The 43,732-nt window shown below is 75.6% G+C and carries 39 protein-coding genes (1 of these 39 only partly in view); 18 read left to right on the top strand and 21 right to left on the bottom strand.

Annotated features, from left to right (window positions below; genetic code table 11):
* Positions 1-188 precede the first annotated feature (188 nt).
* Both BM048_RS12850 and BM048_RS12845 read right to left on the bottom strand, forming a co-directional pair.
* The gene (locus BM048_RS12850; protein ID WP_139224451.1) at positions 189-1,391 is read right to left on the bottom strand and encodes an adenylate/guanylate cyclase domain-containing protein; all 1,203 of its coding nucleotides are present in this window, start codon (positions 1,389-1,391) and stop codon (positions 189-191) included.
* A 14-nt stretch (positions 1,392-1,405) separates the two neighbouring features.
* The gene (locus BM048_RS12845; protein WP_239078753.1) at positions 1,406-2,326 is read right to left on the bottom strand and encodes a biotin--[acetyl-CoA-carboxylase] ligase; all 921 of its coding nucleotides are present in this window, start codon (positions 2,324-2,326) and stop codon (positions 1,406-1,408) included.
* A 107-nt stretch (positions 2,327-2,433) separates the two neighbouring features.
* On the opposite strand from BM048_RS12845, the gene BM048_RS12840 reads away from it, so the two are divergent.
* The 5 genes from BM048_RS12840 (at position 2,434) to BM048_RS12820 (ending at position 7,683) form a co-directional block, all read left to right on the top strand.
* On the top strand, positions 2,434-4,050 hold the full coding sequence (locus BM048_RS12840; protein ID WP_090033672.1) for an acyl-CoA carboxylase subunit beta: 1,617 nt from the start codon (positions 2,434-2,436) through the stop codon (positions 4,048-4,050).
* A gap of 260 nt (positions 4,051-4,310) precedes the next feature.
* Positions 4,311-4,724 carry a hypothetical protein gene (locus BM048_RS12835; protein ID WP_308439499.1) on the top strand — a complete coding sequence of 138 codons (414 nt, stop codon included), beginning with the start codon at positions 4,311-4,313 and terminating at the stop codon, positions 4,722-4,724.
* A complete protein-coding gene (locus BM048_RS12830; RefSeq protein ID WP_090033615.1) occupies positions 4,721-4,993 on the top strand; it encodes an acyl-CoA carboxylase epsilon subunit in 273 nt (90 codons plus the stop codon). The genes BM048_RS12835 and BM048_RS12830 overlap by 4 nt, the downstream gene beginning before the upstream one ends.
* 24 nt (positions 4,994-5,017) lie before the next feature.
* Positions 5,018-6,844, top strand: a complete 1,827-nt coding sequence (locus BM048_RS12825) for a DUF885 domain-containing protein (RefSeq protein ID WP_090033613.1) — start codon at positions 5,018-5,020, stop codon at positions 6,842-6,844.
* 155 nt (positions 6,845-6,999) lie between these two features.
* Complete coding sequence (locus BM048_RS12820) at positions 7,000-7,683, top strand: response regulator (RefSeq protein WP_139224450.1); 684 nt, start codon at positions 7,000-7,002, stop codon at positions 7,681-7,683.
* 89 nt (positions 7,684-7,772) lie between these two features.
* Here BM048_RS12820 and BM048_RS12815 read toward each other — a convergent pair whose 3' ends face one another.
* Positions 7,773-8,471 (bottom strand): vitamin K epoxide reductase family protein, encoded by a 699-nt coding sequence (locus BM048_RS12815; protein WP_373308411.1) that lies wholly within the window; start codon positions 8,469-8,471, stop codon positions 7,773-7,775.
* Between the two features lie 269 nt (positions 8,472-8,740).
* Between BM048_RS12815 and BM048_RS12810 the strand changes: the two genes are divergently transcribed.
* The 6 genes from BM048_RS12810 (at position 8,741) to efeB (ending at position 15,778) form a co-directional block, all read left to right on the top strand.
* Positions 8,741-9,445 (top strand): Maf family protein, encoded by a 705-nt coding sequence (locus tag BM048_RS12810; protein WP_090033611.1) that lies wholly within the window; start codon positions 8,741-8,743, stop codon positions 9,443-9,445.
* Between the two features lie 157 nt (positions 9,446-9,602).
* Positions 9,603-11,423: an acetyl/propionyl/methylcrotonyl-CoA carboxylase subunit alpha gene (locus BM048_RS12805; RefSeq protein ID WP_090033609.1), complete on the top strand. Its 1,821-nt coding sequence runs from the start codon at positions 9,603-9,605 to the stop codon at positions 11,421-11,423.
* Positions 11,424-11,479: 56 nt separating this feature from the next.
* Complete coding sequence (locus BM048_RS12800; protein WP_090033669.1) at positions 11,480-11,998, top strand: NUDIX hydrolase; 519 nt, start codon at positions 11,480-11,482, stop codon at positions 11,996-11,998.
* A 142-nt stretch (positions 11,999-12,140) separates the two neighbouring features.
* Positions 12,141-13,034, top strand: coding sequence for an iron uptake transporter permease EfeU (efeU, locus tag BM048_RS12795; RefSeq protein WP_090033608.1), 894 nt, complete (start codon positions 12,141-12,143; stop codon positions 13,032-13,034).
* Positions 13,035-13,114: 80 nt separating this feature from the next.
* A complete protein-coding gene (efeO, locus tag BM048_RS12790) occupies positions 13,115-14,329 on the top strand; it encodes an iron uptake system protein EfeO (RefSeq protein ID WP_090033606.1) in 1,215 nt (404 codons plus the stop codon).
* A 9-nt stretch (positions 14,330-14,338) separates the two neighbouring features.
* A complete protein-coding gene (efeB, locus tag BM048_RS12785) occupies positions 14,339-15,778 on the top strand; it encodes an iron uptake transporter deferrochelatase/peroxidase subunit (protein WP_090033604.1) in 1,440 nt (479 codons plus the stop codon).
* Between the two features lie 593 nt (positions 15,779-16,371).
* On the opposite strand, the gene BM048_RS17910 is transcribed toward efeB, so the two are convergent.
* Positions 16,372-16,845, bottom strand: coding sequence for a hypothetical protein (locus tag BM048_RS17910; RefSeq protein WP_139224449.1), 474 nt, complete (start codon positions 16,843-16,845; stop codon positions 16,372-16,374).
* 762 nt (positions 16,846-17,607) lie between these two features.
* Between BM048_RS17910 and BM048_RS17905 the strand changes: the two genes are divergently transcribed.
* Positions 17,608-18,156, top strand: a complete 549-nt coding sequence (locus tag BM048_RS17905) for a sensor domain-containing protein (RefSeq protein ID WP_139224448.1) — start codon at positions 17,608-17,610, stop codon at positions 18,154-18,156.
* 44 nt (positions 18,157-18,200) lie between these two features.
* On the opposite strand, the gene BM048_RS12760 is transcribed toward BM048_RS17905, so the two are convergent.
* The 4 genes from BM048_RS12760 to BM048_RS12740 all read right to left on the bottom strand — a co-directional run bounded on the left by BM048_RS12760 (position 18,201) and on the right by BM048_RS12740 (position 23,007).
* Positions 18,201-18,974, bottom strand: a complete 774-nt coding sequence (locus BM048_RS12760; RefSeq protein ID WP_175499539.1) for a maleylpyruvate isomerase family mycothiol-dependent enzyme — start codon at positions 18,972-18,974, stop codon at positions 18,201-18,203.
* A 60-nt stretch (positions 18,975-19,034) separates the two neighbouring features.
* Complete coding sequence (locus BM048_RS12755; RefSeq protein WP_090033593.1) at positions 19,035-19,241, bottom strand: hypothetical protein; 207 nt, start codon at positions 19,239-19,241, stop codon at positions 19,035-19,037.
* Positions 19,242-20,489: 1,248 nt separating this feature from the next.
* The gene (locus BM048_RS12745) at positions 20,490-21,536 is read right to left on the bottom strand and encodes an LD-carboxypeptidase (protein WP_203708793.1); all 1,047 of its coding nucleotides are present in this window, start codon (positions 21,534-21,536) and stop codon (positions 20,490-20,492) included.
* A 31-nt stretch (positions 21,537-21,567) separates the two neighbouring features.
* Positions 21,568-23,007 carry an NAD(P)H-quinone dehydrogenase gene (locus tag BM048_RS12740; RefSeq protein ID WP_090033588.1) on the bottom strand — a complete coding sequence of 480 codons (1,440 nt, stop codon included), beginning with the start codon at positions 23,005-23,007 and terminating at the stop codon, positions 21,568-21,570.
* Positions 23,008-23,073: 66 nt separating this feature from the next.
* Here BM048_RS12740 and BM048_RS12735 point away from each other — a divergent pair, with 66 nt between their 5' ends.
* Both BM048_RS12735 and BM048_RS12730 read left to right on the top strand, forming a co-directional pair.
* Positions 23,074-23,907 (top strand): purine-nucleoside phosphorylase, encoded by an 834-nt coding sequence (locus BM048_RS12735; RefSeq protein WP_090033585.1) that lies wholly within the window; start codon positions 23,074-23,076, stop codon positions 23,905-23,907.
* A gap of 36 nt (positions 23,908-23,943) precedes the next feature.
* Complete coding sequence (locus BM048_RS12730; RefSeq protein ID WP_090033583.1) at positions 23,944-25,839, top strand: phospho-sugar mutase; 1,896 nt, start codon at positions 23,944-23,946, stop codon at positions 25,837-25,839.
* 18 nt (positions 25,840-25,857) lie between these two features.
* On the opposite strand, the gene deoC is transcribed toward BM048_RS12730, so the two are convergent.
* From deoC to BM048_RS12675, 11 genes are all read right to left on the bottom strand, one after another.
* Positions 25,858-26,559: a deoxyribose-phosphate aldolase gene (deoC, locus tag BM048_RS12725; RefSeq protein WP_239078751.1), complete on the bottom strand. Its 702-nt coding sequence runs from the start codon at positions 26,557-26,559 to the stop codon at positions 25,858-25,860.
* Positions 26,556-27,707 (bottom strand): adenosine deaminase, encoded by a 1,152-nt coding sequence (locus BM048_RS12720; protein WP_090033580.1) that lies wholly within the window; start codon positions 27,705-27,707, stop codon positions 26,556-26,558. The genes deoC and BM048_RS12720 overlap by 4 nt, the downstream gene beginning before the upstream one ends.
* Positions 27,708-27,765: 58 nt before the next feature.
* Positions 27,766-27,999, bottom strand: a complete 234-nt coding sequence (locus BM048_RS12715; RefSeq protein ID WP_090033579.1) for a hypothetical protein — start codon at positions 27,997-27,999, stop codon at positions 27,766-27,768.
* Positions 28,000-28,103: 104 nt separating this feature from the next.
* Entirely contained in the window at positions 28,104-29,420 is a 1,317-nt protein-coding gene (locus BM048_RS12710) for a thymidine phosphorylase (RefSeq protein ID WP_090033578.1), read from the bottom strand.
* Positions 29,417-29,860, bottom strand: a complete 444-nt coding sequence (locus tag BM048_RS12705; protein ID WP_175499538.1) for a cytidine deaminase — start codon at positions 29,858-29,860, stop codon at positions 29,417-29,419. Before BM048_RS12705 ends, BM048_RS12710 begins: the two co-directional genes overlap by 4 nt.
* Positions 29,861-29,864: 4 nt before the next feature.
* Positions 29,865-31,157 carry an ABC transporter permease gene (locus BM048_RS12700; RefSeq protein WP_090033576.1) on the bottom strand — a complete coding sequence of 431 codons (1,293 nt, stop codon included), beginning with the start codon at positions 31,155-31,157 and terminating at the stop codon, positions 29,865-29,867.
* On the bottom strand, positions 31,154-32,494 hold the full coding sequence (locus tag BM048_RS12695; protein WP_090033575.1) for an ABC transporter permease: 1,341 nt from the start codon (positions 32,492-32,494) through the stop codon (positions 31,154-31,156). Before BM048_RS12695 ends, BM048_RS12700 begins: the two co-directional genes overlap by 4 nt.
* A complete protein-coding gene (locus BM048_RS12690; RefSeq protein ID WP_090033573.1) occupies positions 32,491-34,008 on the bottom strand; it encodes an ABC transporter ATP-binding protein in 1,518 nt (505 codons plus the stop codon). The genes BM048_RS12695 and BM048_RS12690 overlap by 4 nt, the downstream gene beginning before the upstream one ends.
* Positions 34,009-34,147: 139 nt before the next feature.
* On the bottom strand, positions 34,148-35,233 hold the full coding sequence (locus BM048_RS12685) for a BMP family lipoprotein (RefSeq protein ID WP_373308413.1): 1,086 nt from the start codon (positions 35,231-35,233) through the stop codon (positions 34,148-34,150).
* 379 nt (positions 35,234-35,612) lie between these two features.
* A complete protein-coding gene (locus BM048_RS12680) occupies positions 35,613-36,809 on the bottom strand; it encodes an amidohydrolase (RefSeq protein WP_090033666.1) in 1,197 nt (398 codons plus the stop codon).
* A 70-nt stretch (positions 36,810-36,879) separates the two neighbouring features.
* Positions 36,880-38,031, bottom strand: a complete 1,152-nt coding sequence (locus BM048_RS12675) for a mannose-1-phosphate guanylyltransferase (protein WP_090033571.1) — start codon at positions 38,029-38,031, stop codon at positions 36,880-36,882.
* 302 nt (positions 38,032-38,333) lie between these two features.
* Here BM048_RS12675 and sdhC point away from each other — a divergent pair, with 302 nt between their 5' ends.
* The 4 genes from sdhC to BM048_RS12655 all read left to right on the top strand — a co-directional run bounded on the left by sdhC (position 38,334) and on the right by BM048_RS12655 (position 41,936).
* On the top strand, positions 38,334-38,735 hold the full coding sequence (sdhC, locus tag BM048_RS12670; protein WP_275407334.1) for a succinate dehydrogenase, cytochrome b556 subunit: 402 nt from the start codon (positions 38,334-38,336) through the stop codon (positions 38,733-38,735).
* A 2-nt stretch (positions 38,736-38,737) separates the two neighbouring features.
* Positions 38,738-39,199, top strand: coding sequence for a succinate dehydrogenase, hydrophobic membrane anchor protein (gene sdhD, locus BM048_RS12665; RefSeq protein WP_090033665.1), 462 nt, complete (start codon positions 38,738-38,740; stop codon positions 39,197-39,199).
* Positions 39,200-39,285: 86 nt separating this feature from the next.
* The gene (gene sdhA, locus BM048_RS12660) at positions 39,286-41,121 is read left to right on the top strand and encodes a succinate dehydrogenase flavoprotein subunit (protein WP_090033567.1); all 1,836 of its coding nucleotides are present in this window, start codon (positions 39,286-39,288) and stop codon (positions 41,119-41,121) included.
* Positions 41,121-41,936: a succinate dehydrogenase iron-sulfur subunit gene (locus tag BM048_RS12655; protein ID WP_090033565.1), complete on the top strand. Its 816-nt coding sequence runs from the start codon at positions 41,121-41,123 to the stop codon at positions 41,934-41,936. Before sdhA ends, BM048_RS12655 begins: the two co-directional genes overlap by 1 nt.
* 57 nt (positions 41,937-41,993) lie before the next feature.
* On the opposite strand, the gene BM048_RS12650 is transcribed toward BM048_RS12655, so the two are convergent.
* Both BM048_RS12650 and BM048_RS12645 read right to left on the bottom strand, forming a co-directional pair.
* A complete protein-coding gene (locus BM048_RS12650; RefSeq protein WP_090033563.1) occupies positions 41,994-43,082 on the bottom strand; it encodes a YihY/virulence factor BrkB family protein in 1,089 nt (362 codons plus the stop codon).
* 128 nt (positions 43,083-43,210) lie between these two features.
* On the bottom strand, positions 43,211-43,732 hold the 3' portion of the coding sequence (locus BM048_RS12645) for a 2'-5' RNA ligase family protein (protein ID WP_090033562.1). Its footprint extends 96 nt past the window's final position; the window shows 522 of its 618 coding nt (coding positions 97-618); its start codon lies off the right edge, out of view — the gene reads right to left on this strand; it ends in the stop codon at positions 43,211-43,213.

Raw genomic sequence — 43,732 nt, 5'->3', positions numbered from 1 at the left:
ACGGCTGGGACGACGAGGTGGACGACGTCGTCGAGGCCGCCGGGTTGCGCTGCCCGGTCCCGCCCGCACCCTCGTCGAACAAGGTCGACCCCGACCCCGCCGCACCCGCCCTCGTCCGCATGCGGCAAGCCAACCACCGACCACCGACACGCCCGCCGCGAGCCGCTGACCAGCACCGACGTCCGGCGCTACGCCCCCACGCGCCGCAGCCGGAACGCCTCCACCGGCCCCAGCCCCGACAGCTCGCGCGTGCCCAGCGACTCGCACCGCAGCGTGGGGTGGCCCTCGAGCGCGGCAGCCGTCACGGCGTCGGTCAGGACGGTGCCGGGCTCGGCCGCGTCGCTGAGCCGCGCCGCGAGGTTGACGCTCGGCCCGAAGACGTCGCCGAACCGCGACAGCACCCGCCCCCACACGAACCCGACGCGCACGGGGGTGTGCGTGAGGTCGGGGGCGGGCTCGGCGTCGTCGGGCACGGGACGCAGGTGGCGCGGCGCCCGCGGGCCCCGCAGCCCGCGCACCGCGCCGAGCTTCGGCAGGCGCCCGGCGTGCGCCGCCCCGGTCGCGACGTCCACAGGCGTGCCGGGGTCCAGCCCGAACGCCTCCGCCAGCCCCACGGCGACACGCGCGCCCGTCTCGGGGTCGTCCGCGGCGAAGAGCACCGCGTCGCCGATGGTCTTCACCACGCGCCCGCCCTCCGCGGCGACGACGTCGCGCGTCGCGGCCTCGAACCGCTGCACGAACACCGACAGGTCCACCGGTCCGAGCGCCGCGGTCCGCCGCGTGAACGACACCATGTCGGCGAACCCGACCCCGCGGGCCAGCGGCAGCGCCAGCGGGTCGGCGCCGGGCCGGTTCGCCTCGCCGAACTCGGCGGCGTAGCGCCCCGCGATCGCGGCCAGCTGACGCCGGTAGGAGTGCACGAGCTGCGCCTCCAGCAGCGGCACGAGCTGCGGCAGCAGGTCGATGAGGAGCAGCCGCGCGCTGACGTCGTCGAGCTCGAGGCGGGTCGACAGGTCCTCGACGAGCGCCTCGACCTGCCACAGCGCCAAGCGGTCCGAGGTGTGCCCCAGCGCCCTGACCAGCGAGGTCACCGTCTCCTGCGCCAGGCCGTGCTCGCGGCCGAGGGCGGTCGAGCGTTCCATGGCGGCCGCGTCGGCGTCGGTGAGCAGGGGCTCGTCGGGGTCGGGGTGCGGGAGCCCGAGCGTGCGCCAGTAGGCCCGCACCTCGTCGACCTCCTGCCCCAGGTGCTCCGCGAGCGCGTGCACCGACCAGCGCCGCGATCCGCCCAGGAGCACGTCGTCGAGCCGGCTCACCGTGCCCTCCCGGTCCGTCGGCGCGCGTGCCGGGAGGTCGCGGCGCGCGGGCGGGTCAGCACCACGGTCGACGGACACGAGGCGAGACTAGATCACGACCCCGTGCGGAGGTGACCCACATCACCCGCCAGGACCGGGTGGAGTTCACCGCCCGTCACCCGGACGAGCAAGGACCCGTCGTCGCCGAGCGACTCGGCGCGGCCCTCCACGACCATCCCACCGGGCGCGTCCACCCGCACGTCCTGCCCGAGCGTCGCGCACGTGTCCGCGACCTCCGCGGCGAGGCCGGCCGCCGCGGCGTCCCCGTCGGCGTCGCGCCACCGCTCCCCCACCTCGCCCAGCGCGGTGACCAGCGCGACGAGGAGCCCCTCACGGTCCGCGTGCGGGGCCCCGGCCACGGCGAGCGACGTCGCCCACGGCACCGGCAGCTCGTCGGCCACCTGGTCGACGTTCACCCCCACCCCGGCGACGACCGCGTCGTCGACCGCCTCGGTCAGCACGCCGCCCACCTTGCGCCACCTGCCCCACCCGTCGAGGTCCCGCGCGTCGCCGGCGGCCGCCGGCAGGAGCAGGTCGTTCGGCCACTTCAGCGCCGCGGGCACCCCGGCCGCCCCCCGCAGCGCGCGCACCGCCGCCAGCCCGACGAGGAGCGGCGCCCACCCCCGCCGGACGGCCGGCACACCCGGACGCAGCAGCACCGAGGCGGTCAGCGCCGCGCGCGGCGGCGTCGTCCACGTGCGGCCCGCCCGCCCGCGCCCGGCCTCCTGGTGGTCGGCGACGAGGACCGCCGGCGCCGGCCAGGCCGCCGGGTCCCGCCGCACCGCCGCGACGAGCTCCGCGTTCGTCGAGCCCGCACGGGGCACGACCTCGAGCCGGGCCAGCGGGCCCGCCGGCGCGAGGAGCCGGTCCCGCAGCACGTCCGCCCGCAGCGGCGACCGCGCGCCGGCTCGCTCCTCCCCGGTCAGGGCCTCCGACCGCTCGTCGGGCCCCGGGCTGTCCTGCTCGTCGCGCACGTCCCGCATCATCCGCCGCGCGGTTGGAGGTTTCCACCAGCACGCCACGCCAACTGCGTCCGCGCCCTGCACGCCGGGCGTCGGAGGGGGCGTCTAGCGTGGGCCAGATGACGCAGACCGAGGACGCGGCCGCCCCCGCGCGCCCCGACGCCCCCGCCCCGCGCACGACGGCGGGCCGGCTGGAGGAGCTCGCCGTGCGCCGCCGGGCGGCCGCCGACGCCGAGACCGCCGCCGGGGAGCGCCAGCACGACCGGGGCAAGAAGACGGCCCGAGAGCGCGTGGAGCAGCTGCTGGACCCGGGCTCGTTCACCGAGCTCGACGCGCTGGTCCGGCACCGCTCGACGAACTTCGGGCTCGAGCGCAAGCGGATCGCCGGTGACGGCGTCGTGGCCGGGCACGGCACGGTCGACGGTCGGCCGGTGTGCGTCTACGCGCAGGACTTCACGGTCTTCGGCGGCAGCCTCGGCGAGGTGCACGGCCAGAAGATCACCAAGGTCATGGACCTGGCGCTGCGGACGGGCGTGCCGCTCGTCGGCATCAGCGACGGCGGCGGCGCGCGCATCCAGGAGGGCGTGGCCGGCCTGACGCAGTTCGCCGAGATCTTCCGCCGCAACGTCGCGGCCTCCGGCGTCATCCCGCAGATCAGCCTCATCCTGGGCCCGTCCGCCGGCGGCGCGGTGTACTCCCCCGCCCTCACGGACTTCATCGTCATGGCCGACGGCACGTCCAACATGTTCATCACCGGCCCGGACGTCATCCGCGCCGTCACGGGCGAGGACGTCGGCTTCGAGGAGCTGGGCGGCGCCACGACGCACAACACCCGCTCCGGCGTGGCCCACTACCTCGCCGCCGACGAGGACGACGCCATCGACTACGCGCGGGCGCTGCTGGCCTACCTGCCCGCCAACAACCTGTCCGACCCGCCGTCCTACCCGCACGAGGCGCCGCTGGAGCCCACGGACGCGGACCTCGCGCTCGACACGCTCGTGCCCGACTCGGACAACCAGCCCTACGACATGCGGGCCGTGGTGGAGACGGTGCTCGACGACGGGATGCTCGAGGTACAGCCGCTGTTCGCGCCCAACGTCCTCGTCGGGTTCGGGCACGTCGAGGGGCACGTCGTCGGCGTCGTGGCCAACCAGCCCCTGCAGATGGCCGGCACGCTCGACATCGACGCGGCGGAGAAGGCCGCGCGGTTCGTGCGCACGTGCGACGCCTTCAACATCCCGGTGCTCACGTTCGTCGACGTCCCGGGCTTCCTCCCGGGCACCGACCAGGAGTGGAACGGCATCATCCGGCGCGGTGCCAAGCTCATCTACGCCTACGCCGAGGCCACCGTCCCGCTCGTCACCGTCATCACGCGCAAGGCCTACGGCGGTGCCTACATCGTCATGGGCTCCAAGCAGCTCGGCGCCGACGTCAACCTCGCCTGGCCGACCGCGCAGATCGCGGTCATGGGCGCCGGCGGCGCCGTCAACATCCTCCAGCGCGCGGCGCTGAAGGAGGTGGGCGATGCCGGCGGCGACGTGGAGGCCGAGCGCGCGCGCCTGACCGCCGAGTACGAGGACGCCCTCGTCAACCCGTGGGACGCCGCCGACCGCGGCTACGTCGACGACGTCATCGCCCCCGCCGAGACCCGCGCCCGCGTCACCTCCGCGCTGCGCCTGCTGCGCACGAAGCGCGCCACCCTGCCTCCCAAGAAGCACGGCAACATCCCCCTGTAGGCCGCGCCCCGCGCCGCCGGTGACGTCCGCGGACGGCCGGCGCGCCCCCGATCCCGACACGACCCCCGGAGCCGATCATCACCGAGCACGACCTGCCGTCCCCCGACGGGCACGACGACCACGACAACGACCACGACCACGACCACGACCACGACGAGCGGACGCACGGCACGACGCCGCTCACCGGGGTCGACCCGGCCCCGCTGCACGCCCTCGTCGACGAGCTCGCGGCCGCCCTGCACACCTACGTCGACACGGCGGTGGGCGTGCGCTCGGAGTTCGGCGCCACCGAGGCCGACGACGACCCGCGCGTGCTCGCGCTCGAGCAGCAGGTCGGCGGGCTGAACGCGCGCCTGTACGACCTCGTGCACGGCACGCTCGGCGTGCACCCGGACCTCACCGGCATGGCGTGGGACGACGAGGGCGACGGCGACGAGGACGCGCTGGGGGTCGACCCCGACGTCGAGACGTTCCACCTCGGCTTCGTCGTGAGCCGGCCGCCGGCGGACCGGACCTTCGACTCCGCGCTCGACCTCGTCGACGCCGGCGGCGCGGAGATCGTCGAGCGGCTGCAGGTCGCCGGGTTCGAGGTCGGCGAGTGGGGCACCGCCCGCGGCGGTCCCGTCTCCTTCGAGGACGACGACGCCGACGACGAGGGCGAGGACGGCCTGTGAGCGCGCCGACCGACGACCGGCCGCCGCACGTCCAGGTCGTGCGGGGAGAGCCCGACGACGTCGAGCTCGCCGCGCTCGTCGCCGGCCTCGTCGCCGCGGCCGGACCCGGCACGGGGGCCGGCGCGGGGCCCGGCGCGGGGGGCGGGACCGGTCACGGGCACGACGACGGGCCGGCGCCGAGCGCCTGGTGCGACCGGGCGCGCTCGGTCCGTGGCACGGTCGCGCCCGCCGCCGGCGCCGACGCGTGGCGCTGGAGCCTGCGGGGCTGACCCCGCCCCGCCTATGGTGCCGGGGTGACCGGCGACGCCCAGACCCCCCGCCCGACGAGCACCAGCGCGAGCCCCACCACCGACGCGAGCACCAGCACCGACGCGAGCACCAGCGCGGGCGCGAGCACCAGCGCGGGCGCCACCGGCGCCGCGACCGGTGGGCGTGAGCCCAGCGCCGTCGACGCCCTGGCGGACGCCTTCTTCGCGACGTCCTGCCGCCTCGACCCCATCGCCGCGACGTCGATGGGCGCCACGGGCTTCGACGCGCTGATGACGGACTGGAGCCCGGAGGGCCACGCGGCTCGCGCCCAGGCGGCGCGCGACACGCTCGCCGCCCTCGACGCCCTGGAGGCCGGCGGCGGGGCGCTGGACGCCACGGACGTCGTCACCGTCGCCGCGATGCGGGAGCGCCTGGGGGTCGGCCTCGAGCTCGCCGACGCGCACGAGGACCTCGCCGAGCTGAACAACATCGCCTCACCGGCCCAGTCGGCGCGCGACGCCTTCGACCTCATGCCGACGGGCACGGCCGACGACTGGGACGTCGTCGCCCGGCGCCTGCGCGCGCTGCCCGCCGCGCTCGAGGGGTACGCGGTGTCGCTGCGGCTGGCCGCGGACCGCGGCCGTGTCGCCGCTGCCCGCCAGGTGGCCGAGGTCGCCGCGCAGTCCGACGTCCTGGCCGACGCGCCGCGGTCCTTCTTCACCCAGCTCGCCGCCCGCGCCGCCGCGACGCCCGGGGTGCCGGAGTCGCTCGCGCGGGAGGTCGCGGAGGCGGGCGAGGGTGCCCGCGCGGCCTACGAACGGCTCGCCGAGACGCTGCGCAGCGAGCTCGCCCCGCAGGCCCCGGAGGCCGACGCCGTGGGCCGCGACCGCTACGCCGTCTGGTCGCGCTTCTTCCTGGGGGCCGCCGTCGACCTCGACGAGACCTACGCCTGGGGCGTCGCCGAGCTCGAGGCGATCATCGCGGAGCAGGACGCGCTCTCCGCGCGGATCGCGGGCGACGGCGCCGACCTGCCCCGCGCGATGGCCGTCCTGCAGGCCGACGAGGCGCGGCAGCTCCAGGGGACCGACGCCCTCCAGCGCTGGATGCAGGAGGTGTCCGACGCCGCCGTCGACGCCCTGGACGGCACGCACTTCACCATCCCGGCCCCGCTGCGCGCCCTCGAGTGCCGCATCGCCCCCACGCAGACGGGCGGCATCTACTACACCTCCCCGTCCGACGACTTCAGCCGGCCGGGCCGCATGTGGTGGTCCGTGCCCGAGGGCGTGACGACCTTCCACCCCTGGCGCGAGCGCACGACCGTCTACCACGAGGGCGTCCCGGGCCACCACCTGCAGATCGGCCGCGCCGTGGCGGAGCGGTCCCTCAACGCGTGGCGCCGCATGCAGTGCTGGGTCTCCGGCCACGGCGAGGGCTGGGCGCTCTACGCCGAGAGCCTCATGGCGGAGATGGGCTTCCTCGACGACCCCGCCGACCGCCTGGGCCTCCTCGAGAGCCGGCGGATGCGCGCGGCGCGCGTGGTGTTCGACATCGGCACGCACCTCGACCTGCCCGTGCCCGCCCGCTGGGGCGGCGGGCGCTGGGACACCGCGACCGGCTGGGCGTTCCTGCGCGACAACCTCGCGATGGAGGAGCCGACCGTGCGGTTCGAGCACCTGCGGTACCTCGGCTGGCCCGGGCAGGCGCCGTCCTACGCGATCGGCGCGCGGATCTGGCGGGGGCTGCGCGACGAGCACGCCGCCCGCGCGCAGGCCGCCGGGCGCCCCGTGGCCGTGCGGGCCTTCCACGACGACGCCCTCGCGCTCGGCGCCCTCCCGCTCGACGTCCTGCGGACGGCTCTCACGCCGGCTTGAGCCCGCCCGGGCCGGGCCTCCGGTCCCTCGCCGCCGCCGCGGGTGGGACCGAGGTCCCGATCCGGCAGCCGGATCCCCTGGACGGGGGACGTCGAAGAGTTCCCGCGCAGGTCACGGGCGGCGTGTCGGCCGCGGGCGGCTGGGACGCTGCCCGCATGACCAGCACCGCGCCGTGCGTCGCCGTCGTCGACGACCACCCCACCGTCCGCCTCGGTGTACGGGCCGCCCTCGAGGCGTGCCTGCCCGGGGTGCGGACCGTCCTGACGTCCACGCCGAACGCGCTGCTCGCGGCGCCGCGGCCGCCGGACGTCGTCGTGCTGGACCTGCAGCTCGGCGACGGCGTCGACCCGGCGGTGACCGTGGGGGCGCTCGTGCAGCAGGGCGCGCGGGTCCTGCTGCACACGCAGGAGCCGCGGCCGACCCTCGTCGCCCGGTGCCTGCGCGCCGGGGCCGCCGGGGTGGTCGGCAAGGGCGAGCCCGTGGAGTCCCTCGTCGCCGCCGTGCGGGCCGTGGCGCGGGGTGAGCGCTGGCTGGGCGGGCCGTTCGCGGCCGTGCTCGAACCCGGGGAGCGGCGGCGGGCGCCGCAGCTGACGCCGCGTGAGCTCGAGGCCGTCCGGCTCTACGCCGGCGGCCTCCCGCTGAAGTCCGTGGCGCGCCGCATGGGCGTCAGCGAGGAGACCGCGAAGGAGCACCTCAAGCGCGTGCGCCGCAAGTACCTCGCCGCCGGGCGCCCGGCCCGCACCAAGCTGGACCTGCTGGTGCGCGCCGTGGAGGACGGGCACGTCCCGCCGGTCGCCGCCGGGCACGCGGTCGACCGGCTGGCGGACGCCGCCGGCTGACGCGAGCGGCGCCGGGGCCCGGACGAGCAGGGGCGCGACCGGGAACCCGGTCGCGCCCCTGCTGGCGTCTCGCCCTAGGGCGTCGGCGCTCAGGCCAGCAGCGACGGGCCGTACTTGACGAGCACCACGGCGGCGAAGAGCACGAGCACGGCGGCGGTGACGAACCAGTCGTTGCCGGCCGCGACGAACCGCCGCGCCGCCGGCCCCGCCCGCCCGGGCAGGCCCAGGTGGCCGTCCCGCACGACGATGCGCGTGAGCCCCGCCCACACGAGCGTCGTGGTGACGGTGATGAGCAGGCACCACGGGCACAGGGCGCCGATGACGAAGTACGCCTCGAAGAACAGCCAGTACGCGAAGACGAGGCCCGCCGTGTAGATCGCCTCCGCGGACAGCATGAACCAGCGCGGGAAGGTCACGCCGCCGGCGATGGCGACCGCCACGGTGATGACCACGGCCTCCGCCGCGATGCCGAGGAACGCGTTCGGGAACCCGAACAGCGACGCCTGCCACGACTGCGCGACCTTGCCGCAGCTGATGACGGCGTTGATGTCGCACGACAGCGACGCGTCCGGGTCGCCCGCGAGCGTCACGGCCTCGATCGACAGGACGAACGACGTGTACAGGCCCAGCACGCCGGACACGATCATCTCGATCGCCGTCCGGCGCCGCCACGCCAGGCCGGAGGGCCGCCGCAGCTCCGGGTCGTCGTCGCGCGGCAGATCGGGCTCGTCGACGAACCCGCCGCCACCGCCGCGGCCCGTCCCCGTCGTCGTGCGCGTGGCGCTCACGTCCCACCGTCCCTCGTCCGTCGTGCGACCCGTCCGTCCCCACCATCGGTGCCCGGACGTGCGGCGGGAGGGGTCGTTCGTCCTGGTGCACAGTGTGGCGCACGACGGCTGGGAGGTGCCTGGACGTGGTGCGTGCCGGATCGGGACGGCAGGACCTCCGGCAGGACCTCCGGTACGGCCCCCGGTGCGGCCCCCGGTGCGGCCTCGGGTGCGGCCTCCGGTGCGGTCTCCGGCGGGACCCGCCGCGGGGCCCTCGTAGGCTCGTCGGCGTGACCCGCCTGCTGCTCGCGTCCGCCAGCCCCGCCCGTCGAGCGACCCTCGTCGCCGCCGGGATCGACCCCCTCGTCGTCGTCTCCGCCGTCGACGAGGACGCCGCCCTGGCCGCCGGCCGCGAGCGCTTCGGCCCCCTCGACCCGGCCGACGCCGTGCTGCTGCTGGCGCAGGCGAAGGCCCAGGCCGTGGCGGCACGCCTCACCGAGGACGACGCGGAGCTGCCCGGCCTGGGCCACGACGAGGACCCCGAGGACCTGCTCGTCCTGGGCTGCGACTCCATGCTCGAGCTCGACGGCGAGATCCTCGGCAAGCCCGCCGACGCCGCCGAGGCCGTGCGCCGCTGGGAAGCGATGCGGGGGCGTTCCGGCACCCTGCACACCGGGCACTGGCTCGTCGACGTGCGGCCGGCGCCCGTCGACGGCGGCAGCGGCACCGGTGCGGCGCTGGGCGCCACGGCCTCGACCGTCGTGCACTTCGCGGACGTGTCCGACGAGGAGGTCGCCGCGTACGTGGCCACCGACGAGCCACTGGCCGTCGCCGGGGCCTTCACCGTCGACGGGCTCGGCGGGCCGTTCGTCGAGGGCGTCGAGGGCGACCACCACGCCGTCGTGGGCCTGAGCCTCCCGCTGCTGCGCGGCCTGCTCGCCGACGTCGGCGTCCCGCTGCCGTCGCTCTGGCGACCGGGCACGCGCCGGCGCTGACGCCCGCGGCGGTCCACGCGCGCCCGCGGCGGTGCGCGCACGCCCTCGTCGGAACCCCACAAACGCCGCGCCGGCCCGCTGGCCGCCGGCGACAGTGTTGTCCGGCGCCCCTCGTGCCGCACCGGGACCTCCGTCCCGCGCGCTATACGGTCGGGGCGTGATCACCAGCGTCCTCGTCGCCAACCGCGGGGAGATCGCGGTCCGCATCGTCCGTGCCTGCGCGGACGCCGGTCTGCGCTCCGTCGCCGTCTACGCCGACCAGGACCGCGAGGCGCTGCACGTGCGCCTCGCCGACGCGGCCTTCGCCCTCGGCGGCGCCCGCGCCGCGGAGACCTACCTCGACATCCCCAAGCTGCTCGACGTGGCCCGCCGGTCGGGCGCCGACGCGGTCCACCCCGGCTACGGGTTCCTCTCGGAGAACGCCGCCTTCGCGCAGGCCGTCATCGACGCCGGGCTCACGTGGATCGGCCCGCCGCCGGCCGCCATCGAGGCGCTCGGGGACAAGGTCAGCGCCCGGCACATCGCGCAGCGTGCCGGCGCCCCGCTCGTCGCCGGCACACCCGACCCCGTGAGCGGCGTGGAGGAGATCCACGCCTTCGTCGAGCAGCACGGGCTGCCCGTCGCCATCAAGGCCGCGTTCGGCGGCGGTGGGCGCGGGCTGAAGGTGGTCCGCGACGCCGACGACGTGGACGAGCTGTACGCCTCCGCCGTCCGCGAGGCCGTGGCGGCGTTCGGGCGCGGGGAGTGCTTCGTCGAGACGTACCTCGACCGGCCGCGGCACGTGGAGACGCAGTGCCTGGCGGACCGCCACGGCACGGTCGTCGTCGTCTCCACCCGCGACTGCTCGCTGCAGCGGCGGCACCAGAAGCTCGTCGAGGAGGCGCCGGCGCCGTTCCTCACGCCGGCGCAGGTGGAGCTGCTCGAGCGGTCCTCCATCGCGATCCTGCGCGAGGCGGGCTACGAGGGCGCCGGGACGTGCGAGTTCCTCGTCGGGCTCGACGGCCAGATCTCGTTCCTCGAGGTCAACACGCGCCTGCAGGTCGAGCACCCGGTGACCGAGGAGGTCTCGGGCATCGACCTCGTCCGCGAGCAGCTGCGCATCGCCGACGGCGAGCCGCTCGGGTACGACCGGGTGGCCACGCGCGGCCACTCCCTGGAGTTCCGCATCAACGGCGAGGACCCCGCCGCGGGCTTCCTCCCCGCGCCCGGCAAGGTGACGCGCCTGCGGCTGCCGTCCGGCCCGGGCGTGCGCTGCGACTTCGGCGTGGTCGAGGGAGACACGGTCTCCGGCGCGTTCGACTCGATGATCGGCAAGCTCGTCGTCACCGGCGCCACCCGGGCGGAGGCCGTGCAGCGCGCCCGCCGTGCCCTGGCCGAGCTGGAGGTCGGGGGCATCCCCACCGTCGTGCCGTTCCACCGCGCGGTGCTGGAGGAGCCGGACTTCGTCCCGGCCGACCCGGCGCAGCCCTTCGCGGTGCACACGCGGTGGATCGAGACCTCCTTCGCCGACCGGCTGCCCGGGCTCGCGCCCGCGGCGCCCGCCGGTGGCGCCCCTGCCGCGGCCGGGGTGGAGGAGCCCGACGAGGAGCCGGCGCTCGAGCGCGTCGTCGTCGAGGTCGGCGGCAAGCGGCTCGAGGTGGTCCTGCCCGCCGCGCTGGCCGGCGGCCTCGGGGGCGGTGCCGGCCGCCGGGGGGCGGGCGCCCCGCGCCGTCCGGCCCGTCGCGCCGCGCCGAGGGCCGGTGCCGCGGCGTCCGGGACGACGCTGGCCTCGCCCATGCAGGGCACGATCGTGAAGGTGGCGGTCGGCGAGGGGGCCGTCGTGGCGGAGGGCGACCTCGTCGTCGTGCTCGAGGCCATGAAGATGGAGCAGCCGCTGCTCGCGCACCGTGCGGGGACCGTGCGCGGCCTCGCGGCCGAGGTCGGCGCGACCGTCGCGGCCGGCACGGCGCTGGCCGAGATCGTCGACGCGGACGCGTGAGCGACGGCGCGCCGGCGGAGCCGTCCTCCGGCACGCCCGCGTCCCCGGACGGCGGCGTGACGCCCGCGGGGCCGCCGCCCGCTGGGCCGCCGGCGCGCGAGCCCCGGCCCGGGGACGGGTGGGTCGCGTGCGCCTGCGGCCGCCGGCACTGGGGCCGCGCCGGTGCGGCGGGTCTGCTCCTCGCCCGGCGCCCGGAGCCCGGGGGCCCGGTGACGCACGTCGTCCTGCAGCACCGCGTCGGGTGGAGCGACCAGGGCGGGACGTGGGGCATCCCGGGCGGGGCGCGCGAGCCCGACGAGACCCCCGTCGCCGCCGCGCTGCGGGAGGCGCGCGAGGAGGCTGGGATCGACCCGGCCGCGGTCCGCGTGCTCGGCACGTCGCTGCTCGACCACGGCACGTGGTCCTACACGACCGTGCTGGCCGAGGAGGCCGTGCCGGTCGTCCCCACCGTGACCGACGTGGAGAGCCTCGAGATGGCCTGGGTCCCCGTCGACGAGGTCACCGACCGGCCGCTGCTGGCCGCGTTCGCCGAGGCCTGGCCCGCGCTGAGACGGCGCCTGGACGCGGGCGCCTGAGCCCCTCCGCCCGGGTGTACATTCCCGGCTGAGGTAAGGCTGCCCTCACCAGCGCCGCCCTCACCGCCCGCCCGGCCCGTCCGCGCGCGCGGTCCCGCGTCGGCGTGCCGCCCCGGCACCGGAGCCAGAGAGCACCACGGACATGGTCGCGAACTACCTCATCGGGCTGCGCGAAGGCCTGGAGGCGGCGCTCGTCGTCGGGATCCTCGTCGCCTACCTCGTGCGGACGGGGCGGCGCGACCTGCTGCCCGCGCTGTGGGCGGGTGTCGGCACGGCCGTGGCCGTCGCCCTGGCGTTCGGGGCGCTGCTGACCTTCGGGCCCTCGCGGCTGACGTTCGAGGCGCAGGAGGCCATCGGCGGGTCCCTGTCCATCGTGGCCGTCGGCCTCGTCACCTGGATGATCTTCTGGATGGCCCGCACCGCGCGGCACCTCAAGGCGGACCTGCACCACCGGCTCGACGACGCGGTCGCCGCGGGCCGGGGCGCCGTCGTCGTGATGGCGCTGCTGGCGGTGGGCCGCGAGGGCCTGGAGACGGCGCTGTTCCTCTGGGCCGGTGCCCAGGCCACCGGCCGGACGACGGCGCCGCTGCTCGGGGCCGCCCTCGGGCTGGCCACGGCCGTGCTGCTCGGCTGGCTGCTCTACCGCGGCGCGGTGCGGATCGACCTGCGGCGGTTCTTCTCCTGGACCGGGGTGTTCCTCGTCCTCGTCGCCGGCGGGGTGCTGTCCTACGGCGTGCACGACCTGCAGGAGGCCGGGGTGCTGCCCGGGCTGAACTCGCTGGCCTTCGACGTGTCCGCCGCCGTCCCGCCGACGAGCTGGTACGGCGTGCTCCTCAAGGGCGTCTTCAACTTCTCCCCCGCCACCACCTGGCTCGAGGCGGCGGCGTGGACGGCCTACGTCGTGCCGACGCTCGCCCTGTTCGTGCGGTCCGCGTGGGGCGGCTCGACCCCGGCTCGCCCGGTCGGCGGGACGGGGACGGGGACGGGCACGGCGACGAGCACGTCAGCCCCGGTGGCCGCACCCGTCACGCCCTGACAGCCCTCGCCTCTTCCGACCCTCTCCCCCGCCGCGGCCCTCCGCCGCCCGCCCTCCCGCGCCGTCACCCTGGAGCCCCCATGCCCCGCCGCCCCCTGGCCCTCGTCGGCCTCGTCGCCCTCGCGCTGCCGCTGACCGCCTGCGTGCCCAACGAGACCGCGGAGGTGTCCGCGGCCGGGACCGCGGGTGCCGGCGGCGGCACGGGCACCGTGACGGTGAGCTCCACCGCCGACGCCTGCGAGCTCTCGGAGGACACCGCCCCGTCGGGCACGCTGCGGTTCACCGTCGTCAACGACGGCAGCGACGTCACCGAGTTCTACCTGCTGGCCGAGGACGGCCTGCGGGTGGTGTCCGAGGTGGAGAACGTCGGCCCCGGCCTGTCCCGGGACCTCGTCGTCCAGGTCGCCCCCGGCACCTACGTCGCCCAGTGCAAGCCCGGCATGGTCGGGGACGGCATCCGCAGCGACTTCACGGTGACCGACTCCGGCACGCCGGTCGGACCGACCGGTGACGTCGCGGAGCAGCTGGCCGCGGCCGAGGCGTCGTACCTGGCCTACGTCCGGGACCAGTCCGGCGCGCTCATCGCCGCCACCCAGGAGTTCGCGGCCGCCTACGCCGCGGGCGACGACGCCACGGCCCGATCCCTGTACGCGCCCACCCGCGTGCACTGGGAGCGCATCGAGCCGGTCGCGGAGTCGTTCGGCGACCTCGACCCGCTGCTGGACCTGCGCGAGGCCGACCTCGAGGAGGGCGCGACCTGGACGGGGTGGCACCTCGTCGAGAAGGACCTGTGGCAGCCGGCGCCCGAGGCGAACGGGGGCGTCGCGTACACGCCGCTCACGCCGGAGCAGCGGCAGGTCGCCGCGGACGACCTCGTCGCCAACACGCAGCGCCTCGTCGACCAGGTGAACGCCCAGGACTTCACGGTCGCCGCGTTCCAGGTCTCCAACGGCGCCAAGGAGCTGCTCGACGAGGTCGCCACGGGCAAGGTCACCGGCGAGGAGGAGATCTGGTCCCACACGGACCTCTGGGACTTCGCGGCGAACGTCGACGGGGCGGACGTCGCCTACGGCGTGCTCGCCGACGTCGTCACCGAGCGCGACCCGGAGCTGGCGACCGAGCTCACCGAGCGGTTCGACACCCTCCAGGGGCTCCTGGCGCAGCACGGCTCGTACGACGCCGGGTTTGCGGGCTACGACACCCTCACCGACGCGCAGGTCAAGGAGCTCGCAGCGGCCGTCGACGCCCTGTCCGAGCCGCTCTCGCGCCTGACCGCCACGGTCACCGGGGCGTGAGGACGCGCCGTGCCCACCGCTGACGCCGTCCCCGACCCCTCGAGCCGCCCGGCGGAGCCCGCCTCGCGCGGGCTGTCCCGGCGCGCCCTGCTGGGCTGGGGCGGCGGGCTGGCGGCGGGTGCGGCCGTCGGGGCGGCGGGCGGCTTCGGCGTCGCACGGGCCTCGGCCGGACCGACCGCCGGGCCGGCCGCGACGCCCGACCCGGGGGCGACCGGCGTCGGCGCGCACCGCACCTACGCCTTCACCGGCGCCCACCAGGCGGGCATCGTCACCCCCGCGCAGGACCGGCTGTACCTGGCGACCTTCGACGTGACGACCGACGACCGCGACCGGCTCGTCGACCTCCTGCGCCGCTGGACCGTCATGGCCGCCCGGCTCACGCAGGGCCTGCCGGCCGGGTCGCTCGGGCCCTCGTCGGGCCCCTACGACGCACCGCCGGACGACACGGGCGAGGCGGCCGACCTGCCCGCCGCAGGCCTCACGCTGACGTTCGGGTTCGGCCGGTCGCTGTTCGTCGGCACGCCGGGAGCCGACGGCTCCCCCGGCGTCGACCGCTTCGGCCTGGCGGCGCGGCTGCCCGCCGCCCTCGTCGAGCTGCCGCACTTCCCGGGCGACGACCTCGACCCCGCGCGCAGCGACGGCGACCTCGTCGTGCAGGCGTGCGCCGACGACCCGCAGGTCGCGGTCCACGCCGTGCGGAACCTCGCGCGCGCCGCCTTCGGCACGGCCACGCTGCGCTGGGCCCAGCTCGGCTACGGCCGCACCTCGTCGACCTCGACGAGCCAGCGCACCCCGCGCAACCTGTTCGGCTTCAAGGACGGCACCTCGAACGTCAAGGCCGAGGAGACCGAGGCGCTCGACGAGCACGTGTGGGTCCCCGCGTCCGCGGCCGACGAGGACGCGGCCGCCGGCACCGACTCGGCGTGGATGACGGGCGGCTCGTACCTCGTCGCCCGGCGCATCCGCATGACCATCGAGACGTGGGACCGGTCCTCCCTGCGCGAGCAGGAGGCCGTCGTCGGCCGGACGAAGGGCGAGGGCGCCCCCCTGTCCGGCGGAACGGAGTTCACCGAGCCCGATCTCGCCGCGACGGGCGCCGACGACGCGCCCCTGGTGCCGGCGGACTCCCACGTGCGCCTCGCCCACCCGACGATGCACGGCGGCGCCCGCATGCTGCGCCGCGGCTACAACTTCACCGACGGCAACGACGGCCTGGGCCGCCTCGACGCCGGCCTGTTCTTCCTCGCCTTCGTCACGGACCCGCGCACGCACTTCATCCCGGTGCAGTCGGCCCTGGCGACGAGGGACGCCCTGCGCGAGTACCTGCTGCACACGGGCTCGGGCCTCTTCGCGGTCCCGCCGGGGGTGCCCTCGGTGCCCACAGGCGCGGACGGCACTCCGACCCTCACCGAGGATGCGCCTTTCGTCGGCGAGACGCTCTTCGCCTGACGGCGCACGAGCTCCGCCACCGCCCGGCGCCGAGGAACGTCCGGATCCGCCGATGACCGGCGCGCCTGCTCGTGCCGCTACGAGGGCCGCCGCGAGGCGATGCTCGAGCCCAACGGCCGACGTTGTCGAGCTAGACCAATGAGATGGGAACGGCGGCCGCCAGCAGCACCAGTTCCGCCGGAGCGCTTGACGACCAGTGCCAGCGTCGACGTCCGTCACCAGGGATGAACACGCTCATCAGCAGGTGGCACACGAAAGCGAGGAGAGTCGCGGTGTAGACGTACGAGAGGCCGTCAGTGAGGCCGCCCGGACGTCGGGCCCCACCGTCGAGTGCGATGCCGAGCGCCAGGTCGACTGCGAGTGCGGCGGAGAATGCCAGCAAAACAGGGCCGCAGAGCAGGAGATGGACCGCGCGCCCCGTCCGGACCTGCCGCTGATCGCGGCCCAGCCGACGGCCACGTGTCGTTCAACTCCTCGCCCAAGAAGGTCGGATCAGTGCGTCGCACGGCGCGTCGCGGCGGCGCAGGAGGCGCGTCCCCGTCGGTCTACTCCTCTTGCTGCAGCACCGTCGCAGCAGCATGCTCAGAAGCCGATCAATCGCGGTCGTAGGGCGCCGCGTCGTTCCACCGCATCTTCGGCCGCCAGGGCATCGACAGCAGGAACGCCGCCCAACCCTCGTGCGTGTCCTCGCGCACGACGCCGTCGGATGTTCGTACTCGGTAGAGAGTGACCCCGCGGCCTCGCCCGACCTCGATCTGGCCGGCCACGGCCTGTCGTACGACGGACCTCACCACCTCGACCGTTTCGACTGACCGCGGGAGCTCCCACCCTCGCCCCTTGCCCAGCCCGACGATGATGTCTTCCGCCGAGTGCATCCACCAGACACCGACTGCGTCCTCGCGATGGGGGTCCACGTCGACGCCTTCGACGATCCCCGAGTCGTCCGGCAGCTCTCGTCGCACCACGGCAACGGCCCGAAGGCGCGCATCGAGCGCGGCAGCGAGCTGCCGCAGGTCAGCGGTAGTTCGGTCGATCGGGAGCCGGCCCAGTTCGTCATCGCGCGCCACGACCTCAGTGTGGCGCGCCTCGTACTCCTGGCTGTAGGTGACCGCCGGAGGGGCATCCGGATCTGCCGCGTCGAGGGGCGGCGCGCGTCCGCATCCTCGTCCGCCGCCGCTACGCTCGCCAACGGGTGCTCGGAGCGGCCGACCTGGCGGTAAGGGCGCACCCGGGTCGTCCCCGTTCGGCGTTCGAGAAGGCCAGGAAGTAGACCCCGGTGTGACGCCGCTCCGCTCCCCGAGGGGACACACGTCCCCACAGCTCAGGTGTCAACCGAACCCGCAGCAGTCCCGATCGCGGTCCTGGACGATCACCTCGACCGCGCACACCTCGATCGTGACGCACACCCGGAACGGCCAGCCAGAAGGACTCGCTCCCGCGCCGGCGCCGGCGTCGGCGTCGGCGTCGGCGTCGGCGTCGGCGGCGGCGGCGGCGTGGGTCGCGGGATGTCCGCACCGGCTCCGCTCGTGCACTTGCCGGCACCTGCCGTCACGGACGACGGTGAGGAGGCACCGGTCGACCGGCTGGCAGCGTCGGAAGGGGCAGACGCCATGCGCACCACCCGCACCTCCAGGGCCCGCACGGCGACCGCGTGCGCCGGCGTCCTGGCCGTCCTCACCGCTGGCGGTGTGACCGCCTGCACCTCGGACGGCTCGTCAGCGGCGCCCGCGACGAGCGCGTCCCCAACCGGCCAGCTGGCGTCGGTCACCGCGAGCGCGACGCCGTCCGAAGCGCCCGCGACGCCCGACGCGTCCCTCGCCCCTACGCCGGTGGTGGCTCCCACAGACGTGCCCGACGAGGTCCTCCTGCCGCCGGCTGCGCTGGACGGGCAGGGGTTGCCGCGGCAGCTCGTCGAGGTCGTCGTCCCCTGGCGACTGCCGCCGGGGTGCGGCGCCGGGCAGCCGGACACGGCGGTCGCCATGCGGGGCCAGGAGCTCGGTACCGGGGAGTTCGAGGCGGTCGTCCCCGTGCAGCAGGTCGCCGTGTTCCCCGACGCCGCGGCGGCCGTGGTGGAGCTGGACCGCGTCCGCGGCCGGCTCGCCGGGTGCGCTCCTGAGGAACCGGACGCAACGACCGTGTACGTCCGTGAGGACGTGGCCGTCGGCGCGCAGGGCACAGGTCTCGCGACGTCGTACAACGGCGGGACCGACGACGGAGCGCTGGGTACCTACGCCGTGCTCACCCGGCGCGGCAACGCGGTGGTTCTCGTCGGGGGCGAGGGGGGCGAGCGCAACCTGGGCGACGCCCGCGCTCAGGAGACTGCGCACGCGCAGGCGGCCTGGGAGCTCCTGGCGCGGTACGAGCTCGACGCGGGCTGAGGTCGGCCTCGGCCCTCGTCGGCGGCGCGGTGCGCGGGCCGCCGCTACTGCGTCGCGGCCGCCAGTGCCCGGCGCAGAGCGGCGACGTGCGCACCGTCGCCGTCGACGGTCAGCGCGTCCCGGTCGCCGCGGCCCCACAGCCACAGCAGCACGGCGTCCGGCGCGCCCCGTACCGTGGCGGCCGCGGTCGGGTCGGTGGACCTCACCTCCGCCTGCGCGCCCGTGACCTCGACACCCCAAGCCCTCCCGCCCGCCTCGACGACGACCGACGACCGGAGGTCCGGCCCGATGCCCGACGAGGGACCGTCGGCGGGAAGCGACAGCGGGAGGAAGACCGTGAGCACCTCGTCGATCCCGTCGAGCGCCAGCGCCGGGTCGACGAGGGACGGCTCGCCGGCCGCCTGCTCGAGGTCGACCCGGTGGATCAACGTCTCCTGCGCCATGCGTCGCTGCCAGAAGGACAGCCGGCCGTCCGGCGTCGGCCAGGTCCAGCACGGCGTCAGGGACGGCCGGTCGACCGCCGCGAGGATGGCACCCGTGCCCCGGTCGAGGTGGGCGAGGGCGGCCTCGTCGGGCAGCGGGGCGCCCGCCGCGTCCCCCGGCGGCACGCGGTGACCGACGGCGATCGCCGTCGACTGGCGCAGGTAGACGTCGGCGACGTGACGGACGACGTCTTCGACGGTCCAGCCCGGGCAGCCGGGCACGGGCGCCGACGGATCCAGCTCCCGGGCGAGCGCCCGCAGCCGTGCCACGTCCTGGCGCAGGGCGTTGAGATGGGTCGCGCCGTCGAGGGGCGGCAGCAGCGCATCCGGATTCACGGGATGAGCGTGCCAGGCCCAGGAGGTCCAGAGGGCCGGCACGGGTCGTGGCGCCGTCTCTCACTCCTCGCCCGGCGGGACGAGGCGCGTGATACGGCCGCCCGTGACCACGGCCAGCGAGCCGTCGGCCAGCGTGTGCGTGGACATCGAGCTGGCGGTCAGCACGGTCCCGCCGGCCGGGTCCGGCAGCGTCCACAGCTCCTCGCCCGACCGCAGGTCCCGCGCGACGACGACCGGGCCGGCCGCCGCCGGCTCGACCTGCAGCACGCGGCGCCCGTCCGTCGCGAAGCCGACCGGCTGCCCGTAGGCCGTGCCCGTCGGGGCACCGGACCACGGCGTCCGTCGCCGCGTCGAGCGCCGTGACGCCCCGCATCGTCGGGACGAGGACGCGCTCCGCCAGCACGGTGGTGCCCTCGGACGGGCCGGGCATCGGCTCGCTGACCCACAGCCGGGCGCCGGAGGTCGCGTCGTGGGCGGCCAGGACCGTGCCCTCGACGCCGGGCACGACCGCGGTCACGTGGACGACGTCCGGCCCGCTGCCGTCGTCGAGCCGGACCTCGACGAGGTCGCCGGGCACGGTAGCGGGCACGGTAGCGAGCTCGGGGCCGGGCTCGGGCGCGGCCACGTCCTCGCCGGTCGTCGCGTCGAACCAGGTCCTGCCGGCGGTGGTCACGACGGCCGCCCGCCTCTCGTCGTCCATCCCGACCCACGTGGCCCGCGGGTCGACGTCGGGGAACGCGCGCGTCCAGGCCGTCGCGCCGGTCCTGATGGAGGACGCCACCAGGCTCGCCCCGCCGCCGTCGTCGGGGACGAGGTCGAGGAACAGCGACGCCGTCATGGCCACCGGGCTGCGGAGGTCTTGCGGCACCTCGCGCACGAGCGCGCCGGTCCTGTCGTCCCGCACGGTCACCGCACCGGCACCGACGAGGGACGTGCCGTCCTGCCGGCACACGACGACGGTCTCGTCTCGCAGGGCCGCCGGCCCCTCGCCGCCGGGGAAGGTGCAGCTCCCGACGTCGGAGAACAGCACCCGCCCCGTGGCCAGGTCGACCGCGTCGGTGCCGGCCGGCTCCCGGGCGACGAGCACGACGTCGTCCCCGGTGCCCCGCAGCCACCGGCCCTCCACCGACCACGCCTCGACGAGCGGGCGGTCGAGGTCCACCGAGAGGCCGTCGAGCGCGCGCAGGCGGGCGTCCTCGCGCGCGACCTGCACCTGGGCCGTCACCACCCACGCCGCCAGACCCGCGGCGGCGGCACCGGCGATGAAGGCCCGTGCACGGCGGCCGGATCGCCGGGGTCGTACCGGCGGCTCCCCCGCCCGCAGGGGTGGCGCGGGCACGTCCTCGTCGGGCTCGTCGTCCCACACGACCTCGTGCTCGACCCGCCGCCCCGCCCGTGCGCGCACCTGGGCCTCCTCCTGCTGCCGCCCGACCCGATCAGACCACAGGGGCGCGGCGCGCGTCAGTCGCCGGCGCGGTGCAGCGGCACCGGACCGCAGGGGCGACCGGCACGGCCTCAGCCGTAGTCGGCCCAGAGGCGACGGGCGACGCCGTCCACCGTCATCGTGCCGCCGTAGGGCACGACCCACTGCGGCCGCGTGTGGCCGAACGGGGGTCCGACCACGACCGGGGCGTCGGCGTTGTAGCGCCCGACCACGTCCACGACCACGTCCCGCTGCGCCTCACGGCGGCGACGGCGCTCGTCGGCCCCGGGGCGGTCGGTGAAGTGCGAGGTGGGCGGCCGCGCGGCCACGACGGCGGCCACGGCCCCGAGCACCCCCCGCTCCCCGAGGGAGCGCAGGATCCAGCCGAGCTCCCGCGGCGGGATGAGCTCCTCGGAGGTCTCCACCAGCAGGACGGCGCCGGTGAGCACGCCCGGGTCCGCCGGGAACCGTCCCGCCGTGAGGAGCCACTGCAGCACCTCGGCGCAGCCGCCCCAGGTGGGGCCGGTGACGGTGCGCGCGGGCCCCGCCCACGTCCACGGCTCGGTCGGCTCCCGCTCGCCGTGCTCCGTGAGCGCGCGCGGGTCGAGCCAGTCGTGCCCCAGGTCCTCCGACTCGCCCGGCTCCGTCACCTCGAGCCTCCCGCCGGTGAGCAGCGCCGCCCGTAGCGACCGTGCGTGCACCTCGTCGACCCGCGGCCCCGGCCCGAGGTGGACCTGCGTCGACCCGCCGTAGTAGCCCGCGACACCGTTGGTCCAGAGCCAGGTCAGGATGTTGGTGTTGTCGCTGTACCCGAGGAACGGCTTGGGGTCGTCGCGCACGGCCGCGGCGTCCAGGTGCGGGACGACGGTGATCTGGTCCTCGCCGCCGACCGTCGCGACCACGGCGCGGATGTGGGGATCCGCGAACGCCGCGTTGAGGTCGGCGGCCCGGTCGACGGCGCTCGCGCCCAGGCGACGGGTCGTCGGGTACTCGACGGGGACGAGACCGGTCACCTCCGTCAGGCGTCGCATCGCCTGCTCGTGCACGGCGGGTGCGAAGCCCGGCGCCGCGAACGACGGCGAGAGCACGGCGACGCGGTCCCCCGGCTGCGCCTTGGCGGGCTGGACGAGCGGTCGCACGACGGGCGGCACCTGCCGGAGGCCGGACGTCTCAGTCCCCGATGCCGTGCCAGAGCAGGCGCGCCACCTCGGCGGCCGTGCCCGACATCGACGGGTACACCGTGGACGCGTTGGCCAGCGCGTCGACCTGCATGCGGTGCGTGACGGCCAGCGTCAGCGGGTAGACCGCCTCCGACGCGCGCGGCCCGACGACGACCGCGCCCAGCACGGTGCCCGACCCCTCCCGCGCGAAGATCTTGAAGAACCCGTCCCGGACGCCCAGCATCTTCGCGCGCGGGTTGCGGGACAGCGGCAGCATCTGGGTCTCGTACTTGATGCCGAGCTCCTGCAGCCGCGACTCGCTGCGGCCCACCGTGGCGATCTCCGGGTTGGTGAAGACGTTGGCGGCCACGGCCCGCAGCGACAGCGGCTGCACGAGGTCCCCGAGCGCGTGCGACATGGCGATGCGACCCTGCGTCGCCGCGACGGAGGCCAGCGGGTAGATGCCCGTGCAGTCCCCGGCGGCGTACACGCCGCGCGCCGTGGTGCGTGAGACGCGGTCGACCTCGATGTGACCCGACGCGCTGACGGCGACGCCCGCCGACTCGAGGCCCAGGTCGTCCGTGTTGGGGACGGCACCGACGGCCATGAGGACGTGCGATCCCTCGATCTCGCGGCCGTCCTCGAGCGTGACGACGACGCCGTCGGCCGTGCGGCGGGCCTTGCTCGCGCGCGACCGGCTCATGACGGTCATGCCGCGCTGGCGGAACACGCGCTCGAGCGTCTCCGCCGCGTCGGCGTCCTCCCCCGGCAGCACGCGGTCGCGCGACGAGACGAGCACGACGTGCGAGCCCAACGAGGTGAAGGCCCCGGCGAACTCCGCGCCCGTGACGCCGGAGCCGACGACGATCAGGCGCTCCGGCAGCCGGTCCAGGTCGTACAACTGCGTCCACGTGAGGATGCGCTCGCCGTCGGGCTGGGCGTCGGGCAGCGCGCGCGGCGTGGCGCCCGTCGCCAGCAGGACGGCGTCGGCCTCCAGCGTCTCGGTCTCGCCGTCGGCCGTCTCGACGACGACCTTGTCGGGCCCGTCCAGCCGGCCGTGGCCCCGCAGCACCCGCACGCCGTCGTTCGTCAGGCGCGTGCGGATGTCCGCGGACTGCGCCGCCGCCAGCGCCTTCACGCGCGTGTTCACCGCGGCGAGGTCGATGACGTGCCGCGCGTCCGTACCCGACCCGGGCAGCCCCTCGACGCGGATCCCCAGCTCGGGGGCCCGGTCGGCGATGGTCAGCCACTCGGCGGTGGCGATGAGGGTCTTCGACGGCATGACGTCGGTGAGCACCGCGGCGCCGCCCACGCCCTGCCGCTCGACGACCGTGACCTCCGCACCCTGACGGCGGGCGACGAGCGCGGCCTCGTAGCCGCCGGGCCCGCCCCCGACGACGACGACGCGGGTGGCCGGGCGGGGCGCGGTGGTGGGGCTCACGGCACCCATTCTGCCCGAACGGGTGACGCGCACCCGCACGGGCGGGCGTCGCGACGAGGGCTAGCCTCAGGCGCCATGACGACGCCCTCGCTCGACGACCCCACGACCGACCCGATGCAGGTGGCGCGCGCCGCCGCCGAGGCCCTCGCGGCGGCCACCGGCGTCGAGCAGCACGACGTCGCTCTCGTCCTCGGCTCCGGCTGGGGCGGGGCCGCCGACCTGCTCGGGGAGACGGTGGCCGAGGTGGCCAGCACGGACCTGCCCGGCTTCACGGCACCGGCCGTCGTCGGCCACGTCGGGACGCTCCGTTCGGTGCGCATCACGACCGACGCCGGCACCAAGCACGCCCTCGTGCTCGGCTCGCGCACGCACCTGTACGAGGGCCGCGGGGTGCGCGCCGTCGTGCACGGGGTCCGGACGGCGGCGGCCGCGGGCTGCTCGACCGTGGTCCTCACCAACGGCTGCGGTGGGCTGGACCCGAGCTGGGGCCCGGGGACGCCGGTGCTCATCAGCGACCACATCAACCTCACGGCGGCCTCGCCGCTGGAGGGCGCCACCTTCGTCGACCTGACGGACCTGTACTCCTCCCGCCTGCGGGCGGTCGCGCGCGAGGTCGACCCCGCGCTGCCCGAGGGCGTGTACGTGCAGTTCCGCGGGCCGCACTACGAGACGCCCGCCGAGGTGCGGATGGCCGGGATCCTCGGCGGCCACCTCGTCGGGATGAGCACGACCCTCGACGCGATCGCCGCCCGGCACGCGGGCATGGAGGTGCTGGGCATCTCCCTCGTGACGAACCTCGCGGCCGGCGTCGGCTCCGAGCCGCTCTCGCACGAGGAGGTCCTCGAGGCGGGCCGGGCCGCCGGCCCGCGGATCAGCGCGCTCCTGGCGGACGTCGTCCGGCGCCTCTGACGTCCCCGGCGGCGGGTCGGCCGCTAGCGTGGCCCCATGAGCGCGGACGTCGACCTGGCCACCCTCGAGCAGCAGGTCCAGGCCTGGATCGACGACGACCCCGACGCGACGACCGCGCAGGAGCTGCGGGACCTGCTCGGGCGGGCCCGCACGCAGCCCGAGGGCTGGGAGCCCGGGCAGGAGACGCACGACCTGCGCGTGCTCAGCGTGCTGTCCGACACCGGTGCCGCGCGCGAGGAGCTCGCCGACCGGTTCGCGGGCACCCTGCAGTTCGGGACGGCCGGGCTGCGCGGGCGCCTCGGCGGCGGGCCCAACCGCATGAACCGGGCCGTGGTGATCCGGGCGGCCTCCGGGCTGGCCGACTTCCTGCTCGGCGAGACCGAGGGAGCGGGCGGCCCGCCCGTCGTCGTCGTGGGGTACGACGCCCGGCACCGGTCGGTGGACTTCGCGCACGACACGGCGGCCGTCCTCACGGCCGTCGGGTGCGACGTGCGCCTGCTGCCGGGGCCGCTGCCGACGCCGGTCCTGGCCTTCGCGGTGCGGCACCTCGGGGCGGACGCCGGCGTCATGGTCACCGCCTCGCACAACCCGCCGCAGGACAACGGCTACAAGGTCTACCTCGGCGGCCGGGTGGTGCACGGCGCGGGCCAGGGCGCCCAGATCGTGCCGCCGTACGACGGCGGGATCGCCGCGGCCATCGCGCGCGTGCCCTCCGTCGCGAGCGTCCCGCGAGCCGCGAGCGGCTGGACCGTCCTCGGCCCGGAGGTGGCCGAGGCGTACGTGGCGAGCGTGCTCGGCTCGGCGCCGCCCGGGCGTCCCGCGGCGGACCTGTCCATCGTGCTCACGCCCATGCACGGCGTCGGCGGCGCGATCGCCCTGCGGGTGCTGCAGGCGGCCGGGTTCGGCCGGGTGCAGCTCGTCCCGCAGCAGGCCGCGCCCGACCCCGACTTCCCGACCGTGGACTTCCCCAACCCCGAGGAGCCGGGCGCGATCGACCTCTCGCTCGTCCTGGCGGCAACGGTCGACGCGGACCTGGTCCTCGCGCTCGACCCCGACGCCGACCGCTGCGCCGTCGCGCTGCGCGACCCGCGGGCCGCCCTCCCGACCGCCCCCGGCACGGCCGCGGCCGACGGGTGGCGGATGCTGCACGGCGACGAGACGGGCTCGCTGCTGGGCGCGGCCGTGGCCGCGCGCGTGGCCGGCGGTGAGGCGGGCGGCACCGCGTGGCCGACCGGCGACGACCCCGGGGACGCCGCCGCCGACGGGCCGGCGCTCGCCTCCTCCATCGTCTCCTCCCGCCTGCTGGGCCGGATCGCCGCGGCGCACGGCCTGCGGCACGTGCAGACGCTGACGGGCTTCAAGTGGATCGCACGCGTACCGGGGCTCGCCTTCGGCTACGAGGAGGCGCTGGGCCTGTGCGTCGACCCCGCGCACGTGCGGGACAAGGACGGCATCTCGGCGGCCCTGGCGGTCGCGCGGCTCGCGGCGGACCTCGCGGCGCAGGGGCGCACCCTCGTGGACGCGCTCGACGACCTCGCCCGCGCCCACGGCCTGCACCTGACGGACCAGGTCTCCGCGCGCTTCACCGACCTCGACGCGATCGGCACGACGATGGACCGCGTCCGCGACCAGCCGCCGACCTTCCTCGGCGGCTCCCCCGTGGTCGAGACCGTCGACCTGGCGGCCGGCACCGACGACGACCGCGGTGGCCTGCCGCCGACGGCCGGCCTGCGCCTCGTCGCCGAGGACGGCACGCGCGTCGTCGTGCGGCCCAGCGGCACCGAGCCGAAGGTGAAGTGCTACCTCGAGGTGGTGCAGGCGGTCGCGCCGGACGCGTCGTACGAGGACGTGAGCGCCGCGCGGGAGCGGGCGCGGGAGCGGCTCGACGCGCTGGCCGACGAGGTGCGCGCCGCGCTCGGGCTCAGCGCCTGACCCCTGCGGGTCCGGGCGTCAGTAGCCCGGGCCCGCCTCGACGCCGGCGAGCACCGCAGCGGTCCCCGACAGCCCCAGCCGGGTGGCGCCGGCCGCGACCATCGCCAGGGCGTCCTCCGCCGTGCGGATGCCGCCCGACGCCTTGACGCCTAGCGCGCCCCCGACCGTCTGCGCCATGAGCCGCACCGCGTGCACGGTCGCGCCGCCCGCCGGGTGGAAGCCCGTGGACGTCTTGACGAAGTCCGCCCCCGCGCTCTGCGCGGCGCGGCAGGCCCCGACGACGGCGTCGTCGTCCAGCGCCGCCGACTCGATGATGACCTTGAGCAGCGCGGGGGCCGGCACGGCGGCGCGCACGGCCGCGATGTCCGCGGTGACGCCGTCCCAGTCGCCGGCACGCGCGGCGCCCACGTCGATGACCATGTCGACCTCGTCGGCGCCGTCGGCGACGGACCGGGCCGCCTCGGCCGCCTTGACCTCGCTGCGGTGCTTGCCCGACGGGAACCCGCAGACCGTGGCGACCTTCAGGCCTGGGGCCCCGGACAGGTCCAGCGGCAGGAACGACGGCGACACGCAGACGGAGAAGACGCCGAGCCGCGCGCCCTCGGCGACGAGCGCCGCCACGTCCTCGGCCGTCGCCTCCGGCTTGAGCAGGGTGTGGTCGACGTAGCGGGCCAGCGCGGCGGGGTCGAGCCGGCTGGCGGCGGGGTCGGAGACGGTCACGGGACGTCCTCTCGGGTCGGGTCGAGCACGGCCGCCCATGCGGGCGCGATCACGGTGTCGACGAGCCGGGTGCGCTCGTCGTCGTGCAGGAAGCTCGCGCGGGCGGCTCGCACGGTGGCGTCGCGCAGGTCCGCCAGGGTCCAGCCCGCCTCGTCGACGAGCAGGGCCATCTCCGCCGTCAGGCTCGTGCCGGACTGGAGGCGGTTGTCGGTGTTGACCGTGACGGCGAAGCCGAGGTCGCGCAGCCGCGTGGCGGGGTGCGTGGCGGCGCTCGTGGCGCCGCCGGTCTGCAGGTTCGACGACGGGCAGGTCTCGAGGACCGTGCCGCGGTCGCGGACCCAGTGCGCCACCTCGCCGAGCCGCCCGTCGGGCGTCACGTCGTCCGCCACGTGGATGCCGTGCCCGAGGCGCAGCGCGCCGACCTGCAGCGCGCCGCGCACGGACGGCACCCCGGCGGCCTCCCCCGCGTGCACGGTCACGGGCAGCAGCGCGGACCGGGCCAGCGCGAACGCCTCGGCGTGGTCCGTGGCCGGGAAGCCGTCCTCCGGCCCGGCCAGGTCCAGCCCGACGACCCCGGTGCCCCCGCCCGTGCCCCCGCCCGCGCCCCCGCCCGTGCCCCCGTCCCTGCCCGACCCCGTGCCCACCCGGTGGGCCACGGCGAGCGCCGCGACCTCCGCGCTGCGACGGGTCTGGCGCATGGCGCACAGCAGCGCGCCGACGCGGATCGCCCGGCCCGCGGCGGCGGCTGCGCGCACGCCCTCGTCGAAGCCGGCGTTCACGGCGGCGACGACCTCGTCGAGCGTCAGGCCGCGCTGCACGTGCAGCTCCGGGGCGTACCGGACCTCCGCCAGGACGACGCCGTCGGCCGCCAGGTCCTCGACCGCCTCGCGCGCGACACGGCGCAGCGCCTCCGGCGTCTGCATCGCCGCCACCGTGTGCGCGAACGTCTCGAGGTACCGCTCGAGGGAGCCCGACGACGCCGCCGCGACGAACCAGGCCGCGAGATCGTCGGGGTCGGTCGTCGGCAGCGCGTGCCCGGCCTCGGCGCACAGGTCGACGACCGTCGCCGGCCGCAGGCCGCCGTCGAGGTGGTCGTGCAGCAGGACCTTGGGCAGCGGCCTCAGCAGCGCGGCCGTCGAGGAGGTCATGGCGCCACCGTACCGACCCGTCACGGGTCGCCGTGACGGGTGGCCGTGACGCCGAGCCTCAGGGCTGGGTGGGCGCGTCCTCGCCGCCGAACGGGGAGGCGTCGAGGCCGGACTCGCCCTCGCCGGTCGCCGCCGGCCCCGCGCCGTCGCCCGACACCTCGTCCTCGTCGCCCGCGTCGTGCGCGGGGCGCGGGGCCGAGCTCTCGTCGGGCGCGAACGGGCCGTTGCCGCCCGGGCTGGACGCCGCCAGCCCCGCGTCCCGGAACGCGTCGTCTCCTGGCACCGTGCTCATGGCGCACCTCCACCTCGTCGGGGCGGCCATCGTCGCCCCGACCGGGCCCGGGCGCGACCGGGCGCGCCCCGGCCACCCCCGTGGGTCCTCGGGACGACCGGGCGTCAGGCGGAGATGCGGTCGAGCACGAGCGGCGTCAGGGGCCCGTCGGTCCCCGGCGGCGCCACCTCGACGGCGTCGGCCAGGGCCTCGTGGGCACGGGCGAACCGCTCGGGGGTGTCCGTGTGCAGGGTCAGCAGGGGCTGCCCGGCGCGCACGACGTCCCCCGGTCGGGCGTGCCACCGCACCCCCGCGCCGGCCTGCACGGCGTCCTCCTTGCGCGCGCGCCCCGCGCCGAGACGCCAGGCGGCGACGCCGACGGCGAGCGCGTCGAGCCGCGCGAGCACCCCGTCCGCCGGTGCGACGACCGTCTCGGTCTCCCGCGCCGTCGGCAGCGGCGCGTCCGGGTCGCCCCCCTGCGCGCGGATCATCGCGCGCCACACGTCCATCGCCCGGCCGTCCGCCAGGGCCAGCGCGGGGTCGACGTCACCGCACCCTGCCGCCGCGAGCATCTCCCGCGCCAGCGCCACGGTGAGCTCCACGACGTCGGCCGGCCCGCCGCCGGCGAGCACCTCCACCGACTCCTGCACCTCGAGCGCGTTGCCCGCGGTCAGGCCGAGCGGGGTCGACATGTCCGTGAGCAGCGCGACGGTCGTGACGCCCGCGTCCGTGCCGAGCGCGACCATGACCTCGGCGAGCTCCCGGGCGCGCGCCTCGTCCTTCATGAACGCCCCGGAGCCGACCTTGACGTCGAGGACGAGCGAGCCCGTCCCCTCGGCGATCTTCTTGCTCATGATGGAGCTCGCGATGAGGGGCACGGCCTCGACGGTGCCGGTCACGTCGCGCAGGGCGTAGAGCTTGCGGTCGGCCGGCGCCAGGCCGGATCCGGCCTGGCAGATGACGGCGCCGACCTCCTCGAGCTGCGCCATCATCTCGTCGTTCGACAGCGCCGCGCGCCAGCCAGGGATCGACTCGAGCTTGTCGAGCGTCCCGCCCGTGTGGCCGAGGCCGCGGCCGGACAGCTGCGGCACGGCGACGCCGAACACGGCGACGAGCGGGGCCAACGGCAGCGTGATCTTGTCGCCGACGCCGCCCGTCGAGTGCTTGTCGGCGGTGGGCCGGGACAGGCCGGAGAAGTCCATCCGCTCGCCCGTGGCGATCATCGCGGCCGTCCAGCGGGCGACCTCGGCGCGCTCCATCCCGTTGAGCAGGATCGCCATGGCGAGGGCGGACATCTGCTCCTCGGCGACGACCCCGCGCGTGTAGGCGTCGACGACCCAGTCCACCTGAGCGTCGGTCAGGACGCCGCGGTCGCGCTTGGTGCGGATGACGTCGACGGCGTCGAACGGCTCGGGGCGGGACCCGCCCGTCGCGGCGCTCACGCCCGGTCCGTCAGGTCGTCGGGACCGAAGGCGTCCGGCAGCACCTCGGTCATGGGGCGGATGCCGCTGACCGTGTCGACGAGCAGCCGCGCGCCGCCGGCCTCCCACAGGAGCTGGCGGCACCGCCCGCAGGGCATGAGCGCGGCGCCGTGCTTGTCGACGCACGCGAACGCGACGAGCCGGCCGCCGCCCGTGCCGTGCAGCGCCCCGACGAGCGCGCACTCGGCGCACAGGCCGACGCCGTAGGAGGCGTTCTCCACGTTGCAGCCCGTCACGACGCGGCCGTCGTCGACGAGCGCGGCGCAGCCGACGGGGAACCCCGAGTAGGGCGCGTAGGCGTGCGTCATGGCCTCGCGCGCCGCGGCGCGCAGGGCGTCCCAGTCGACGTCGGGGACGGACCCGGGACCGGTCGGTGTGGGTGCTGCGGTGGGGGCGCTCACGCGCTCACTCCTTCACGTACGGCTGGCCCGCCGCCGCCGGGCCGCGGGAGCGGCCGACGAGGCCCGCGACCGCGAGCACGGTGACGACGTAGGGCAGCATGAGCATGAACTGGCTGGGGACGGGCGCGCCGACGATGCTCAGCGCCCCCTCGAGGTTGGACGCGGCGCCGAACAGCAGCGCCGCGAGGGCTGCCCGGACCGGGTCCCACTTGCCGAAGATGACCGCCGCGAGGGCGATGAAGCCCGCGCCCGCCGTCATCTCCTTGCCGAACGACGACACGGACACCACCGTGTAGAACGCGCCGCCGAGGCCCACGACCCCGCCGGCGACGAGCACCGCGCGGTAGCGCGTGCGCTGCACCTTGATGCCGACGGTGTCCGCCGCCTTGGGGTGCTCGCCGACGGCCCGCAGGCGCAGGCCCCACCGCGTCCGGTACAGCGCGAACCACACCGCCGGCACCGCGAGGTACATGAGGTAGACGACGACGGACTGCCGGAACAGCGCCGGGCCGACCACGGGGATCTCCGACAGCAGCGGGATCGCGACGGGCGTGAAGCGGCTCGTCGAGTTCAGCCGGTCCGCCGAGGGCACGAGCACCTGCGAGTACAGGAAGCTCGTCAGGCCGATGACCAGCACGTTGAGGACCACGCCGACGATGACCTGGTCGACCTTGTACGTGATGGTGAACAGGCCGAGCACGAGGGCGACGAGGGCCCCGGCCAGCACGGCGGCGACGAGGCCGGCCCACGGGCTGTCGGTCAGCGACCCGACGACCGCGGCGCTGAACGCGCCGGCCAGGAGCTGCCCCTCGATGGCGATGTTGACCACGCCCGCCCGCTCGCCGATGACGCCGCCGAGTGCGCCGAAGACGATCGGCACGGCCAGGAGCACCGAGCCCCCGACGAGGCGGACCACCGGGAAGTCCCGATCGCTGCCCGCGCCGGCCCACGCGAGGAACCCGACGATCAGGAGCAGCGCCAGCACCGCCGACAGCACGAGCGGCACCCGGCGCCCGCGGCGCACGGACAGCTCCATGGCCGCCGTCACGAGGGCGGCGAGCACGACGCACACCCACGCGGTGGCCTGCCCGGGCACGGCCACGTCGGGGATGCGGAAGAGGTCGGTCTCCGAGGAGAACCGGAAGCTCGTGCTGCCGCTGTGCGGCGCCAGCGCGACGAGGAGGGCCAGCAGCGCGGTGATCACGGCCGAGGCGACGACGGCCTTGCGGCTGACGACGGTGACGTCCCGGGCGCCGGCGACCGCCGCCGGCTGCGGGGACGGCGCGAGCGCGGTCATGCCGCCGCCTTCCGGGTCCGGGCGCCGCGGCGGGGGCGCGCCTGGGGCTGCGGCAGCCGCAGCACGGCGCGCACCAGGGGCGGCGCGGCGATGAACAGGACGATGAGGGACTGCACGACGAGCACGATCTCGATGGGGATGTTCTCCGACGCCTGCATCGTCGAGCCGCCGGCCTTGAAGGCGCCGAACAGGACGGCGGCGGCCAGGACGCCCCAGGGCGTGGACCGGCCGAGCAGCGCCACCGTGATGGCGTCGAAGCCGATGCCCGCGTCGATGTCGTAGGAGAACCCGGTGGTGACCGTGCCGAGCACCTGCGTCGCGCCGGCGATCCCGACCAGGGCGCCGGCGACGAGCATCGCCACGACCGTGGTCCGTCGCACGTCGATCCCCGCCACCCGGGCCGCGGCGGGGTTCTCCCCCACGGCCCGGAAGCCGAAGCCGAGCGTCGAGCGGTTGAGCAGCCACCACACGACGACGACCGCGGCGACGGCGACGAGGAACCCGGCGTGCAGGGTGAACCGCTCCCCCAGCAGCCGCGGCAGGATCGCGGTGTCCTGCATGGCCGGCGTCTTGGGGTTCGCGGACCCGGGCGCCTGCAGCAGCCCCGGCGTCGCCAGCAGGTAGGAGATCCCGTAGAACGCGATGTAGTTGAGCATGATCGTGACGATCACCTCGTGGGCGCCGGTGTAGGCCTTGAGGACGCCGGCGATGCCCGCCCAGACCGCCCCGGCCAGCACCCCGGCGACCATCGCGAGCACGACGTGCACCACCACCGGCAGGTCGGCGGCGAAGCCCACCCAGCCGGCGCCCGCGGCCGCCGCGAGGATCTGCCCCTGGCCACCGATGTTGAACAGCCCGGCCCGGAAGGCCACGGCCACGCCCAGCCCCGCCGCGATGAGCGGCGTCGCGAAGTTCAGCGAGGACGTCAGGGGCCGGATCGCCGTGGCGAGGTCGTCGGCCCGGTAGTTGTAGACGGCGCCGCGGAACAGCGCCGCGTAGGCGCTGCCGACCGCCGACCCGACGGCCTGCAGCGTGTCGAGCGGCCGCGCGAAGAAGTACGACGAGGCGCTCTGCACGCCCTCGTCGGTGAAGGCGATCATGATCGAGCCGGCGAGCACGGCCAGCAGCACGGCGCCGACGGAGACGGCCCAGCCGCCCGCGAACACCCGGTGCAGGGCGGCACGCCAGCGCGCGGCGTCGTCGTCGGCGGGGGCCGGCGCCGCGGGATCGGCCTCGCTCCCCGGGCCGACGTGCGTCGCCGGGTTGTGCGGCACGGCCTCCGGCGAGGTGCCGGCCGCCGTCGAGGCGCCGTGCCCGTAGGGGTCGGTGGTGCTCATGCCGCGTCCGCCTCCGTCTGCGGGATGCCGGCCATCATGAGGCCGAGGACGTCCCGCGACGTCGACGCCGGGACGATCCCGACGACGCGGCCGCGGTACATGACGAGGATCCGGTCCCCGAGCGCGACGGCCTCGTCGAGCTCGGTGGAGACGACGACCACGGGCACGCCCGCGTCCCGCGTCTCGACGATCCGTCGGTGGATGAACTCGATGGAGCCGACGTCCACGCCGCGCGTCGGCTGCGAGGCCACGAGCAGGCGCAGGTCGCGCGACAGCTCGCGCGCGAGGACGACCTTCTGCTGGTTGCCGCCGGACAGCCGACCGACGGGGGTGTCGATGCCCTGCGTGCGGATGTCGAACTCCTCGACCTTCTCCCGGGCGAACCGGTCCCGCAGGCCGAGCTGCAGCACCCCGCCGCGGGCGAAGGGCGCGCCGTCGGTCCGGTCGAGCACGAGGTTCTCCGCGACCGAGAAGGCGCCCACGAGACCGTCGTGCGTCCGGTCCTCGGGGACGATGCCGACGCCCGCGTCGAGCACCTGGCGCACGGACCGGCCGAGCAGCTCCGTGCCGTCCAGCCGGACGCTGCCGCCCGACGTGGTGCGCAGCCCGACGAGGGCCTCCGCCAGCTCGGTCTGCCCGTTGCCCTGCACGCCGGCGACGACGAGCACCTCGCCGCCGTGCACCGTGAAGGACACGTCGTCGACGACGACCGCGCCCGTCGGGTCGGTGACCTCCAGGCCCTGCACCTCGAGGGCGTTGGGCGTGGGCTGCGGCGGGCCCTTCGGCACGGTCAGCTCGACCGCGCGGCCGACCATGAGGGCCGCCAGCTCCGCGTCGGTGGACGTCGGGCTCGCCTCCCCCACGACCCTGCCGCGGCGCACGACCGTGATGCGGTCGGCCACCTCGCGCACCTCGCGCAGCTTGTGGGTGATGAAGACGATCGCCGCGCCGCCCTCCTTGAGGCGACGCATGACCGCCATCAGCTCGTCCGTCTCCTGCGGCGTGAGCACGGCGGTGGGCTCGTCGAACACGAGGACGCGGGCGTCGCGGGACAGCGCCTTGATGATCTCCACGCGCTGCTGCACGCCGACGGGCAGGTCCCCGACGAGGGCGTCGGGGTCGACGTGGAAGCCGAAGCGGTCCGCGATCTCGCGCACGCGGGTGCGGGCGGCGTCGAGGTCGAGGCGGCCGCCGACGCGGGTCTGCTCGTGGCCGAGCATGACGTTCTCCGCCACGGTGAAGACGGGGATGAGCATGAAGTGCTGGTGGACCATGCCGATGCCGGCCGCCATGGCGTCGCCGGGGCCGGTGAACCGCTGCACGGCGCCGTCGAGCAGGATCTCGCCCTCGTCGGCCGTGTAGAGGCCGTACAGGACGTTCATGAGCGTGGACTTGCCGGCGCCGTTCTCCCCGAGCAGGCAGTGGATCTCGCCGGGCTCGACGCGCAGGTCGATGTGGTCGTTGGCCACCAGTGCGCCGAAACGCTTGGTGATGCCGCGCAGCTCGAGCTTCATGCGGGTCCCTCGACGACGGGGGTGCCGGCGCGGGGCCGGTCCGGGCGGGTGGTGCTGGGTGGTGCGGGTCGTGCGGCCCGGTGCGGGCAGCAGGACGCTCCCCGGGGACGGCCGCAGCCGTCCCCGAGGAGCGTTCGCGTCACTCGGACAGGTACGAGGTGACCGTCACGTCGCCGGCGATGATCGACTCGCGCAGCGCGTCGACCTCCTCGACGAGGGCCGGGTCGACGTCGTCCTCGAAGTCGTGCAGCGGCGCGATGCCGACGCCCTCGTTCTCGAGCGTGCCGACGTAGGCCTCGGCGTCGAACTCGTCGTTGCCGGCGGCGAGCATCGCCTCGTACGTCGACAGCTTCATGTTCTTGAGGATCGACGTGAGGATGATGTCCTGGACCGACGGGTCGGTCTCGTACACGTCGGCGTCCGCGCCGATGAGGGCGATGCCGCCGCCGGCGTCCGCGATGGCGTCGCGCGCCGACTGGTAGATCGGGCCGCCGACGGGCAGGAGGACGTCCGCGCCCTGGTCGATGAGGCCGGCCGCGATGTTCTTGGCGTCGTCGTTGGCGACGAAGCCGCCGGTGAACGAGCCCTGGTCGCCGCCGGAGTAGCCGACGACCTGCACGTCGGCGCCCTTCTGCTCGTTGTAGTACTCGACGCCCTGCTTGAAGCCGTCCATGAAGATCGTCACGGTCGGGTAGGGCTGGCCGCCGAAGGTGCCGACGACGCCAGAGGTCGAGTAGCCCGCCGAGAGGTAGCCGGCGAGGAACGCGGCCTGCGCCGTGTCGTACAGGAGCGGCTTGATGTTGTCCGCGTCCTTCGTGCCGTCGAAGTCGTTGTCCGCCGCGTCGTCGACCAGGATGTAGTCGATGTCGGGGTTGGCGGTGGCCGACTCGACCGTGGCCGCCGACAGCGCGAAGCCGACGGAGACGATGGCGTTGCAGCCCTCGCCCACGAGGGACTCGAGGTTGGGCTGGAAGTCGGTCTCGGAGTCGGACTGCACCTCGGAGAAGGCGGCCCCGAGCTCGTCGGTCGCCTCCTTCGCGCCCTCGTAGCTGAGCTGGTTGAAGCTCTTGTCGTCGAACCCGCCGGCGTCGGACACGATGCACCCGCGGAAGTCGGACTCCGGTGCCGCGGCCGAGCCCGTGGCGCCGGCCTCCTCCTCGGGGGCGGCCCCGCAGGCCGCCAGCGCGAGGGCGCTCGCGGCGACGAGCACCGCGCTGCGTGTCATGGTCTTCACGTCGTCACTCCTGTTTCCGTCCTCGGACAGTCGTCCCCGTCGACGACCCGCAGCCGGGTCGCGATCGGTGTGCTCGCGGTGCTGTGCTCGCACGGCGCGCCCGGCTGCACGAGCGTAGTCGTGCGGGCAGGCCGCTCCTACCCCGGCGCGGGGTCCTGCCGCCCCGGCGGGACCGCCCGTGGGGCGTCCCGCCCGGGTCTCCCCGCCCGCGCCGATCGACGCCGACCTTAGTGAGCCCGCTGTCACCGGGAGGTTACGGCGACGTCACGGGCCGGTTCTGTTACCGACTTGGAACATCGGCGCCGCCGGGGGCCGCACGTCCGGGTGACGCCACGACGACGCCCCCGGTGACGCCGGCCGCCGACGGCGGTCAGGACCGCCCGGCGAGCAGCGCGGCGCGCGCCAGGAGCAGGGCGCCCGCCTCGACGGCCCGCTCGTCGACGCGCAGGTCGCCCTGGTGGATGTCGTAGGTGCGCCCGCCCGGGGTCCGCGTGCCGAGCCGCGCCATGGCGCCGGGCACCTTCGTGAGGTACCACGCGAAGTCCTCGCCGCCCAGCGACTGCTCCGTCAGCTCGACCGCGGCCGGGCCCAGCACGTCGCGCGCCGCCGCCTCGAGGACGCCGGTCGAGCGGGCGTGGTTCTCCACGGGCGGCACGCCGCGCTGGTGGTGGATCTCCACGCCCACGTCGTAGGGCAGCACCACCTGCTCCACCGCCGCGTGGAACACCTCCGACGCCTTCTCCCACGCGCGCACGTCCAGGCACCGCAGGGTGCCGCGCAGGGCGCCGCGGCCCGGGATCGCGTTCGGCGCCTGCCCGGCCTGCACCGCACCCCACGTGAGGTTGACCCCCGAGCGGGGGTCGAGGCGCCGCCCGAGGATCGCGGGGACCTGCGTGATGACCTGGCCCAGCGCGTAGACGACGTCCCCGGTCAGGTGGGGGCGCGACGTGTGCCCGCCGGCCCCGGTCAGGGTGACCGTCACCTCGTCGCTGGCGGACGTGATGGGGCCGATGCGGGTGCCGACGTGCCCCACGTCCAGCTTGGGGTCGCAGTGCACGGCGAAGATCTGCCCGACGCCGTCGAGGCCCCCGGCGGCGATGACGTCCAGCGACCCGCCCGGCTGCACCTCCTCCGCGGGCTGGAACACCAGCCGCACGCCGGGCACGGCGACCCCCTCCGCGGCGAGCCGGGCGAGCGCGAGCCCCGCGCCCAGCACCGCCGCGGTGTGCACGTCGTGGCCGCACGCGTGCGCGACCCCGCGGACCGTCGAGGCCCACGGCAGGCCGCACGCGTCCTGCACCGGCAGCGCGTCGAGGTCCGCGCGCAGCGCGACCCGCCGGGTGCCGGGCCGGGCGTCCCCGAGGTCGCACACCAGGCCCGAGCCGGGCAGCGCGCGCGGGAGGAGACCCGCGGCGCGCAGCCGCGCGAGGAGGACGGCGGTCGTCCGCTCCTCCAGGCGTGCGAGCTCGGGGTGGGCGTGCAGGTCCCGCCGGAGGGCGACGAGCTCGTCGCGCAGGCCCCCCACCGCCGCGACGAGCGAGCGCACCTCCGGGTCCGCGGACGGCACGTCCGGGGCGACGACGGGGGCGACGGGCGTCCCGGCGCCGGCGGTGGTGGTCACGGGTCGAGCCTAGGAGTCAGAGCAGGTCCTCGCGTCCGCGTCCCCGCCAGCCGTCGACCGCCTGCTTGACGGCCTGGGCGTGCCCCCGCGTCGTCACGAGGAGCGCGTCCGGGGTGTCGACGACGACGGCGTCCGGCACGCCGAGGACGCTGACGACGCGACCGGCGGCGGGGGCGACGAAGGCGTCCTCCGCGCCGGACAGCCGCTGCACCAACGCCTCGTCGCCGAGCGTCGGGCCCCCCTGCTCACCCGCCGGCAGCATCGCCGCCAGCGAGGCGAAGTCGCCGATGTCGTCCCAGCCGAAGGCGCCGGGGACGACGGCGACGCCGCCCGCCGCCGCCACGGGCTCGGCGATGGCGTGGTCGATCGCGATCTTCGTCAGGCCGGGCCACACCTCCGCCAGCACGGCCTCGCGGTCCGGGCCGGACCAGGCCGCCGCGATGCGCCGCAGCCCGTCGTGCAGGGTCGGCAGCTGGGCGGCCAGGTGGTCCAGCAGCACGGTGGCCTTCACGATGAACATGCCCGCGTTCCAGGAGTACTCCCCCGTCGCCAGGTACTGCGCCGCGGTCTCCGCGTCGGGCTTCTCCGTGAAGCCGACGACGTGACGGACGGCCGGCGCGTCGTCGAGCCCGAGCGGGGCCCCGGCGCGCACGTAGCCGAAGGCCGTCGACGGCTCGGTGGCGCCGATGCCGATGGTGACGACGTAGCCTGCCCGCGCACCGGCGACGCCGTCGCGGACGGCCTGCGCGAAGAGCTCCCCGCCGCTGATGACGTGGTCGGCGGCGAACGAGCCGAGCACGACGTCCTCGCCGTGCCGCTCGACGAGCACCGCCGCGGCGAGCCCGATGGCGGCCATGGAGTCGCGCGGCGAGGGCTCGGCCAGCACGTCCTCGGCACCTACCTCGGGGAGCTGGGCGGCCACCGCCTCCGCGTGCCGCGCACCTGTCACGACGAGCACGCCGCCCGGGCCGGTCAGCGGCGCGAGGCGGTCCACCGTGGCCTGGAGCAGGGTGCGCCCCGAGCCCGTGAGGTCGAGGAGGAACTTGGGGTGCCCGGCGCGCGAGAGCGGCCACAGGCGCGTGCCCGCACCGCCCGCCGGCACGACGGCGTGGAAGCCGGGGACGGGGCCGGCGGCGGGGACGGCGTCAGACGCGACGGGGCTCGACATGCCGCGCAATCTAGCGAAGGCCCCCCGGCGGGACGGGCAGGTCGACGCGTGGTCCGGGACACGTCGGGGGCCTCCGGCCGCCCTCGGCGGCGCCGCCCGCCCGGGCCCGGTCGTCGCCGCACCTGAGAGGACCTTGTGGGATTCTTCACAAAGGGCGAAAGGGGGACGACCGTCCCTGGTGGGGACGGCAACCGTGCCCCGCGGCGGTCCTACGATGGACTCCGACAACACGTCGACGCCGACGTCGCCCGAAGTGCCAGGAGGCCGTACCCGTGGCTACAGCGCAGTCCACCCCGAGCCGGGTGCCCGCCCCGGCGGCGTCCTCGCGACGCCAGGGTCCGGGGACCCTCTACCGCGGCGCCGGGGGCATGTGGTCCTGGGTCGCGCACCGCATCACGGGGGTGTCGATCTTCTTCTTCCTCCTCGTGCACGTCCTGGACACCTCGCTCGTCCGCGTCTCGCCGGAGGCTTACAACGCGGTCATCGGGACGTACAAGAACCCGGTGATGGGCCTGGCCGAGGCCGGCCTCGTCGTCGCCATCGTCTTCCACGCGCTCAACGGCGTGCGGATCATGCTCGTGGACTTCTGGTCCCAGGGCGTGCGCCGCCAGCGGGCGATGCTGTGGGTCGTGCTGGGGCTGCTCGTCGTCCTCATGGCCGGCTTCCTGCCGCGGCACCTCATGCACGTCTTCGGGGGGGAGTGACCGTGACCGTCATCGCCGACCCGAAGGCCCCGCGCATCCCGCGCAGCGGCCCCGGCCGTCGCAGCACCCGCGGCAACACCGAGCTGTACGCCTGGGTGTTCATGCGCGTGTCCGGCGTGCTGCTGCTCGTCCTGATCTTCGCCCACCTCATCTCCAACCTCGTCGTGGGCGAGGGCGTCAGCCAGATCGACTTCGCGTTCGTCGCGGGCAAGTGGGCGACGCCGTTCTGGCAGGTCTGGGACCTGACGATGCTGTGGCTCGCGATGATCCACGGCACGAACGGGATGCGGACGATCATCAACGACTACGCCGAGAAGGACCGCACCCGGCTGGTGCTCAAGAGCGCGCTGTACCTCGCGTTCGCGGTCGTCGTGGTGCTCGGCACGCTCGTGATCTTCACCTTCGACCCGTGCCCCGTCGGCGCCCCGGCGGACCTGCTGCCGAGCTTCTGCAGCGACATCTGACGGCGGCGGACGACCTCCGCCCCACCCTCCCGGCGCACCGTCACCCCCGGCGCGCACCCGATCGCAGAGAAGAGCCCGGCACACCGATGCAGACCCACCAGTACGACGTCCTCATCGTCGGCGCAGGCGGCGCCGGCATGCGGGCCGCCCTCGAGTCCTCCGTCCGCACGCGGACCGCGGTCATCACCAAGCTCTACCCGACGCGGTCCCACACCGGCGCGGCCCAGGGCGGCATGTGCGCCGCGCTGGCCAACGTCGAGGAGGACAACTGGGAGTGGCACACCTTCGACACGGTCAAGGGCGGCGACTACCTCGTCGACCAGGACGCCGCGGAGGTCATGGCCAAGGAGGCCATCGACGCCGTCCTCGACCTCGAGAAGATGGGCCTGCCCTTCAACCGGACGCCCGAGGGCCGGATCGACCAGCGCCGCTTCGGCGGTCACACCCGCAACCACGGCGAGGCGGCCGTGCGCCGGTCCTGCTACGCGGCGGACCGCACGGGGCACATGATCCTGCAGACGCTGTACCAGCAGTGCGTGAAGAACGACGTGGATTTCTTCAACGAGTTCTACGTCCTCGACCTGCTCGTCGACCACGACCTCGCGGGGCACGCCGTGCCCGACGGCGAGGAGGTGTCGGTCGCGGGCGTCGTCGCGTACGAGCTGGCGACGGGCGAGATCCACGTCTTCCGCGCGAAGTCGGTCGTGCTCGCCACGGGTGGCGCCGGCCGCATCTACAAGACCACCTCGAACGCGCACACCCTCACCGGTGACGGCATGGCGCTGGCGTACCGCCGCGGCATCCCGCTGGAGGACATGGAGTTCTTCCAGTTCCACCCGACGGGCCTGGCCGGCCTCGGCATCCTCCTGTCGGAGGCGGCCCGCGGCGAGGGCGCGATCCTGCGCAACTCCGAGGGCGAGCGCTTCATGGAGCGCTACGCCCCCACCATCAAGGACCTGGCGCCGCGCGACATCGTGGCCCGGTCCATGGCGAACGAGGTGCGCGAGGGCCGCGGCGCGGGGCCGAACAAGGACTACGTCCTGCTGGACCTCACGCACCTCGAGCCCGCGCACATCGACGCCAAGCTGCCGGACATCACCGAGTTCGCGCGGACGTACCTGGGCATCGAGCCCTACACGGAGCCCGTCCCCGTCTACCCCACCGCGCACTACGCGATGGGCGGCGTGCCGACGAACATCGCGGGCGAGGTCCTGCGCAACGAGACCGACGTCATCCGTGGGCTCTACGCCGCGGGCGAGGTGGCGTGCGTGAGCGTCCACGGCTCCAACCGCCTGGGCACCAACTCGCTGCTCGACATCAACGTGTTCGGCAAGCGCGCCGGCATCTCGGCGGCGGAGTACGCGGTCGGCGCCCCGTGGGTCGAGCTGCCCGAGGGCCCCGCCGGGCTCGTCCAGGCCGAGCTCGAGGACATCCGGACCCGGCCCGACGGCGAGCGCGTGGGCGACCTGCGCAAGGCGCTGCAGGACACGATGGACGCCAACGCCCAGGTGTTCCGCACGAAGGAGTCCCTCGAGCAGGCCCTGGCGGACCTGCGCGGCCTGCGCAAGCGGTTCGCCAGCGTGTCCGTGCAGGACAAGAGCCGCGCCTTCAACACCGACCTCCTCGAGGCCGTCGAGCTGGGCTTCCTGCTCGACATCTCCGAGACGGTCCTGGTGGGTGCGCTCAACCGCGACGAGTCGCGCGGGGGGCACTTCCGCGAGGACTTCCCGCACCGCGACGACGCGCAGTACATGCGCCACACGATGGTCTACCGCCGTCCCCTGACCGTCCCGGTCGAGGACGCCGGCGGGGACCGCGACGGGGTGTTCAGCGGGAGCACCGACTTCGACGACTACCGCGTGGTCCTGGGGTCCAAGCCCGTCACCATGACCCGGTACCAGCCCATGGAGCGCAAGTACTGATGACCGCCACCCTGGAGAACACGAGCGCCACGACGAGCGGCGCCAGGTCCGAGATGGGCGAGGTGCCGAGCTTCCAGGTCACGCTGCGGGTGCAGCGCTACCTGCCGCCCGACGACGCCGCGCCCGCCGAGCAGGAGGTCGGTGGCGACGCGCCCGGCGACGCCCGCTGGGACGAGTTCACGCTGACGATGTACGGCACGGACCGTGTGCTGGACGCGCTGCACAAGGTGAAGTGGGAGCACGACGGCTCGCTCACCTTCCGCCGTTCCTGCGCCCACGGCGTCTGCGGATCGGACGCCATGCGGATCAACGGCCGCAACCGGCTGGCGTGCAAGACGCTGCTGAAGGACCTCGACCTGTCCAAGCCGATCGTCGTCGAGCCCATCAAGGGCCTGCCGGTGCTCAAGGACCTCGTCGTCGACATGGAGCCGTTCTTCGCCTCCTACCGCGAGATCATGCCGTTCCTCGTCACCTCCGGGCAGGAGCCGACGAAGGAGCGCCTGCAGTCCTCCGAGCAGCGGGCGCGCTTCGACGACACGACGAAGTGCATCCTCTGCGCAGCCTGCACGACGAGCTGCCCCGTCTTCTGGACCGACGGCCAGTACTTCGGCCCGGCCGCGATCGTCAACGCGCACCGCTTCATCTTCGACAGCCGCGACGAGGGCGGGGCCCAGCGCCTGGAGATCCTCAACGACAAGGAGGGCGTCTGGCGCTGCCGGACGACCTTCAACTGCACGGACGCGTGCCCGCGCGGCATCGAGGTCACGAAGGCGATCCAGGAGGTCAAGCGCGCGATGATCACGCGCGCCTTCTGACGCCCGACCTGCCGCACCTCAGCAGCGCAGCACCAGCCCGAGGGGCCGGTGGCCGGTTCAGCCGGCCGCCGGCCCCTCGGCCGTGCGCGCGCCGGGTCCCTCGCCCTGCAGCTCCTCCAGCGACGGGTCCGCCGTCCAGGCGGCCGCCAGCAGGACGATGCGGGAGATGAGGTTGATCCAGACCAGCAGCGTCGCCAGGGTGACCGCGGTCGCGAACAGCGGGTTGCGCGAGGCGCTGCCGGCCACGGCAGACGTCCCCAGGACGCGCACGACGCCGAGCCCCAGCCCGGTGATGGCCGCTCCCTGCAGGAGGTCGCGCCGCGGCGGGTCCTGCGCGGCGAGGACGCGCACGAGGAGCACGAACGTCGCGGCGTCGGCGAGGAACGCGACGGCGACGCCCGCGACGGCCGCCGTGACGCCGGCCCCCACCCCGACGCCGAGCACCGTGGTCAGCCAGGCGACGACGGTCGTCACCGCCAGGCCCAGCAGCGCGGAGACGACGACCGCCAGACCGATGCCCACCACGCCGACCAGCTCGCGCAGCTTGCTGCCGACGAGGTTCTGGCCCGCCGTCGGGGCGGCGAACATCGCGCGGACGGCGGTGCGCAGGGCCGCCATCGCGTTCGTCGCCGTCACGAGCAGGACCACGGCGGCGACGACGCCGGCGAGGACGCCCCGGGAGCTGAGCTGCAGCTCGTCGACGTCCACGAGCCCCTGCGACCCGTCGACCGCGACGAGGCCCGGCAGCGAGGTGTCGATCGCCCGCGCGATGCGCTCGCGCAGGTCGACGTCGTTGCCGAGCACCGCGGTGAGGACCGTGAAGCCGAGCGTCAGCGCGGCGGCGACGGAGAACAGCGCGGAGTAGGCGATGCCGCCGGTGAGCACGCCACCGCCGGCCTGGCCGAAGCGCGCGTTCGCGCGGGCGGCGCGGGTGCGGTTCCAGGCGGCCAGCAGCCGTTGCACGGCCGCCCACACCGCGGCGAACCCGGTCGGGCGGCGCGAGTTGGTCGGGTCCTCCTCGCCCAGCTCGTGCCCGACGAGGAGGTGCGCGGTGCCCGCGCCGCGGGCGGGGCCCACCTCCACCTGCCCGGTGCCGCCGTACCCCGGCGGGTCGGGACGGGCGGCGGGACCGGCCGTGGCGCTCATACCCGCAGGCTAGGGGCGTGCAGCACGCCCGGCGACCGCAGCCTCGGCCTCGATGTCGGCATCGGAGCCATCGTCGGCGTCGGCGTCGAGCAGGATCCGGCCGTCCCGTCCTGCGTCTCGGCGGAGCGTCAGGAGGGGCGGTGCCGCAGGCGGCGCAGCGCCGCCCGCACGACCGGGTGCTCCCCGGTCGGGGGGTCGGGCAGCGGGACCGGACGGTCGGGACCGGCCAGCGGGTGCACGCGCAGGGTCCGCCACCGGCCGTCGGGGTCGAGCGCGGCGCACTCCACCGTCGTGACGAGGAACTGCGCGTCGAGGTCCGCCCAGTCGCGCTCGGCGGCGTCCAGCGCCGCGTCGTCGACGTGGTGCGCGACGGTCACGTGCGGCCGGTAGGCGAACCGCTGCTCCGCCCACAGGGGCCCGCGGCGCACCGCGGCCTCGAGCCGGGCGCAGGCGTCGCCACCCTCGGCCACGTCGACGTAGGCCACCGGCGACACGGGCCGGAACGTGCCCGTGCCGCGCAGGTGCAGCACGAACGCCCGGTGGGCCGCCACGACGCGGTCGAGGTGCTCGAGCACCGCGGCCTGCTGCGCGGGGGCGACCGGGGTCGGCGGCAGGATCGTCACGTGCGGGGGCACGTGCCGCGCGACGGG

The sequence above is a fragment of the Cellulomonas marina genome (assembly GCF_900111925.1).
GTDB lineage: Bacteria > Actinomycetota > Actinomycetes > Actinomycetales > Cellulomonadaceae > Cellulomonas > Cellulomonas marina.
This window is presented reverse-complemented; position numbering and strand designations above follow the sequence as displayed.

What these genes read in the sequence shown, in the direction of transcription:
- BM048_RS12735 (WP_090033585.1), top strand. Translation starts at nt 23,074, where the DNA reads ATGACGACGCCCTCGCTCGACGACCCCACGACCGACCCGATGCAGGTG.
- BM048_RS12685 (WP_373308413.1), bottom strand. Translation starts at nt 35,233, where the DNA reads ATGACACGCAGCGCGGTGCTCGTCGCCGCGAGCGCCCTCGCGCTGGCG.
- BM048_RS12700 (WP_090033576.1), bottom strand. Translation starts at nt 31,157, where the DNA reads ATGACCGCGCTCGCGCCGTCCCCGCAGCCGGCGGCGGTCGCCGGCGCC.
- BM048_RS12730 (WP_090033583.1), top strand. Translation starts at nt 23,944, where the DNA reads ATGAGCGCGGACGTCGACCTGGCCACCCTCGAGCAGCAGGTCCAGGCC.
- BM048_RS12715 (WP_090033579.1), bottom strand. Translation starts at nt 27,999, where the DNA reads ATGAGCACGGTGCCAGGAGACGACGCGTTCCGGGACGCGGGGCTGGCG.
- BM048_RS12690 (WP_090033573.1), bottom strand. Translation starts at nt 34,008, where the DNA reads ATGAAGCTCGAGCTGCGCGGCATCACCAAGCGTTTCGGCGCACTGGTG.
- BM048_RS12695 (WP_090033575.1), bottom strand. Translation starts at nt 32,494, where the DNA reads ATGAGCACCACCGACCCCTACGGGCACGGCGCCTCGACGGCGGCCGGC.
- BM048_RS12720 (WP_090033580.1), bottom strand. Translation starts at nt 27,707, where the DNA reads ATGACCTCCTCGACGGCCGCGCTGCTGAGGCCGCTGCCCAAGGTCCTG.
- BM048_RS12675 (WP_090033571.1), bottom strand. Translation starts at nt 38,031, where the DNA reads ATGTCGAGCCCCGTCGCGTCTGACGCCGTCCCCGCCGCCGGCCCCGTC.
- efeU (WP_090033608.1), top strand. Translation starts at nt 12,141, where the DNA reads ATGGTCGCGAACTACCTCATCGGGCTGCGCGAAGGCCTGGAGGCGGCG.
- BM048_RS12840 (WP_090033672.1), top strand. Translation starts at nt 2,434, where the DNA reads ATGACGCAGACCGAGGACGCGGCCGCCCCCGCGCGCCCCGACGCCCCC.
- BM048_RS12740 (WP_090033588.1), bottom strand. Translation starts at nt 23,007, where the DNA reads ATGGGTGCCGTGAGCCCCACCACCGCGCCCCGCCCGGCCACCCGCGTC.
- BM048_RS12655 (WP_090033565.1), top strand. Translation starts at nt 41,121, where the DNA reads ATGACCGCCACCCTGGAGAACACGAGCGCCACGACGAGCGGCGCCAGG.
- BM048_RS12650 (WP_090033563.1), bottom strand. Translation starts at nt 43,082, where the DNA reads ATGAGCGCCACGGCCGGTCCCGCCGCCCGTCCCGACCCGCCGGGGTAC.
- sdhA (WP_090033567.1), top strand. Translation starts at nt 39,286, where the DNA reads ATGCAGACCCACCAGTACGACGTCCTCATCGTCGGCGCAGGCGGCGCC.
- BM048_RS12820 (WP_139224450.1), top strand. Translation starts at nt 7,000, where the DNA reads ATGACCAGCACCGCGCCGTGCGTCGCCGTCGTCGACGACCACCCCACC.
- efeO (WP_090033606.1), top strand. Translation starts at nt 13,115, where the DNA reads ATGCCCCGCCGCCCCCTGGCCCTCGTCGGCCTCGTCGCCCTCGCGCTG.